This is a genomic window from Corallococcus sp. RDP092CA (genome assembly GCF_041903675.1).
Lineage (GTDB): Bacteria > Myxococcota > Myxococcia > Myxococcales > Myxococcaceae > Corallococcus.
This window is the reverse complement of the sequence record NZ_JAYESI010000014.1, coordinates 1-57,671: the sequence shown is the minus strand read 5'-3', so window position 1 is coordinate 57,671 and position 57,671 is coordinate 1. Positions and strand designations below refer to the sequence as shown.

Sequence of the window (57,671 nt, the reverse complement as noted above, 5' to 3'; positions counted from 1 at the left end):
CGTGATGGAACTCTTCTTTCGCAAGTACTTCTGGAGCGTGAACCTGTTGTTCATCCTGCTCGTCGCCCTGCTGGCGGCGCGCACGGTGAACCTGTTCGTCGAATCCTCCATCTCCCCCGCCCCCGCGTCCGAGGCGCCCGCCCGGGTCGCGCAGCGCACCCACGCCGCGGACAGCGGCCTGGCCACCCTCGACCCGGAGCGCCTGTCGCGGCTCACCGGCGTGAAGCTGCCGGAGGTGGAGGTCGCGGTGAAGGAGCCCACGGCGCCCCCCGACTTCGACGCCAACGCCCCGCCGGCCAAGAGCGGCCTGCGCGTGAAGCTCCTGGGCACGCTCGTCGCGGCCAACCCGGACTGGTCCTTCGCGTCCATCATGGACATGAACACGCAGCGGTCGCAGACGTACATGGTCGGCAACAACCTGATGGGCGCCACCATCATGGAGATCGAGCGCGAGCGGGTGATCATCAACAACGGCGGCCGCCGCGAGTTCATCGACGGGCAGCCCGGTGACGGCGCCGTCGCCGCCTACACCCCGCCCGTGGCCGCGCCCGCCGCCACCCCGACCAACAACCTGGGCAGCGGCATCAAGTCCACGGGTGAGAACGAGTACGAGGTCCCCAAGGCGGAGATCGACAAGACGTTGAGCAACCTCAACGACGTGGCGATGCAGGCGCGCATCGTGCCCGCCTTCAAGGACGGCCAGGCGGTGGGCTTCAAGCTCTTCTCCATCCGCCCGGACAGCATCTATTCGAAGATCGGCGTCCAGAACGGTGACGTCATCCGCCGCATCAACGGCTTCGACATGAACAGCCCCGAGAAGGCGCTGGAGATCTACTCGAAGCTGAAGGACTCCTCCCGCATCGAGATCGAGATCGAGCGCAACGGCGCGCCGATCCGCAAATCCTACAACGTCCGTTAAACACCCCCGTCAGCGCCCGCTCCTCCATGAAGACGACGCTCCCGTCCTGGCTGCTCTGTCTGTGCCTCGCGCTCGCTGGCCCCGCGTGGGCCCAGCGCCGTCCCACGCAGCCCGGTACCCCGGCCCCCGCTCCGGCGGCCCCGGGTGACCGGACCATCACCCCGCAGGGCGGCCCCGCGGCGCCCGCCGAGAACCAGGGCCCCCGCCAGACGCCCACCTGCGAGCAGGCCCGGCGCAACGCGCGCTACGGCATCTACTTCGACAAGGTGGACATCGAGAAGCTCGTCCAGACCGTGTCGGACGCCACCTGCCGCACCTTCATCCTCCCGGAGAACGTGCGCGGGAAGATCTCCATCATCGGCCCGGAGAACGGCCGCGTGGAGGTGGACGCGGAGTCGTTCTACTCCGCCTTCCTCGCCGCGCTCGACGCCAACGGGCTCGCCGTCTACCCGTACGGCCGCTTCCTGAAGATCGTCGACAAGCGCTCGGCGAAGCAGAACCCCATCCCGACCATCGTGGACGAGGACACCCCGTACACGACGAACGAGCAGATGGTCACCAAGCTGTTCAAGATCAAGTACGTGGAGGTGGAGCCGCTGCGCGGCGTCCTCCAGCAGCTCGTGTCCAAGGACGGCGACACCATCCCGTACCCGCCGGACACCATCATCGTCAACGACGTGGGCTCCAACATCCACCGCCTGGAGCGCCTCATCAACCAGCTGGACACCCGCGCCTCCAGCGACGAGATGCGCATCATCCAGGTGCAGTACGCCACCGCGCAGGACGTGGCCAACACCATCCAGAAGCTCTTCGAGGCCAAGGCCGGCGCGGGCGCCCGCCCGGGCCAGCGCCCCGGCAACTTCACGCCGCAAGCCGCCCCCCCCGGCGCGCCGCCTCCCAGCGCGGAGGGCGTGGCCAGCACGGAGGGCGGCGGCGTGGCCACCCTGTCGCAGATCATCCCGGACGAGCGCACCAACAAGCTCATCGTCGTGGCCAGCCCCGCCGCCTTCGGCCGCATCCAGGACCTGGTGCGGGAGATCGACATCCCGTCCGGCAGCGGCAACAAGATCAACGTCTACCCGCTGGAGAACGCCAACTCGGAGGAGCTGGCCAGCACCCTCCAGTCGCTCGCGCAGGGCACCGCCAACCGCCCCCAGCGCGCGCCCATCCCCAACCAGCAGCAGGGCATCCCGCGCGGGCCCACCCAGGCCGCGGAGCTGTTCAGCGGCGAGGTGAAGATCAGCGCGGACAAGGGCACCAACTCGCTGGTCATCGTCGCCAGCCAGGCGGACTACAAGAACATCGTCCAGATCATCCAGCAGCTGGACCAGCCGCGCCGCCAGGTGTTCGTGGAGGCGGTGATCATGGAGGTGAACCTGGACCGCAACAGCGAGTTCGGCATCAACTTCCACCAGGGCTTCAGCCTGAAGACGGATGACGGCGCCATCCCCGGCATCCTGGGCACCAACTACTCCGGCGGCTCCATCCCGCCGTCCTTCTCGCTGGCGAACCTGGCCAGCATGGGCGGCTTCCTCGCCGGCATCCAGGGCCCCGTCCTGCCGGAGCTCAAGGCCCTGGGCATCGACATCCCGGCCTTCGGCGTGGTGCTCAACGCCATGCAGCAGTCGTCCGACGTGAACGTGCTGTCCACGCCGCACCTGCTCACCAGCGACAACGAGGAGGCCGAGATCACCGTGGGCCAGAACGTGCCCTTCCAGTCCGGCTTCACCCCGTCCTCGCTGGGCAGCTCGCTCACCGGCGCCAACGCCGGCGTCAACGGCGTGCAGGCCTCGCTGCTGGGCTCGCTGGGCGGCCTGGGGTCGCTGTACGCGCCCATCACCCGCCAGAACGTGGAGCTGAAGCTCACCGTCAAGCCGCAGATCAACGAGAGCGACTACATCCGCCTGGTCATCACCGAGCAGACGGAGGAGATCGCGTCCACGGACCCCGTGCTGGGCCCCACCACCTCCAAGCGCAGCGCGAAGACGACGGTCATCGCCAAGGACATGGAGACGGTGGTGATTGGCGGCATCATGCAGGACCGCACGCTGGAGTCCGTCTCCAAGGTGCCGGTGTTGGGTGACATCCCGCTCCTGGGCCACCTGTTCCGCGACACCACGCGCCGCAAGACGAAGACGAACCTGCTGCTCTTCCTCACGCCGTACATCATCCGCGGCCAGGAGGACTTCCGCCGCATCTTCGAGCGCAAGATGAAGGAGCGGCAGCAGTTCGTGGAGCAGTTCTACGGCCAGGTCCCCGGCTACGACGTCGCGGTGGACTTCAGCCGCAAGCCCGGCCCCCTGTCGCGCATGAACCAGTCCGTCCTCAAGGAGGAGCAGCGCGTGGAGAACGGCGGCAACGGCACGCCCAACGAGCGCGTCATCCGCCCTAGCGGCGCGCAGGCGCCCGAGGGGACGCCCGCTCCCTCCCCGTCCCCCGCGCGGCCGGGCGGGGAGGCGCCGCCTCCGCCGGAGGAGGCCCCCCCCGCTCCCGAGGGCGAGCAGGCGCCGCGAAATTTCGAGGCGCCTCCGGAGGGTTCGGAGAGATCAGCCCCCGCGCCACAGCCCGAGGTGATCGCGCCCACGCCGGACGCGGACGCCGAGCGGCTGCGCATCCAGCCGGGCGACGGAGAGTAAGAGACCCATGGACCTGACCGCCGACACCCCCACCTCTCAAGGCTCCGCCGCGACGCCCGACGTGTCCGGCGGCCGCAACGACGCCACCCAGGTCGTCGGCCACGGGCTGGCGTACCTCTGCGGCCGGCCGCTGGGGGAGATCCTCCGCGCGCTCGTCCCCAGCCTCACCCCGGAGAAGATCCAGGAGGCGCTCGCCGCCCAGCAGGAGAAGGGCGGGCGGCTGGGGGAGCTCCTGGTGGGCATGAAGGCGGTGGGCGAGGAGGACGTGGCCCGGGCCCTGGGCCACCAGCTGGACCTGCCCTACCTCCAGCGCATCTTCGCGGAGGAGGTGGACGCGGAGCTGGTCAAGCGCATCCCCATCAACTTCGCCCGCCAGACGCAGCTGTTGCCGCTCTCCGTGGAGGGCGACGAGGTGGTGCTCGCGGTGGCGGATCCGCTGGACACCACCGCGCTGGACCACGCGCGCCTGCTGCTGGGCCAGGGCATCCAGCCCCGCATCGCGCTGGCCTCCACCATCGTGGACGCCATCAACAGCGTGTACGACCGCTCGGTCAACGAGGCCGAGGCGCTCGTGGACGAGATGGAGACCACGGAGGACCTGGACTCGCTGGCCCATGAGCTGGAGGAGCCCAAGGACCTCCTGGACGCGGACGACGAAGCGCCCGTCATCCGGCTGGTGAACTCCGTGCTCTTCCGCGCCGCCAAGGAGCGCGCGAGCGACATCCACATCGAGCCCATGGAGCGCGAGCTCCTGGTGCGCTTCCGCATCGACGGCGTGCTCCAGGAGGTCATCAAGCCGCCCAAGCGCTACCAGAACTCCATCATCGCGCGCGTGAAGGTGATGGGGCAGCTCAACATCGCGGAGAAGCGCCTGCCGCAGGACGGCCGCATCCGCATCAAGCTCGCGGGCCGCGACATCGACATCCGCCTGTCCACCACGCCCACGTCCTTCGGCGAGCGCATCGTCATGCGTCTGCTGGACAAGACGGCGACGCTCCTGGACCTGGGCGAGATCGGCATGAGCCCGCAGGTGCTGGGCAACATGGAGTCCGTCATCAAGCGCTCGCACGGCATCGTCCTGGTGACGGGCCCCACGGGCTCCGGCAAGACGACCACGCTCTACGGCGCGCTCTCGAAGATCAACACCCCGGACCTCAACATCCTCACCGTCGAGGACCCGGTCGAGTACCAGCTCAAGGGCATTGGCCAGATGGCCATCGCCCCGAAGATCGGCCTCACGTTCGCGCAGGGCCTGCGCTCCTTCCTCCGCCAGGACCCCGACGTCATCATGGTCGGTGAGATCCGCGACAAGGAGACGGCGGAGATCGCCATCCAGGCGTCCCTCACGGGCCACCTGGTGCTCTCCACGGTGCACACCAACGACGCGGCGGGCGCCGTGACGCGACTCGTGGACATGGGCGTGCAGCCCTTCCTCGTGGCGTCGTCGCTCACCGGCATCCTCGCCCAGCGCCTCGTGCGCCGGGTGTGCCCGGACTGCCGGCAGGCCTACACGCCCACGGACGCGGAGCTGAAGGAGCTGGGCTACACGCTCGACAGCTTCCGGGCGAAGTTCGGCACGGACCGCATCTACCGCGCGGTGGGCTGCCCGTCCTGCAACCGCAACGGGTACCGCGGCCGCTCCGGCATCTACGAGTTCCTCTTCGTGGACGACGACGTGCGCCAGCTGGTGCTCAAGAACGTGGACGCGTCCACCATCAAGAAGTCCGCCCTGTCCAAGGGCATGACGACGCTGCTCGACGACGGCGTGCGGAAGATCGCCCTGGGCGAGACGACCATCGCCGAAGTGCTGAGCATCACGCAGGAGGACATCTAGGTCCGCCATGCCCGTCTTCGAATACAGAGGCCTTGACTCCCAGGGCAGGCAGAAGAAGGGTCTGCTGGAGGCGGACTCGCCCAAGACGCTGCGCTCCAAGCTGCGCGCGGACGGCATCTTCCTCACGGACGTGCTGGGCCAGGCGGAGGGCAGCCGCGCGGGCGTCGCCAAGGGCGCCAACGCGAACCTGCTGGCGCGCGACGTGGACCTGCGCAAGCTGGGCCGCGGCCGCGTGTCCACCGAGGACGTCGCCATCCTCACCCGGCAGTTGGCCACGCTCCTGGGCGCGGGCGTCACCATCGTGGACTCGCTCAACGCGCTGGTGGACCAGGCGGAGAAGGAGCGCCTCAAGCGCGCCCTGTCCGACATCAAGCAGCGCGTGAACGAGGGCTCGTCCCTGGCGGACGCCTTCTCCCAGCACCCGAAGATCTTCCCCAGCATCTACGTGAACATGGTGCGCGCGGGCGAGGCCTCCGGCGCGCTGGACACGGTGCTCCTGCGCCTGGCGGACTTCACGGAGAACCAGGCCAAGCTGCAGCAGAAGATCATCGGCACGATGATCTACCCGGTCATCATGCTGGCGGTGGGCGGCGGCATCCTGGTGCTCCTGATGGTGTTCGTCGTCCCGAAGGTGACGAAGATCTTCGAGACGATGAAGGCCACCCTGCCCCTCAACACGCGCATCCTCATCGCCGCGTCCAACTTCATGCAGGCGTGGTGGTTCCTGGTGGTGCCGGCCTTCATCGCGGGCGTGGTGCTCTTCATGCGCTGGACCAGGAGCCCCAAGGGCAAGCCCAAGTGGGACCGCTTCACGCTCAAGGCCCCCATCTTCGGCAGCCTCGTGCGCCTGCTGGCCATCTCCCGCTTCGCGCGCACGCTGGCCACCCTGCTCAAGAGCGGCGTGCCCATGCTGGCCGCGCTGGACATCGTCAAGGCGGTGATGACGAATTCGGTGCTCGCGGACGCGGTGGAGAACGCCCGCGAGTCCATCCGCGAGGGCGAGAGCATCGCCAACCCGCTGAAGCGCTCCGGCCAGTTCCCGCCGCTCGTGTACCACATGGTCGCCATCGGTGAGAAATCAGGGCAGCTGGAGGACATGCTGCTGTCGGTGGCGGACTCCTATGAGACGCAGGTGAACGTGCGCATCGGCGCGCTCACCAGCCTCCTGGAGCCCATGCTCATCGTGGTGATGGGCGTGATGATTGCATTCGTCGCGCTCTCCATCCTGATGCCGATTCTGCAGGTGAACACGGCCATCCATTAGGTGGAGGGAGCCTCGCGATGAACGACACGCTCGACCGATGGATCCAGCGCGCGACGCTGATGGGCCTCCTGGCCCTGGCCGCCACGCTGGCGACGGTGGGGGCCACCCTCTACGCCCACCGGGACCCACCCGCCGCCTCCAGCGCGGGCACGCCCTGACCCAACGCCCCTGACATCCCGACACACCCATTGCGCGGTGGCTTGCCAGAAAGTCACCCGAAGGTGAGGAAGACATGACGACGACGAACGCGAAGAAGCAGCAGCGCCGCAAGCACCGCGGCATGACCCTCATCGAGATCATGGTGGTCATCACCATCCTCGGGCTCATCGCGGCGGCGGTGGGCGTGGCCGTCATCCCGAAGCTGGAAGAGGCCAAGCAGGACACGGCCCGCCTGGACATCCGCAACATCCAGAGCGCGATGAAGCTCTACTACACGAAGAAGGGCTCCTACCCGGACACCGCCACGGGCCTCAAGGCGCTGGTGGACACCAACAACCTGGAGCGCATGCCCGTGGACCCCTGGGGCCGCGAGTACGTCTACATGAACGAGGGCGGCAAGCCGGTCATCACCAGCTACGGCGCGGACGGCAACCCGGGCGGCGAGGGCTCCGACGCCGACATCTCCTCCAAGGACCAGAACGCCAAGCAGTAACGGCCGTTCTGCGGAAGCAAAGCCGCGCCTCCCGCGTGTTGTCGTAGGAATGCCCGTGATGACTCCCGAGCAAACTTCCTCACCGACGTCCGCGCGCGAGGCGCGAGGCGCTCCCGGCGCCCCGGCCCGCGCCCGCTCGCGGCGCCTGGGCCGGCTGCTGCTGCTGGGCGTCTTCGGCCTCGCCACCCTGCTCGCGTTCACGCTGGTGTGGGTGACCGAGGACCGCTCCCTGACGCCCCCCCAGCGCCAGGCGCGCGAGCAGATCCGCCGCCTGGAGGGCCTCTTCAAGGCCTACCACCGGCTGATGGGCTTCTTCCCCTCGCAGGAGCAGGGCTTCACGCCGCTCATCGACTCGAGGGTGCTTGACGCCACGCCGCTCGACCCGTGGGGCCACCCCTACATCTACCGCATGGTGGGCAAGACGGGCGCCGTGCTGTCGCTCGGCTCCGACGGCAAGCCCGGCGGCACCGGCGAGGCCGCGGACCTCTTCAGCGGCGGCGTCGTGGCACAGGAGGTGCAGCCATGAGGCCCGTCATGCTCATGACTCCCGCCCGCCGTCGCCGCGCCCAGCGCGGCCTCACGCTGATCGAGATCTCCATCGCGCTGGCCATCGCGGCCGTGATGTTCGCGGCGGTGACCATTGGCATCGGCGCCATCACCGGCGCGAAGGCGAAGGGCAGCGCCACGGAGCTGGCGGGGGTCATCCGCTCGCTCTACGACTCGGCGGCGCTCAGCGGCCGGACGTGCCGGCTGGTGTTCGAGATCCCCGACCCGAAGCGCGAGGAGGCCACGCGCTACCACGCGGAGTGCGCCGCGGGCGGCGTCACCACCTCGCGCGACCGGGACGCGGCGCTCCGCGACGAAGCGCGCGACCGCGAGCGCGCCCGGCGCGACGGCAACAACGGCGGCGACACGCGCAAGAACTACACGCGCGCGGAGGGCTCGCAGCCTTCCGCCCAGGAGCTGATGGACGAGGAGAAGAACCGCATCGAGTCCCAGTCCACCTTCTCCGCGTACACCGCGGAGGAGATCTCCCCCAAGGAGCTGCCGGCGGGCGTGGCGGTGTCGGTGTGGACGCGGCAGCAGCGCGAGCCGGTGGAGAGCGGCGTGGCCTATCTCTACTTCTTCCCGCAGGGCTACACGGAGAAGGCCATGGTCTTCCTGCGCCAGGGTGACAACGCCTGGACGCTGGACGTGTCACCCCTGACGGGCAAGGTGTTCATCGCATCCGAGGCCCTGGAGGTGCCCCGCTCATGAAGACCCCAACGCGCGGGCGCGGGGGGTTCACCCTGCTGGAGACGATGGTGGCGCTGGCCATTCTCAGCGTCGCGCTGATGGCCATCTTCGACCTCAACTCCGGCGCGGTGGCGAACCACGTCTATACGAAGCGGCTGACCGTGGCCGCGCTCCTGGCCCGCTCGAAGATGACGGACCTGGAGCAGAAGCTCTACGACGACGGCTTCGAGCAGGACGACGACGAGCAGTCCGGCGACTTCTCCGACGAGGGCTGGCCCCAGTTCAAGTGGCGCGCCCGCATCATCGCGCCCAAGACGGACGGCGTGACGCCGGACCAGCTCATCGGCGCCATCTTCAACCTGCCCATGGGCGGCGGCGACTCCGGCGACCCGCTGGGCGGCCTGGCCAGCCTCTTCGGCGGCAGCGGCGGCAGCGACGGCAAGGGCGGCACGCCCCCCGGCGGCACCACCACGGCCAGCCCCCTGGGCGCGTCCGCCATGAGCATGGCGCAGCCCATGTTCACGCAGATGGTGGACCAGCTCACCAAGTCCGTCCGCGAGGTGCACCTCACCGTGTACTGGAAGGAGGGCACCCAGGTGGAGAGCGTGGACGTGGTGACGCACGTCGTGTCGCTGGGGCCGGGCGGCGACCGCAACGGCGGCTTCACGCCCAACCCGGGCAGCACCGCGGGCGCGGAGAACCAGTGGGTGAACCCGCGCACGGGGCAGGTGGTGGACAACCCCATCCCCGGCCCCAACGGGCAGATGCTGGACCCGAACACGCGTGAGCCGCTGACCAACCGGGCGGCCATGCTCAACCAGCTCAACGGCGCGGGCGGCACGCAGGGCGGCACCGGCAACACCGGCATCAACCCGCGCGCGCCGGGCGGCATCTTCGGGGGACGGGGCCTGCCCGGGCTGCCCGGCCTGCCGGGACGTGGGGGCACCCGATGAAGCGACGCATGCGAGGCTTCACCCTGATGGAGGTCATGGTGGCGGTGGGCATCACCGCACTCATGGGCACCGTCGTCGCCCTGGCCTTCCAGACGGGCATCAACGCGAAGGAGGTCGTGGAGGGCGAGGCGGAGCGCTACCGCATGGTGCGCGTGTCGCTCAACCGCATGGCGCGGGAGATCGGCTCCGCGTTCGTGAGCGACCGCTACGACCTGCGCCGCTTCCGCGACCAGAACGACCGGCCCACCAACTTCATCGGCGAGCGCGACAAGCTGACCTTCACGACGTTCGCGCACCAGCGCCTCTACACGGACGTGAAGGAGTCCGACCAGGCGGTGGTGGAGTACTTCGTGGAGAACTCCAGCGAGCGCGGCGCCCGCCAGCGGCAGGACCTGAAGCGGCGGGTGGACCCCAACGTGGGGGACCGCATGGACCGGGGCGGCACCACGGACGTCCTCTTCGAGGGCGTCAAGGGCGTGGAGTTCGCCTACTGGGACTCCGACAAGAAGGAGTGGGACGACGAATGGGACACGCGGCGCACGGAGCGCAAGGACATCCTCCCCACGCGCGTGCGCATCACCGTCATCGCCCTGGATGAGTCGGGCAAGGAGGCGCGCTACACCACGCAGGCGCGCATCGTGCTCAACACGACCCTGCCGAGGTTCAACTGATGGCCTTCCCCTACTTCCAGCAGGCGTCCCGCCGGCGCGGCAAGGCGCGGACGGCCCGCTCGCAGGCGGCGCCGCGCTCGCCCGCGGAGCGCAGGCACCGGCGCTCTCGCGGCGTGGCGCTCATCATCGCGCTCGTGTCCATCACGCTGCTCACGGTGGTGGCCACGGAGTTCGCCTACAACAGCCGCGTGGACCTGCAGCTCGCCGCCAACCAGCGCGACGAGGTGCGCGCCTACTACATGGCCCGCTCCGGCCTGTCGCTGGGGCGGCTGCTCCTGCGCTTCCAGAAGCAGGTAGACCAGACGCCCATCCCCAACCCCGCGAGCATCCTGGGCGGGCTCATGGGCGGGCTCGGCGGCGGCACCGGCGCGGCCGGCGCGAACACGTTCCAGCCGCAGTCGCTCAACCTCCAGCTCTGGAAGCTGGCCCGGGTGGACTGCCACATGCTCAAGGGGCTGGTGAGGAGCGACGGCGCCGAGGACGCGAGCGGCCGCCCCGTGGAGACGGAGCCCGTGGCGGTGGACCCCAAGTTCCAGATGGACGGCGAGGACGGGGAGAACGCGGGCGCGGCCACGCAGATGGCGGCGCAGATGCAGCGCAGGTCCTTCGGCGGCTTCGAGGGCTGCTTCCTCGCGACCATCAGCGACGAGGAGGAGAAGCTCAACGTCATGCGCCTCAACACGGGCGGCGCGGAGGCGCAGGCCACCGCCGCGCGCATGGTGGACATGTTCTCCGACAAGCGCTTCGAGTTCCTCTGGCAGCAGGACGACGCCAACCACGTGCGCGCCACGCCGCTGGACACCGTCATCGCGCTGAAGGACTGGGCGGACGACGACACCACCCAGTCCACCCTCAACCCCCAGGACCCGACGAACCCCTTCGTCGCGGGCTTCGCGGACGAGGGTTCCCCGTACAGCCGCTACGAACCGCGCTATGACGTCAAGAACGCGCGCTTCGACAGCCTGGACGAGCTGTACCGCGTGCATGGCGTCAACGACCGCTTCATGGCGGCCTTCCGCGACCGGCTCACGGTGTACCCGGACATCAACTCCAAGCCGAACATCAACACCGACGACCCCATCATGCTGGGGCTGGCCATCATGTCCGCCGCGGACCCCAACCACCCGGACCCGCGCCTGACGGACCCGGTGTTCCTCAACGAGCTCATCACCCGCATCCGCTCCGCGCGCATGTTCAACTTCTTCGGCATGTCGGTGGCGGACTTCCTGAACGTGGTGGAGCAGGCGGGCATCGCGGTCAATCCGCTGATCAAGGGCAACGTCCAGCAGAACCGCTACCTGGGCGACAAGAGCAAGACGTTCACCATCAAGTCCGTGGGAGAGGCGGGCAGCGTCCAGAAGACGCTCACCGCCGTCATCCGCCTGGACGACGGGCTGGGCAAGCTCGTGTATTACAGAGAGGAATAGCATGGCCCGCATTCTTGGCCTGGACCTGGGAAGCCACTCCGTGAAGGGCGTGGTGCTCAACTCCGGAGCGAAAAGCCAGAACACCCAGGCCTACGAGGAGGTGCGCCGCGCGCAGGAGGGCGAGCGCGCGGACACGCTGCGCGCCGCGGTGGAGGAGCTGCTCGCGAAGCTGCCGCAGGGGCACGTGGACCAGGTCGTCATCGCCCTGCCCGGCCCGTCCCTCACCACGCACGCGGTGAGCCTGCCCTTCTCCGACAGCAAGCGCGTGGAGGCGACGCTGCCCTTCGAGGTGGGCAGCCAGCTGCCGTTCGACATCTCGGAGGTCGTCTACGACTACCAGGTGGTCGGCCAGAAGGACACCGGCGGCAAGGAGAAGGCCGCGGACCTGCTGGTGGGCGTGGTGAAGAAGGAGGAGCTCCAGTCGCTCCTGGCGGTGCTGGGCGGCCTCCAGGTGGACCCGCGCGTCATCACCCACCCGGCGCTCGCGTACCAGAACCTCTTCACCCAGTTGCCCGGCCTCTTCGATGGCCTGGGCGAGGGCGGCCCGGTGGCGGTGGTGGACATCGGGCATGAGCGCACGGCGGTGGCCATTGGCCAGCCCGGCAAGGGCGTGGAGTTCGCGCGCACCTTCGCCGGCGGCGGGCGCGACCTGACGCGCGCGCTGGCCACGGAGTTCCAGACGACGCTGCCGGAGGCCCACGCGTGGAAGGAGGCGCACGGCGCCATGGCCGGCGCCGCGCAGGGGCCGGACGCCGAGCGCGCCGCGAACGCCTTCGTGCGCGGGCTGCAGCCGGTGCTGCGCGAGCTGCGCCCGTCCTTCAAGTCCTTCGCCGCGCGCACCCGCCGGCAGGTCTCCGCGGTGGTGCTGTGCGGCGGCACGGCCCGCATGCCGGGCCTGGCCGAGCAGCTGTCCAAGGACCTGAACCTGCCGGTGCGCGTGCTGGCGCTGCCGGTGGACGCGGCGGAGCGGATTGGGGCGCGGGAGGTGCCGACCGCGGCGCAGGCGTACGCGCTGGCCATGCGCGGCAACGCGGCCGGGGTCCGGGCGCCGCGCTTCAACCTGCGCCGGGGCGAGTTCGCCTTCAAGGGCGGCTACGACTACGTGAAGGACCGGCTGGGCCTGCTGGCGTCCTTCGCGGTGACGCTGCTGCTGCTGCTCATCGCCTTCGGCGTCGTGCGCAACACGGTGCTGTCCCGGCGTGAGCAGGAGGTGGACGCGGTGCTCTGCAAGACGACCCAGCGCATCCTGGGCACCTGCGAGACGAACTACGACCGCGCGCTGAACATGCTCAAGGGCGTGGAGAGCCCCGCCGCGGCGCTGCCCGCGATGTCCGCGGTGAACCTGCTGGCGGAGGTCACCCAGCGCGTGCCGCCGGAGGTGCCGGTGAGGTTCGACCGCATCCAGGTGGACCTGGACCGCATCATGCTCCAGGGAGAGACGGACAGCTCCAAGCAGATCGACACGCTCTCCGCCGCCTTGAAGGGCCACCGCTGCTTCAAGGACGTGAAGGAGGGCAAGGTGGAGAAGACTCGCGACGGGCAGAAGGTGACCTTCCGCCTGGACGTGCAGGTGCAGTGCCCCGGCGAGACGCAGGGGGGGGAGACCTGACATGGGAAAGCTCAAGGAACTCTTCGCGCCCGTCCTGACGTGGTTCGAGCGGCTCTCCGACCGCGAGCGCAAGCTGGTGGCGCTGGCCGGCTCCGCGGTGCTGGTGTTCGTCCTCTTCGTCACCCTCTTCAGCTTCGCCAACAGCGCGCAGGGCTACCGCCGGCGCACGCAGGACAAGCTGGCGAAGCTCCAGGAGGTGCAGGCCCTGGCGACCAGCTACGGCCAGGCGCAGGCGGAGCGGCAGAACGTGGAGCAGCAGCTCACCCAGAGCAACGTGCGGCTCATCACGTACATTGAGGACAAGGCCACGGCGGCGGGCCTCACCGTCCCCAACATGACGCCCAAGGGCGACGTGGGCGTGGGGGACGGCAAGATCATCGAAAGCTCCGTGGAGCTGACCTTCACGGACGTGGACCTGCGCAAGCTGACGGACTTCCTGCGCACGGTGGAGACGGGCCCGGGCATCGTGAAGGTGAAGTACCTGCGCGTGGAGCCCCGGCCCGCCACGGACACCCTGACGGCGTGGACGACCGTCGCCACCTACCGGATGAAGCAATAGCCCATGGCCACTGACTCCAAGACCGCCCGCTGGAAGCTCGTCGTGGGCTATGCCGCGTTCGCAGTGGTCGCGTTCGTCCTCTGCCTGCTGTTCACGTTCCCGTACGACGCCGTCCGCGCGCGGCTGGTGACGGAGGCCGCGGCCCACGGGCTGGCGGTGCGCATTGGCGGCCTGCGCCCCGGCCTGTCCGGCGTCACCGCCACCAACGTGCGCGTGAGCAGGCCGCCCACGCCGCTGGGCGCGGAGTCCGTCGCGGCGCTGGCCCGCGGCGAGTCCGGCGGCCTGGGGCCGGATGAGCTGGGCGAGGCGCTCATCTTCGACAGCGTGGCGCTGCGCCCGTCCCTCTTCCCGCCCGGCGTGGTGGTGAAGCTGAAGGGCCTGGGCGGCACGGTGGACGTGCACGTGGGCGGCCTGAGCGGCACGTCGCTGAACGTGGACGTGGAGGGCGTACAGGCCAGCGGCGGCAACCTGCCGGCGTACACGGGCGTGGACATGGAGGGCACCCTCAACGCGAGGCTGGCGCTCACGGCGCCGGGGACGATGATCCGCGGCCAGCCGGTGGACTGGTCCCAGGCGTCCGGCACGGTGGCGCTGGACACCCAGGGGCTGACCATCAAGGGCGGCAAGGCGGCCATCCCCATGGGCGGCGGCCCCGCCATGCCCATGGAGCTGCCGCGCGTGGTGCTGGGCGAGCTGAAGGGCGACCTCCAGTTCGACAAGGGCCTGGGCACGGTGCGGGACCTGAACCTCAAGAGCGAGGACCTGGAGGGCTCCGGCACCGGCACGGTGAAGCTGGGCCGCCGGCTGGAGTACAGCGAGCTGGCGCTCGACGTGCGGCTGAAGTTCGAGCAGGCCTTCCAGCAGCGGCTGGGCCCCCTGGCGCTCGCGGTGAACATGCTGCCGCAGGACCGGGACAACCCGGGCTGGCGCGGCGGCCGGCTCACCGGCATGGTGAGCAGCCCGCGCTTCGGCCCCAAGCGGTAGCGGCGGGCGGGGGCGCTTCCGGCCCGCTCCTGACGGACCCCGGTTGATGCCCGCGCACGCGCCGTGTAAAGCGCTGCGCGCGGCCCCGGTGTCCGGGGGCTTGGGGAGAGAGTTCGTAATGCCGGAGCTGGTGTTCTTCCGTCGAGGCGAGGAAGTGCTGAGGGTGGCGGTGGACCGGGCGCGGGTGGTGCTCGGTCGGGGCGACTCGAGCGACGTGGCCATCCCGGATCCGGAGGTGAGCCGCCAGCAGGTGGCCCTCCTGTGGGATGGCCAGCAGTGCCGCGTGGAGGACCTCTCCGGCAAGGGCACGAAGGTCGCGGGCGCGGTGGTGGAGCGCGCGGACCTGCCGGACGGCGCGGACATCGAGCTGGGCCAGTGGCGCGCGGTGTTCCGCCAGCACGGCGTCAGCGACGACGCGGACGCCGCCACGGAGGCCGGCAGCGCCACCGCCGTGCAGGGCCGCGAAGCGCAGCGCTGGCAGCCCGCGCAGCTGCGCGTGAAGCAGGGCGGCAGCGAGGCCGTGCACCGGCTCACCGGCGACAGCTTCACGGTGGGCAAGGACGCCGGCAACGACCTGGTGCTCCAGGACCGGTTCATCTCCGGCCGGCACCTGAAGGTCACCCGCCGCGACGGCGTCTTCCACGTCCTGGACCTGCGCTCCACCAACGGCACCTGGCTGGGGCCGGTGCGCCTGTTCGAGGCGGAGGTGACGCTGCCCACCACGCTGCGCGTGGGCGAGGCGGAGCTGCTCCTGGAGGTCGTCCCCGCGGCGAAGAAGGAGGCGCCGGCCTTCCACGGCATCCTCGGGAGCGACCCGTCGGTGCGGCAGCTCACGGACCTGATCCAGCGCGTGGCGCCCTCCACCGCGGCCGTCACCATCCTGGGGGAGTCCGGCACGGGCAAGGAGCTGGTGGCGAACGCGCTGCACGCGTGCTCGCCGCGCGCGAACCGGCCGCTCATCCCGGTCAACTGCGCCGCCATCTCCAAGGAGCTGATCGAGAGCGAGCTGTTCGGCCACGAGAAGGGCGCGTTCACCGGCTCCGTGGGCGCGCGCAAGGGCGCCTTCGAGGAGGCGGACGGCGGCACGCTGTTCCTGGACGAGATTGGCGAGCTGCCCCTGGACCTCCAGGCGAAGCTCCTGCGCGCGCTGGAGAGCGGCGAGATCAAGCGCGTGGGCGCGAGCCGCCCCCAGCACGTGGACGTGCGCGTGGTGGCCGCCACCAACCGCGACCTGCTGGCGGCGGCGCGCGAGGGCCGCTTCCGCGAGGACCTCTACTACCGCCTGTGCGTCGTGCCGCTGCACCTGCCGCCCCTGCGCAACCGCCGGGGAGACGTGGTGACGCTGGCGGAGCACTTCGTGCGCGCGTTCGCCCCGCGCGGACAGACGGTGCGCTTCACGCCGGCCGCGCTGGACCGGCTCCAGCAGCACGCCTGGCCAGGCAACATCCGCGAGCTGCGCAACGTGGTGCACCGCGCGCTGCTCCTGCGCAAGGGCCCGTCCATCGACGCGAGCGACCTGTCCTTCGACCAGGAGGTCAACCGCGAGACGGGCATCACCGTGCCGGAGCTGCCCCCGGGCATGACGCTGGAGCAGATGCTGGAGAAGCTGGAGCGGCAGATCATCGAGACCGCGCTGCGCCGCTTCAACAACAACCGCGAGCGCGTGGCGCGCGAGCTGGGCCTCGCGCGCTCCACCCTCTTCAAGCGCCTGAAGGACTGGGGCCTGACGAAGCAGGACGAGCAGGAGTGACAGGAGGGCCCCTCCCGCCCTACCCGTTCTCCGGGGGGGCGGGGTCCCCCCAGGCCGAGTGCGGCTCCGGGCGCGCCTCCGTGCGCATGTACCAGGGCACGCTGACCACCACCAGGCGCCGCTCGCCGCTCAGCAGCAGCGCGCTGCGCAGCAGCTCCGAGCGGCGGCCGTAGAGCATGGAGCGGTACCAGCGCCGCTCCAGCAGCTCCGGCATCACGATGGCCACGGTGCCGCCCGGGACGTCCGCGAGCAGCGCGTCCAGGTAGTCCATCAGCGGCCACACCAGCGCGCGGTACGGCGACCCCACGTGCACGAGCGGCGGCGGGCTCCGCCCGGCCTCCAGCAGCGGCCCCTGGACGAAGTGCTGCCACTGCGAGTCCAGCGCCGCCTCGTCGACGTCGCCGCTGCAGATGTGCACCGCGCGCACGTCGTCGCTCAGCTCCAGCGCGAAGCGCAGCGCCGTCTCCGACGCGTGGGACCAGCGGTCCACCGGCACCACCGCGACGAGCGGCGACGCGGGCGTCAGGAGCACGGGCCGCTTCAGCTCCGTCACCTGCCGCATGCGCGCGTACGCGGCATGGACGCGCGACAGCAGCACCAGCCCCACGGGCACGATGACGAACGCGGCCCAGCCGCCGTGCGTGAACTTGGACACGCCCACGATGCACAGCGTGAGCGCCGTCATCACCGCGCCCGCGCCGTTGAGGGCCCGGCGCCACCGCCAGCCGGCCTCGTCGCGGTGCCGGCCCCAGTGCACCACCATGCCCGCCTGCGACAGGGTGAAGGCCATCAGCGCGCCGATGGCGAACAGGGGGATCAGCCGGTCCGTGATGCCCTTGCACACGATGAGCAGCACGGCCGCGAGCCCGGACAGGGTGAGGATGCCGCGCGACAGCGCCAGGCGGCGGCCCCGGTGCGCGAAGCCCGGCGGCAGGTAGCGCTCGCGCGCCAGCACCTGGCAGACGAGCGGGAAGCCCGCGTAGCTGGTGTTCGCGGACAGCGCGAGCACGCTGAGGATGGCGGCCATGGCCACGTAGTAGAAGACGCCGCGCCCCATCACCGCCGCGATGAGCTGCGACAGCACCGTCTGGTAGTTCGCGCCGTTCGGGTCCGTGGCGCCCACGCCGTACACCCGGCACAGCAGCGCGATGCCCAGCAGCATCATCACCAGGACGCCCACGATGATGCCCAGCGTGACGCGCGCGCGGCGGATGGCGGGGTCGCGGAAGATGGGCACGGCGTTGCTGATGGCCTCCACGCCCGTCATCGCCGTGCACCCGCTGGCGAAGGCGCGGATGACCAGCCACGCCCCCAGGGACGCGGTGGGGACCTCCAGCGGCGGAGGCTGCTGCGCGGGCGTCGCGTCCCCCGTCACCAGCTTGAAGAAGCCCACAAGCAGCACCACCCCCAGCGACGCGATGAAGAACCACGTGGGCACGACGAACACGGCGCCCGCCTCGCTGACGCCGCGCAGGTTCACGAGCGTGAGCAGCGCCAGCAGGCCCAGGGTGATGTGGAGCGTGTGGGGCCGCAGGGCGGGGAGCGCGGACACCAGCGCGCCCGTGCCGGCGGAGATGCCCACGGCCACGTTGAGCAGGTAGTCCAGCATCAGCGCCGTCGCCGCGAGCAGCCCCGCGCCCCGCCCCAGGTTCTGCTTCGCCACCGTGTACGCGCCGCCGCCGCTGGGGTACGCGGCGATGGTCTGCGCGTACGAGCCCGCGACGACCATCAAGAGCCCGACGATGGCGGCGGTGATGGGGAAGAGCAGCCACACCCCGGCGGCTCCCAGCGGGCGCAGCACGGTGAGCGCGGCCTCCGGGCCGTACGCCGCGGAGGACAGCGCGTCCAGCCCCAACAGGGCCACGCCGGTGAGGACGCCCGTCTTCTCCTGCATCGCCTGGGCGCTGGTGAGCGGGCGCCCCAGGAGCAGGTCCATGAGGCCGCTGCCCCTGCCCGCGCGGCTCCGGGGCATGAACGGCCTCCTGCGTCCGTACTCGGCCAGCTGAGCCATCGCGGCGTCCCCCTGGCCCGCAAGGTGCGCACCCGCGGTCCGCGCGGGAGCGCGGCCCTGGCTTCCGTGGATGGGCTCCAGCAAGCCCCTCGGGGGGCGGGCCGGTCCGGTCCCCCACCCTGAAGTCGCATACCCCCCAGGGTGATAGACCCTTTCCGGCGCCCGTTCGTTCCAGGAGGAGACACAGGAGACCGTCCACCATGGGCCCGCACGCCGCCGTCCTCCCCTTCCCCACCCTGGATGATTTGTACGCCCGGCACCGCCCGCGGGCGCTGGCCATCGCCCGGCGCATCGTGGGGGACCTCGACGACGCGGAGGACGTGGTGCAGGACGTCTTCCTGCGCCTGTCGCGGCAGCCCCCGGGGCTGGACGGGCGGGCGACCTGGAGCACCTGGCTGCACCGGGTGATGGTCAACAGCAGCATCAACTGGCTGCGCGCGCGACGTCGCCGGGAGCGGCTGACGCACGCGCCCGAGGAGACCGTCTCGCCGGAGGCCCACGCCATGGGCACGCAGATGCAGCGCCACTTCCACGAGGCGCTGGAGGAGGTGACCCCCCAGCAGCGGCAGGTCCTCTATCTGCGCGAGGTGCGCGGCCTGGGCTCCGCGGAGATCGCCCGGCTCCTGCGCATCCCCGAGGGCACCGTGAAGAGCGCCCTGCACCGCGGCCGCCAGCGCGCCCTCACCGTGATGGAGGAGCGCGGCCAGCGGCCGTGAGGCGCGCAGCCGCTACTCGTCGCCCTTGCTGCCCACGAACTGATCCCCCTTCTCCTTGAAGAGGAGGTTGAAGCTGGTGAGCGAGCCGTAGACGCGGGTGATGTAGCCCTGCATCTCCGCCTTCTCGGCCTCCGTGAGCTTGGGGTGCGCGTTGAGCTTCTGCTCCAGCACGCGCAGGCGGTCGCGCACCATCGTGACCTTGTGGAACAGGCTGTCGATGGGCAGGTCCTTCGCCTGGAGCTCGGGGTTGCCCGGCACCAGCCGCACCGTGCCGCCCTCCCACTTGCCCGCGAGCGGCGGCTCGCTGAGCCCCGCCGCCTCCCGGAAGATGTCCATCAGCTCTTCGCGCGTCATGTCCAGCCCTTCCAGGTCCACCACCTCGCGCGGATCCGCGCGGTGGCGCACCACCACGGGCGCCACGCTCCGCGGGGCGCGGGTTCGCGTGCTCGCAACGACGGGCGCCGGGGCCGCCGAACCCCGAGGCGCGTACTTGTCACAGATGGGCGCGGAGGGCGGGAACATGCCGCGCGAGCCCTGCATCCGGCACGGCCCCACCCAGCCCCGGTGATCCACGGAGTGCGGGCTCCAGAGCTTGCAGTTGCCACACACCCGCTCCTCGGGCCGGAAGGTGGGCAGCGCTGGAGTCCCGTCCCCCGCGTCCGACATGTCAGCGCGACTCCCTCGTCACGGCCGGGCCCTTGCGGATGTTCAGCTCGCGCAGGAGCGCGTCCGCGTCCTCGACCTGATCCAGCTGCCACAGCAGGTAGCGCACGTCCACGTTGACGTTCCGGGCCACGTCCGGATTGTAGCCGAAGTCGTTCGCGACGTTCTCCCACACGCGGTCGAAGTTCACGCCCACCAGCTGGCCCTTGCCGTTCACCGTGGGGCTGCCGGAGTTGCCGCCCGTGGTGTCCGCGTCCGCCAGGAAGTCCACCGGCACGTCCTTCAGCCGGGGGTCCGCCCACCGCCCGAACTTCCTGGCCTCGGCGGCCGCGCGCACCTTCTCCGGCGCGTTGAAGGGCTCCTCGCCGGTGTGCTTCTGGAGCATGCCCGTCAGCGTCGTCTGCGGCAGGTACAGCGCGCCGTCGCGCGGCGTGTAGCCCTGCACCTTGGCGAACGACACGCGCAGCGTGCTGTTGGCGTCCGGCGCAACCGGCTTGCCCGCCTGCGCCATCACCGCCTTGCGCCACGCCGGCCGCAGCCGAGAGGCCGCGCCCTGGCGCCGGTCGCGCGTGTCATCCAGCGCGGCCTGCTCCTTCGCCAGCTCCAGGCCGAACGCCAGCAGCGGGTCCTTGCGCGCGGTGAGCTGCGCCACGGACTCGTCCGCCATCTTCAGGCGCTCCGCCAGGGTGAGCACCTGGGTGCCCGCGTAGAGCGAGTCGATCTTCGCGGCGACGTCCTTCTCCGAGTACGTCCTGCCGAAGACGGCGTCCACGGCGGCGATGCGCTCGTCCGGCTTCAGCGCCTGCGCGCGCTTCACGAACGCGTGCAGGAGCGCCTTGTCCGCGGCGACGAAGAGGTTCTTCTGCTCGCGCTCCAGGCGGTCCTTGATGCGCGGCACCTCGCGGTCCATGTACTCCGGGCGGCGCTCCAGGTCCGGCTTCGCGCGCTCCATGGACAGCCGGGCCACGGCCGTGGCCAGCGCGGGCCCGCGCGCCAGGCGGCCGGACATGTTCAGCAGGAACTCGCGCTCGAAGGTCTTCCCGGACGCCTGCTGCTCCGCGAGCAGGGCCTCCCGGGCCTGGAGGGCGTCGCCCCACTTCGCGGCGTCCTTCCGGGCCCAGGCGACGGTGGCGGCCTCCGTCGCGTGCTGCTTCTCCACGATGTGGCCGCGCTTGAGGCCCGCCAGCTGCCCGCCCGCGTTCTTGTAGGCGTTGTGCAGCCCCTTGAGCTGCGAGGCCACGGCGATCTTCCCGGCGGGGTCCTTCTCCCCTTCCGCCTCCAGGATGCGGATGGCCTCGCCCAGCACGTCGCGCATGCGCGGGTAGAAGCGCGCCTGGCGCTCGGCCATCTCGTCCGCCAGCAGCGTGCGGTAGGTGGTGCCCGGGTAGCCCAGCACCATCACGAAGTCGCCCGGCTTCACGCCGTCGGTGGACAGCGGGAAGAAGAACTCCGCCTTGTAGGGCACGTTCTTGTCGCTGTACGCGGCGGAGGCGCCGTCCGGCGCGGTGTACGCGCGGATGATGGCGAAGTCGCCGGTGTGGCGCGGCCACATCCAGTTGTCCTCCTCCCCGCCGTACTCGCCCACGGCGCGCGGCGGCGCGTAGACCAGGCGCACGTCCTGGAGCTCCACCGCGTCCACCAGCGTGTAGTTCACGCCGCCGTCGAAGGTGGCCACCTGGCAGCGGGTGGCGGGGCGCTTCTCGCACTCGGCGACCAGCTCCTTCTGCTTGCGGTCGATGGCCTTGTAGCGCGCGAGGTCGTCCGCGCCCTGCGGCACGGCGGCGTTGATCTCCGCCGTCACGTCCTTGAAGCCGCGCGGCACCTGCACGCGCGAGCCCTTGCCCGGCAGCTCCTCGGCCTGGCGCTTCGCGAGGAAGCCGTCGGTGATGAGGTCCCTCCGCGGGGAGCTGTGCTCCTGGATGATGGAGAAGGCGCAGTGGTGGTTGGTGATGATGAGGCCGGAGGCGGAGATGAACGACCCGGAGCAGCCGCCGGTGTTCACCGTGCCCGCCAGCAGGCCCGTGCCGCGCTTGGGGTCCCACAGCTTGCTCGGCGGCAGCTGGAGGCCCTGCGCCCTGAGCCAGGCGGGGCTCAGTTCCAGCACCTGCTGCGGGGTCCACTTCCCTTCCCCGGCGAAGGCCGGGGCAGCCACGAGCGAGAGGAGAAGGAGCGTCTTCTTCATGGTCCCTCCTCCCTACCCCGTCCGTCGCCCCGGCGCGACCGTTCCGGTGTCCGGGCCGCGCGTTTTCACGGAAGATGGAACGCGCTTGGATGTTCTGGTGTCCAGGCAGGAGGGGACCCGGCGATGCGGACCGCGAGCGGAGCGACTCTGGATTTCGGCAGGCTGGCGCTGCTCCTCCTCCTGATGGGGGCGTCCTGGTACTTCTGGGACTCGCCGGTGCTCTGGCCGGTGAAGGTGCTGGTGGTGATGATGCACGAGAGCGGGCACGCCATCGCCTCGCTGCTCGTGGGGGGCTCGGTGGACCGGGTGCACCTCCAGGTGAACGAGGGGGGCTCCTGCTTCTCCCGCCTGCCGCCCGGCGTCATGAACCGCGTCATCGTGTCCTCCGCGGGCTACCTGGGCAGCGCGGTGGCGGGCGCGGCGCTGATGCTGGCCACCTTCCGCTTCCGGCTGGGCCGCGCGGTGATGGGCGCGGCGTCCGTGTGGCTGGCGGTGATGGGCTTCTTCTACGCGGGGGACCCCTTCACCCTGGCCTTCTGCCTGGGCATGGCGCTGGCCATGGGGCTGGGCGCGCGCTTCCTGCCCACGGGGCTCGTGGACGCGCTCAACCTGTTCCTCGCGGCCTTCACCGCGCTCTACGTCGTCTTCGACCTCAGGGACGACCTGTGGAACAGCGCGGTGCGCGCGCAGAGCGACGCGGCCATCCTCGCCAGCGAGACGTGGGTGCCCTCCATCGTCTGGGCGGCGCTGTGGACGCTCCTGTCGCTGGCCCTCCTGGGCGTGTCCGCGTACTGGGCCCTGCACGCGAAGCCCCCGGGCGGCGTGAAGATGCCGCCCATGGCACGCGCACGGCGGGTGTGAGCCGGGCCGGCCCTACTTGCGCGGCCGCATCCGGAAGGCCACGAAGGACGCCATGTCCGGGAAGCCGAAGTACGGGTTCTTCTGGCGGATGGCCTCCATCTGGGCCACCGGCACGTCCGCGTAGTCGTGCCCGGGGTACAGGCGCGTGGAGTCCGGCACCTTCGCCAGCACCTGCGACAGCGAGCGGTACATGTCCTCCGGGTCGCTGCCCGGCAGGTCGCACCGGCCGCACCCGTTGATGAACACCGTGTCCCCGGACACGAGCGCGTCCTCCGCCAGGAGGCAGTGCGACCCCGGCGTGTGCCCGGGCGTGTGCAGCGCGTGGAACGTGCGCGCGCCCACCGACACCGCGTCCCCCGCCTTCAGCGGCCGGAGCGCGTCACCGCCCCACGCGCGCAGCTCCCGGGAGAAGGCGACCTCCTCCGCCTGCGCGTACACCGGCACGTCGTGGCGCGACAGCAGCTCCTGGAGGCCGTTGATGTGGTCGCCGTGGCAGTGCGACACGAACGCGCCCACCACGCGCTTGCCGTCCCGGGCCACCGCCGCCTCGATGGCCGGCACGTCCCAGGCGGGATCCACCACCACCACCTCCGGCCCGTCCTCGGGCCCCACGAGGTAGACGAAGTTGTCCATGGGGCCGAGCTTGAGCTGTCGCACGTACGGTGTGGGCATGGCTGTCCTCCTGGCGGGCACTCTACGCCCCGGGCTTGCCGCCCCGGGGCCAGTTCCCTTTGAATGCCACTTTTTGATGCCCCACGCCGTCAGGAGGTCTCGTCCGTGAAGCGCCTGCCCACCCTGCTCGCCTGCTCGCTCCTGGCTGGCGCGACCGCCTCCGCCGCGGGGCGGACCGCCTCCACCCTCCGCTACAAGCCGTCGCAGGACGAGGAGCGCCCCGTCATCGTGGACGCCACCATCGGGCCCCAGGGCAGCGACTTCGCCATGCGGCTGAAGTTCAGCAAGGAGCCCTTCGGCGAGGAGTGCAAGCAGCGCTGCGCCAACCTCACCCTCTTCCTGGACACCGACTCCAGCGCCCAGTCCGGCCTGCACCTGCCCTCCAACCCGAAGGCCCCGGAGAACGGCGCGGACCTGGCGATCGTCATCCAGGGGGTCCGGGAGTACAAGCGCCAGGACGCGCCCCCGGAGGTGGCCCTGCGCGTGAAGGTCCGGCAGCTGGGCTCGGACGCCACCAGCGCGGACGCGGGCGAGCTGCTCGCGGACCTCAACAACCGGCAGGATCCGGAGCGCATCCAGACGGATGGCAACACCGTCTACCTCCTGGTGGACGCCACCAGCGCGCTCCTCCCCTCCGCCCGCAAGGTGCGCGTCATCTACCACCCGCCGGGGAGCAAGGCCCTCACCGCCACCGTCAACGGGATGGCCGGCGCCACCTCCGGCCGCGGCGTGCAGATCTTCAAGCGCGGCAACTGGGGCCGCGCCCCCGACGCGGAGGGCAAGAAGCCCCGCGCCAACTCCGGCGACAACGGCTAGCCGGAAGCAGCCCGCCAGCCAGGCCCCGCACCCACTCCCCTCGGAATTCCGGGGGGTTGGCGGCGGGTTTCAAGCAGGCACAGGACTGCACGGACGTACAGAAGTTCCGCGCGGGAGCCGACGCAACCTCCCGAATTCGTTCTCAATGTCAGGGGCCCATGGTAGTCCCGCCCATCTGACGTCGAGAGGCCGACCCGACTGGTAGTCGCAGCGCGCACGACGCGGCCCGCGCGCCGCGTCACGCTCGGTCGGTGGCCTGAGTGAAACCCATCTGGATTCCATGACCATGCTCGCAGAAGCCGAAACGAAGTCGCGCAAGAAGCAGGGAGGCCCGGCAGGGGGCGGAGGAAAGGGAGGCGGCGGCGGAGCCGGCGCCGGTGGCGGGGACGGCCTGCCCGCGGGCCTGGCCGAGGAAGCGCGCCGCCGGTACCTCAACTACGCCCTGTCGGTCATCACCTCGCGCGCCCTGCCCGACGTGCGCGACGGCCTCAAGCCGGTGCAGCGCCGCATCCTCTACGGCATGTGGAACGACCTGAACCTGTCGTTCGACACGAAGTACCAGAAGTGCGCCCAGGTCGTCGGCGCCATCATGGGCCGCTACCACCCGCACGGCGACACGGCCATCTACGACGCGCTGGTGCGCATGGCGCAGGACTTCTCCCTGCGCTACCCGCTGGTGGACGGCCACGGCAACTTCGGCTCGCTGGACGGCGACTCCGCCGCCGCCTACCGCTACACCGAGTGCCGCCTGGAGAAGCTGGCCACGGAGCTCCTGGGGGAGCTGGACAGCAAGACGGTCCGCTTCCGCCCCAACTACGACGGCACCCGCGACGAGCCCGTCGTCATCCCCGCGCGCGTGCCGCAGCTCTTGATGAACGGCACCACCGGCATCGCGGTGGGCATGGCAACCAACATCCCGCCCCACCACCTGGGCGAGCTGGTGGACGCGCTGCTGGCGCTCATCGCGGACCCGGAGCTGCAGACCAAGGACCTGCTCAAGTCCATCAAGGGGCCGGACTTCCCCACCGGCGGGCAGATCCTCAACGACAAGAAGGAGCTGCGCGAGATCTACGAGACGGGCCAGGGCTCCGTCCGGATCCGCGGCGAGTACAAGCTGGAGGAGCTCAAGCGCGGCGGTCAGATGATCGTCGTCACCTCCATCCCGTACACGGTGAACAAGTCCACGCTCGTCGCGAAGATTGGCGAGCTGGTGCGCGAGCGCAAGCTGCCCCTCATCACCGACGTGCGCGACGAGTCCACCACGGACGTGCGCATCGTGCTGGAGCTCAAGAAGGACGCCAACCCCGAGCTGGTGATGGCGTACCTCTACAAGCACACGCCCTTGCAGACGAACTTCGGCGTGAACCTGACGTGCCTCGTCCCGTCGGAGAACCCGGACGTCGGCACGCCCAAGCGCCTGGACCTGAAGTCCATCCTCCGCTACTTCCTCGACTTCCGCCTGGAGATCGTGACGAAGCGGTTCGAGCACGAGCTGGCGGAGCTCAAGCGGCGCGTCCACATCCTCGAGGGCTTCGAGAAGGCCTACGACGCGCTGGATGAGATCATCCGGATCATCCGCCAGTCGGAGGGCAAGCAGGACGCCGCCCAGAAGCTGATGGCGCGCTTCAAGCTGGACGAGCTCCAGGTGGACGCCATCCTGGAGATGCGCCTCTACAAGCTGGCCCGCCTGGAGATCCTCATCGTCCAGAAGGAGCTCAAGGAGAAGCGCGCGGAGATCAAGCGCATCGAGGCCATCCTCAAGGACCCGAAGAAGCGCTGGGCCGTCATCCACGACGAGCTGACCGGCCTCAAGGCGGCGTACACCGACAAGCGCCGCACGCGCATCGGCGGCGCGGGCGCGGAGGAGATGGAGTTCTCCGCGGACGCGTTCATCGCGGACGAGGACGCCCACGTGGTCATCACCCGCGACGGGTGGATCAAGCGCGTGCGCGAGGTGAAGGACCCGTCCACCACCCGCCTGCGCGAGGGCGACGCGGTGATGGCGGTGCTCGCCGGCAGCCTGAAGGCGAACCTGGTGCTGTTCAGCAACTTCGGCACCGCCTACGTCACCCGCTTCAACGACGTGCCGGCCTCCACCGGCTACGGCGACCCGGTGCAGAAGCTGTTCAAGTTCGACGACGGCGAGCGCGTGGTGGGCGCCCTGTCCCTGGACGCGCGCCTGCCCCAGCCGGAGAAGCTGGTGGCGGTGACGCGCCAGGGCCTGGGCCTGCGCTTCCTGCTGGCGCCGCACACGGAGGTCTCCACGCGCGCCGGCCGCCGCTACGCGAAGACGGTCGAGGGCGATGAGCTCATCGGCACGCAGCCGGTAGGTGAGAAGGACCTGCTCGCCGTCCTCACGGAGAAGACGAACGCCCTCGTCTGCAAGGTGGCGGAGGTGAACGAGCTGGCCGGCCCCGGCAAGGGCGTCCAGGTCATCAAGGTGGACGCGGGCGACAAGGTGGTGGACTTCCTCGCGGCGCCGGCCAGTCAGAAGGACGCCGTGCTGGAGTTCGAGACCCAGAAGGGCCGCAAGCTGCACCTGTCACCGGCGAAGTTCTCCGTGACGGGCCGCGGCGGCAAGGGCCATGAGATGTCCAAGCGCGACACGGTGAAGGAGGTGGCCAGGCCCGTCACCTTCGTGCCGCTGCCGGAGAAGAAGGAGTAGCGGGAAGGCCATGGCGACCAAGAAGGAAACCTACACAGGCGCGGACATCCAGGTCCTGGAGGGCCTGGAGCCGGTGCGCAAGCGCCCGGCCATGTACATCGGTGGCACCGACAGCACGGGCTACCACCACCTCCTCTGGGAGATCCTCGACAACTCGGTGGACGAGGTCATCAACAGCTACGCGACCACCGTCGAGGTGACCCTGCACAAGGGCGCGAAGTCCATCACCGTCGTGGACAACGGGCGCGGCATCCCCGTGGACATGATGCCCAAGTACAAGAAGCCCGCCGTGGAGGTCATCCTCACGACGCTGCACTCGGGCGGCAAGTTCGAGCAGGGCAACTACATCCACTCGGGCGGTCTGCACGGCGTGGGCAGCTCCGTGGTGAACGCGCTCTCCAGCAAGCTGCTCATCGAGATCAAGAAGGACGGCAAGCGCCACGTGCAGTCGTACGCGCGCGGCAAGGCGACGAGCCCCCTCAAGGTGGAGGGCCCCGGGCGCGGCACCGGCACGTCCATCACCTTCGAGCCGGACCCGGAGATCTTCGGCGAGAAGCAGAAGTTCGACGCGGCCCTGGTGCGCGAGCGCCTGGAGGCGAAGAGCTACCTGCACAAGGGGATGACCGTCATCTGGAGGGACGAGACGGCCACGCCCGCCGTGTCGGAGACGTTCAAGCACGACGGCGGCATCGCCGAGTACCTCACCAAGGTCGTGTCGGAGCGCCAGAAGCCCGTCGTCCCCGCGGGCAGCACGCCGTTCTACTACTCGCGCGACAACGAGGTCCGCCTGGAGGTGGCGCTGGCGTGGACGGAGGCCACGGACGAGCACATCCGCTCGTACGTCAACGGCATCCCCACGAACCTGGGCGGCACGCACGAGGCGGGCTTGAGGGCCGCCATCGTCAAGGCGATGCGCAACTACATCGAGACGCACGGCCTGACGCCCAAGGGCGTGACGCTCACCGCGGAGGACATCCGCGAGGGCATCACCGCCATCCTCTCCGTGTACGTGGTGGAGCCCCAGTTCCAGGGGCAGACGAAGGGCCGCCTCAACAACCCGGAGACGACGGCGCAGGTGGACGGCGCCGTCCGCCCGGCGCTGGAGAAGTGGTTCAACGACAACAAGTCCATCGCGGAAGCGCTGCTGGCGCGCATCATCCTGGCCGCCCGCGCGCGCGAGGCGTCCCGCGCGGCCTCCGCCGCCATCAGCCGCAAGTCCGCGGTGAGCCACCGGCTGAACCTCCCCGGGAAGCTGGCGGACTGCTCGTCCACGGACCCCGCGTCCAGCGAGCTGTTCATCGTGGAGGGTGACTCCGCAGGCGGCTCCGCGAAGCAGGGCCGCGACCGGCGCACCCAGGCCATCCTCCCCCTGCGCGGCAAGGTGCTCAACGCGGAGCAGGCGTCCACCGACAAGGTGGCCACCAACAAGGAGCTCCAGGACATCGTCAGCGCGCTGGGCTGCGGCATCGGGTCCGACTTCGACATCACGAAGCTGCGGTACGGCCGCGTCTTCCTGCTGATGGACGCGGACAGCGACGGCCACCACATCGCCACGCTGCTGCTCACGTTCTTCTACCGCCACCTGCGGCCGCTCATCGAAGCGGGCGCGGTGCACATCGCCCAGCCGCCGCTGTACCGGGTGGACATCGGCAAGGAGACGTACTGGGCCCTGGACGAGCTGGACCGCGACCGCATCATCCGCGAGAAGGCCCGGGGCAACGCCAAGCCCAACATCATGCGCTTCAAGGGGCTGGGCGAGATGACGGCCGACGAGCTGAAGCAGACGACGCTCGATGCGAAGAACCGCATCAGCCTGCGGGTGACCATCGACAACGCGCTGGAGACCGACCGCATCATCAATGACCTGATGGGCAAGGACGTCTCGGCGCGTTACAGGTTCATCACCGAGCAGGCCGGCGAGGTCCAGGAGCTGGACGTCTGAGAAATAGGAAGTCCCCGCACACCCGGGACGGGCCCGCCCGTCCCGGGGAGGCATTGGTCTTCCGCCCCTCGGGTCGGCTAGCATTCGCCGAATCGTGAACACCACCCGGATTGCCCTGACTGTCGCGCTCGCCTGCGTGCTGAGCGCCCCCGCCGCCGACGCCGCCAAACGGAAGTCCGCCGCGAAGAAGAAGCGCCCCGCCGCCACCCAGAAGGCGCCCGCCTCCTCCGAGCCCGAGGACACCTTCACGCCGCCGGATGAAGGGCCCTCCCCGTCGGACGTGCCCGTGGCGCCCAAGGCGGCCACGCAGGCCCCCCTCGCCCCGGCCGCCCCCGCTGCCCCGAAGATGGCCGACGCGCCGGCCCCGGGGGTGCGCGCGGCCCCGTCCAACGCCGTGGCCATCTTCGGCGTGGCGCGCCAGTCGGCCGCGGCGGACTCCGCGGCGAAGCTGGAGGACACGCTCACCCGGAAGCTGGGCAGCGCCGGCGACGTCCAGTTCGTGGACCTGGCCACCGCCTTCCCGCCGCCGGAGCCCCAGGGCAACCCCCGCGGCGACGCCCTCTTCGACGAGGGGCGCGCGGCGTACGACAACCTGGACCCGGACTCCGCGGCGGTGAAGTTCAAGGCGGCCGCGGACGCCTACGTGCAGCGCCCCGGCGACCTGCGCCCGGAGAAGCTGGGCGAGACGTACCTCTTCCAGGGCGCGTCCCTGCTGCTCAACGGCGACGTGGCGGGCGCGAAGGCGGCCTTCACGAACGCGCTGGTGGCGGAGCCGTCGCTGCGCCCGGACGCGGGCCTCTTCGGCCAGGACGTGCAGCGGGTGTTCGCGGAGGCGCAGGGCGAGCTGGCCGCGCAGCCGCAGGGCACGCTGGTGGTGAACTCGCAGCCGCAGGGCGCGCGCGTGCTGGTGCGCGGCCGCGACGTGGGCGTGACGCCCCTGGCGGGCGCGAAGCTGGCCCCGGGCTCCTACCCCGTGCAGCTCCTGCTGCCCGGCTACGCCCCGTTCGCGACGTACGCGGAGGTGAAGCCGTCCGCCCCCACCGAGCTGAAGACGAAGCTGGCCTCCGCGCCGGGCCTGGCCGCGCTGCGTGACGCGGCGGCGAAGGCGGGCACGGAGGCGGCCTTCGAGGCGGACGGCGCGCCGCCGGAGGTGGGCGCCATCGGCGAGCGGCTCAACGCGCGCTACGTGGTGCTGGCGGCCGCGTTCCAGGACAAGAAGGGCCGGCTGCACGGCGAGGTGCAGGCGTGGGACCTGCGCACGAAGAACCGCCTGCGCGGCGTGGAGGTGGACTTCGGCAGGCGGGACGGGAAGAACAGCCCGGACGGCGCCGCGGATCAGCTCCACACCTTCCTCGCGGGCTCCGCCCTGCCCCACGGCCGCCAGGAGGAGTCGAAGGAGCCGCTCGTGGCCAGCGACTCCGTGCTGCGCAAGCCCTGGTTCTGGGCCGCGGCGGCGGGCGTGGCGGCCGTGACGGCGGGCGTGGTGTACGTGGCCACCTCGGACCGCGGCCCCGGCTTCAACCCGGTGAACGGTCTGCCCGGTGGAATTTCCTTCTAGCTCCGGCGTCAAGCGCACAGGACTCCTCATGAAAGCCCTTCCGCTCGCGCTCGTGCTGCTCCCCGCCCTCGCGCTGTCGGCCCCGCCCGCGGCGAGCCGCGTCTCCGCGCTGCTCATCCCCATGGACCCGTCGTCCGAGTCCTCCGGGGTGCAGATGGAGGGCTACATGAACGACGCGCTCGGCAACTTCGCCAGCTACTCCGTGCGCAAGCCGCGCGACCTCTTCGGCCTGCCGGACGACCCGGGCGCGCAGGCCTCCTTCGCCCGCGCGAAGAAGGGCTACGAGGAGAGCCTCAAGGCCTTCGAGGCGCGCGACTACGAGGACGCGGAGCGCAAGGTGCGCGCCACCCTCAAGGAGCTGGAGGGCTCCGTCGCGTCGATGACCTCCTGCTTCCCGCTGTGCGACGCGGTGGCGTTGCACGCCGCCATCCTCCAGCTGCGGGGCGACGTGGAGGAGGCGAAGCTGCTGCTCATCGACCTGATGGCGCTCAACCCCACCTTCGAGTTGAACCCCAAGCGCTTCAGCCGGGAGTTCATCACCCTGCGCGTGCAGGTGGCCACCAGCCGGGCCTCGCAGCTGCGCGGCAGCGCCACCTTCAAGTCCCGGCCCGGGGGCGCCCGCGTCTACGTGGACGGCGAGGCGGTGGGCTTCACGCCGCTGACGCTGCCCACGCTGCCGGTGGGCAAGCACCTGGTGCGCATGGAGCGGCCGGGCTTCCGCCAGTTCGGGCAGATCATGGAGGTGACGCCGGACGACACCGAGGTCGTCGCCACGCTGTCGCCGACGGCCACCTACAAGGCCTACGACGCGCAGCTGGACAAGGTGATTCCGGACGTCTCGCGCCCCAGCGACAAGCCGGCCAACGCCGTCGCGGCGCTGCTCAAGTCCCTGAGCCTGGACCGGGCGCTGGTGGGCACCGTGCGCGTCATCCCGGAGCGGGGCACGGAGCTGTCCGTGGGCTACTTCGACGTGCGCAACGGCAAGCGGCTGGGCTCGCGCAAGCTGGTGCTCCAGGGCGACGAGTACGGCCAGCTCAAGTTGGAGATGGAGCGGGTGGTTAACCAGGTCATCAACAGCGAGGGCGAGCAGGTCACCAAGAAGCGCGACCCGCTGGAGAACCGGAGCGGCGCGGAGGACTGGGGCTCCGATGACCGCGGCGGCAGCTCCCGACAGTCCGTCAAGAAGCACTCCGGGGATGATCCGCTGGACGACGTGTCGGGTACCGAGGACTGGTGACACACGGCGCTTGTCCCGGGACGGCTCGCACCTAGAGTCCCGGGCCGTATGCGCCACCTGCCGCTGCTCGCCCTCCTCCCCAGCCTCGCGCTTGCCCAGACGGGCGCCGTCGACCGCGCCCCCGCCCCGCCCCGGGGCGTCACCCTGCCGCCCACCAGCGCGGCGCTCATCGACGAGGCGCCCGCCCTGTCCCTCAACCCCGCCGGCCTGGGCTTCCAGGACGCGGGGCAGCTCTTCTACCTCCACGAGCGCAACCTCCAGTCCGACGCCGTGGGCGACGCCGTGTTCCTGGGCGCGCGCCTGTTGGGCCTGGGCGCGGGCTTCTCCCTGGAGTGGATCCGCGGGGAGAACGCGCCGGACTACCGCAAGACGTCCTTCGGCCTGTCGCTGGGGCCGCGCACGCTGCAGCTGGGCGCCGCGCTGCACGACTTCAGCAGCTCGGATGATCGCCGCATCAGCGGGTTGACCAGCTGGGACGTGGGCCTCACCGCGCGCCCCTTCCGCTTCCTGTCCCTGGCCGCGGTGGCGAAGGATCTGAACGCGCCGGAGCAGGGCGGCCTCAAGCTGCCGCGGCGCTACAACTTCGGCCTGGGCCTGCGCCCGCTGGATGAGCGCTACACGCTGGGCGTGGACTGGCTCTTCGCGGAAGGCGGCTTCCGGGAGGGGCAGGCCACGTACACGCTCCAGGCGGAGGTGGTGCGCGGCCTGCGGCTGGGCGGCGGCCTGTCCCACGGCTTCGTCAGCGGCATCCCGCTGGCGCTCCAGTTCGCGGCCACGGTGGACCTGGGCCACGCGGGCCTGACGTACGCGGCGGGCGGGGCGGGCGACGGCCTGGACCACGTGCTCCAGGTGCGCCTGTCGTCGGAGCGCTACCGCGCCCTGCACGGCGGTGGGGGCGTGGTGGCGCTGCTGGACCTGGACGACATGCTCGCGGGCGGCGTGAGCCCCGCGCTGTCCCTCCTGGGCCTCAGCGAGACGGACCCGTACCTGCGCCTGCTGAGGTTCCTGGACCTGGCCACGCGCGACGAGCGGCTGAAGGGCGTGGTGGTGAAGATGGAGGGCCTGCCCGGCGTGGGCTGGGGCACGGCGGAGGAGCTGCGCCAGTCGCTGCTCCGGCTGCGCGAGGCCGGCAAGAAGGTCGTGGTGGTGATGCTGTCCGGGGATGACCGCGGCTACCTCGTGGCGTCCGCGGCGGACAGCGTGTACGCGCTGACGGAGGCGTCGCTGCCCATCAACGGCCTGTCCGCCACGGTAACGTCGCTGGGCGGCACCATGGAGAAGCTGGGCGTCCAGTGGGACGTGGCGCGCGTGGGCGAGTACAAGACGGCGATGGAGCAGTTCACCCGCTCCGACATGAGCCCCGCGGAGCGCGAGACGCTGGACGCGTACCTGGACTCGCAGGTGACGCACTACGAGAAGGCCGTGGAGGCGGGGCGCAAGCTCTCCCGGGAGCAGCTGCACGCGGCGTGGGCCCACGGCATCCTGTCCTCGAAGCGGGCGAAGGAGGCGGGCCTGCTGGACGGCGTGGTGTCCACCACGGAGCTGGACGCGCGCGTGGCGGAGTGGTTCCCGGGCCAGCGCTTCCACCCCACGTACTCGCCGCGCGACGAGCGCGAGGACCGCTGGGGGCTGCGCCGCCGCATCGCGGTGGTGCCGGTGCTGGGCGACATCACCGGGGGGCGCAGCCGGGAGGATCCGCTCGGCTTCGCGCGGCTGGCCGGCGCGGAGACGGTGGTGCGCGCGCTGGAGGAGGCGCAGGAGGACCCGGCCGTGGTGGCCATCGTCCTGCGCGTGGACTCCGGCGGCGGCGACGTGCTGGCGTCGGACCTGATGTACCGCGCGGTGCTGGAGGCGAAGAAGCACAAGCCCGTCATCGCCTCCATGGGCGACGCGGCGGCCTCCGGCGGCTACTACGCGGCGGTGGCCGCGGACGAGGTGCTGGCGGAGCCCACGACGCTGACGGGCAGCATCGGCGTCTTCTACCCGAAGCCCGCGCTGGAGGGCCTGGGCGCGAAGCTGGGGGTGAACCAGGAGACGCTCAAGCGCGGCGACATGGCGGACCTGCTGGAGTGGTGGAAGCCGTGGACGCCCGAGCAGCTCGCCGCGGTGCAGACCTGGGTGGACGACTCCTACGACACGTTCATCACCGAGGTCGCCCGCAACCGGAAGATGGACAAGGCGAAGGTGGACGCCGTGGCGCGGGGCCGGGTGTGGAGTGGCACGGACGCGCTGGCCCGGGGGCTGGTGGACGGGCTGGGCGGCCTGCCGGAGGCCGTGGCGGTGGCGCGCAAGCGCGCGAGGGTGTCCCCCGCGGAGGACCTGGAGCTGGACGTCATGGGGGACGCGCGCGGCTTCCTCTCCGGCCTGGGCGGAGAGCCCGGCGTGCGCGCGCTGGCGGGGGCGCTCCTGCCCGCGCTGCCGGAGCGCCCGCCGGAGGCGCTGTCCGTGCTCGCCCGGGAGGTGGGCCTGGGCTCGCCCGAGCTCCTGCGCCCCGGCCTGAAGGCCATGATGCCCTTCCGCGTGCGCATCCGCTGAAGGCCCTCGGGGCGCATGGCGAGGTCGTCCGGTGGACAGGCCGCGCACACGGGCGGCGAAATTGCGGGCGCCCCATCCGGGCGCTCTGTTAGGGTGGTGAGCGCCTCCCGGCCGGCGTTAGGGCCGCCGGGGGGTTTCAGGAACCGGCGGTTTCGGCCTTCTCGCAGGCCCCGCGTCCGGCTTCCTGTCCCAAAACCTGCTTCCTGACGTCCCCGGCGGCCCCTCGAGGCCGCCGCCCTCCAGGGTCGTCACGCGTGGAGCCCCATGAGCGAGAATTCCGACAACCCCGAGACCCGCAACCCGCCGCCCCCGCCCGCGGTCGCCCGCCCCCCCGCGCCTCCCGAGGCGGACGACGAGGGCGGCGACGACGAGGGCGACGAGGGCCCTGACGAGGGTGAGGCCTCCGCCGGAGGCGCCCCGCAGAACGGCGCGCCCGGCGCCCCCGCCGGCCAGGGCCGCCGCCGCCGCCGTCGCCGTCGCCGCCGTGGCGCGCAGGTGCACTTCACCCCGGACGGCCAGGCCTACCGCATGCAGCCGGGCGCGGACGGCCAGCAGGTGCAGGTCTTCCTGACGCCGCAGGAGCTGGAGCAGTACCGCCAGCGCCAGGCCCAGCAGCAACAGCAGCAGCCCCAGGGCGGCCAGCCGCAGGGCCAGGAGCACCGCCCGCAGGACGGCGGTCAGCCGCGGCACGAGCACAACCGCAACCCGCAGCGCGGCGGCGGGCAGCAGGGCCAGGCGCAGCAGAACCTGGCGCCCGTGGAGGGCGTGCTGGACACGGAGGCCAAGGGCCCCAACGCGTTCCTGCGTCAGGTGAAGCGCAACCTGCTGGCGTCGCCGGATGACCCGGAGCTGCCGAAGAACCTGGTGCAGAAGCTGCGCCTGCGGCAGGGCCAGTACCTCACCGCGTTCGCGCAGCTGCGCGGCCACAAGGGCATCATCCAGAAGGTGGACACGGTGGACGGCCGCCCGCTGGACGGCGCGCCCCGGCTGCCGCACTTCAGCGACCTGACCTCCGTGGACCCCACGGAGCGGCTGAAGCTGGAGAACGGCCACAAGGAGATGGTCACGCGGGTGCTGGACCTCATCGCCCCCATCGGCAAGGGCCAGCGCGCGCTCATCGTCGCCCCGCCCAAGACGGGCAAGACGATCATGCTCCAGCGCATCGCGCAGGCCATCATCCAGAACCACCCGGAGTGCCACGTCATGGTGGTGCTCATCGACGAGCGCCCGGAGGAAGTGACGGACATGCGCCGGAGCATCAAGGCGGAGGTCATCGCCTCCAGCTCCGACCGGCCCACGGGCGACCACCTGAAGGTGGCGGAGCTCGCGCTGGAGCGCGCCCGCCGGCTGGTGGAGTCCGGCAGGGACGTGGTCATCCTCCTGGACTCCATCACCCGCCTGGCGCGCGCCTACAACAAGGAAGTGGACAGCTCCGGCCGCACCATGACGGGCGGCGTGGACAGCCGCGCCCTGGAGCGCCCCAAGCGCATCTTCGGCGCCGCGCGCGCCACGGAGGAGGCCGGCTCGCTGACCATCATCGGCACGGCGCTCATCGACACCGGCAGCCGCATGGACGAGGTCATCTTCGAGGAGTTCAAGGGCACGGGGAACTCCGAGGTCACCCTGGACCGCCTGCTCGCGGAGAAGCGCGTCTTCCCGGCCATCAACATCGCCCAGTCCGGCACGCGCAAGGAGGAGAAGCTCTTCACCCTTCGCGAGTACGAGAAGGTGAAGAAGCTGCGGCAGATGCTCTTCTCCGTGAAGCCGGTGGAGGCCATGGAGGCGCTCGTCAAACGCCTGAGCCGCTACACCTACAACGACGAGTTCTTCGACGAGTTGTAGGCCCGGGGCAGCCCGCGCGGGGGTGGTGTGGCGAGCCCTGGATTGCGTAAGGTGAGCGCATGATTCAGGGCTCGGGCCGCTGCCACTACCACCCGGACCGCGCGGGCCTGGGCGTCTGCGTGGAGTGCCGGCGCGTCATCTGCCGCGAGTGCACCACGCAGTTCGAGGGCATCAACCGCTGCGCCAGCTGCCTCGACGCGCGCCGCCAGGCGCTGGAGGGGCCGCCGCCCCGGCGCGAGTGGACCGTGGCGCACGTGGTGCTGGCGCTGCTGGGCGTGGTGCTCGTGTGGGGCGGCGTGCTGCTGGCGGCGCACGCGGTGAGCTAGCGCGATGGCCGTCTCCGCCTTGGAACTGCGCCCCCGGGGTCCGGTGGCCTTGATGGACGCGGCGCTGCGGCTGTGCGCGCGCGACGCGGGCGTGTGGGCCCTCACGCTGCCCGGCGGCGCGGCGGTGGTGGCCGCGCTGCTGCACCTGCTGGACGCCGTGGAGCACGGGCGATCCCCCACCCTGCCCGCCCTGTACGTCACGCTCGCGTGGTTCCTGCGGGGCGTGGGCCAGGGCGCGGCGTGCCACTACGTGCAGGAGGTCCTGCTGGGCGCGAAGGCGGAGCCGTCCGTGCGCCAGTCGCTGCGCGCGGCGCTGTCGCGGCTGCCGGCCCTGTTCATCGCGGTGGCGTACCTGGCGTGCTTCAACGTGCTGACGCTGACGTTCACGCTGGGCATCTCGCTGTTCCTGCTCTCCGCGCAGGGCGTGGGCTACGCCGTGACGATGCAGGGCCGGGGCAGCCCCCTGAAGCTGTACGGCCTGGGCGCGCGCCTGCTGGGCCCCTCCCGCGGGACGGCCACCGCGGTGCGCTGGCTGATGAGCGTGCAGGTGCTGGTGTTCCTCAACCTGCACGTGGGGCTCAACTTCCTCCTGTACCTCGGGCGGCAGCTCGTGGGCATCGACCTGACGTTCGCGGAGCGGTTCGCGTCGCTGGACAACCCGCCGTGGCTCGTGTTCCTCGCCGCGACGACGTTCGCCCTCTTCGAGCCCCTGCGCGCGGCGACGGCCACGCTGCTGCTGGTGGACGGGCGCGTGCGACAGGAGGGCCTGGACCTGCTGGCCGCCGTGCAGCAGCTCCCGGAGCGGAGCAGGCAGCGCGGCCCGCTCGCGGCGAAGGGCGTGGCCGCCGCGGGGCTCCTGCTCGCGGGCCTGCTCCTCGCGGCGCCCGCGCCGGTCCAGGCAGCGCCGGAAGGGGCCACCGCGCCCGTGGACCGCCAGGCCGTGCGCGCCCGGCTGGTGAAGGTCGCGACGGCGTGCGAGCTGCCCGAGCAGGTCGAAGGCCCGGCGCTCCGCGACCTCGACGCGCTGGACGCGCGGGAGACGGTCAAGCTGGAGCGCTTCGTGCGCCACCTGGAGCGGCTGGCCTACGACGACGAGGACTGCGAGACGGCGGCGGTGACGCTGGAGGACGGGCTCGCGCAGGTGACGGCGACGGCCGAGGCCCAGGCGCGCGCGGACGCCAGGGCGGCGACGGACCGGGCGCGGTCCATCCTCGCGCGGCCGGAGTTCCAGGAGCGCCCGGAGAAGGCGCCGGACGCCCCCCAGGAGGAGGTCCCGCCCCCGGAGCCGGGCTGGTGGCGCCGCTTCATCGACAGGCTGGGCGAGTGGCTCCGGGACTTCTTCAAGCGCCACGAGCCGCGGCCCCGGTCGCGGGAGACGGCCCTGCCCGTGAGCGGCGGCGCGGCGGCCAACGCCGTCGTCGTGGTGCTGGTCGCGCTGACGCTGGCGGTGCTGGGGGTGGTGCTCGTGAGCATCCTGCGGCGCAAGCGCGAGGCCTCGGGCCCGGCGCTGGAGGTGCGCACCGTGGACGCGGCGGCGCTCGCCGGCAGCCCGGACCACGCGCTGTCCCGTCCGCCCGAGGGCTGGGCGCACCTGGCGGACGCGCTGGCCGCGAAGGGCGAGTACCGCGAGGCCGTGCGCAACCTGTACCTCGCGCTGCTGTCGCGCCTGCACCGCGACGGCGCCATCCACTACGACGAGACGCTCTCCAACTGGGACTACCTGCGCGCGTTCCGGGGCCGCCCGGAGGTGAGGGCCCCCTTCCGGGAGCTGACGCGCCGCTTCGACTTCGCGTGGTACGGCAACGTGCCCGTGGGCGCCGACGGCTACAGCGAGTTCCGCGCCCTCACCGCCCCGCTGCTCGCCGCGCCGCCCGCGCTGGAGGCCGCCGGTGCGTGACCGGTTCCCGCTGCTCGTGCTGGGAGCGCTCCTGCTCGTGGGCGTGCTCGGAGCCTTCCTGGTGCGCGGCGCCCAGCGCGGCGGCTTCGCGGATCCGCTGTCCACCTTCCGCTCGGAGCCGGACGGCGCGCGCGCGCTGTTCCTGCTCGCGCAGGAGAGCGGCCTGCCGGTGACGCGCAACATGGCGGACCTGCGCATGCGCTCCGGCCATGAGGCGCTGGTGCTGCTCGCCGTGGAGGTCCAGGACTCGCGCGAGGAGGACCCGGATCAGACGCGGCTCGCCTCGGATCCGGACGCGGGCGTGAACGACGAGGAGGCGCCGCACCAGGGCTTCAACGCCCTGCGGGCGCAGCAGCTGGACGACGACGAGGTGGAGCGGGTGCTGGCCCACGTCCGCGCCGGCGCCTCGCTCGTGTACGTGCCCTGGGGTTCGCGGGAGAACGCGCTCCTGGATGACCTGGGCGTGACGCTGGACAAGGCGGACGTGACGCTGCCCATGCGCACGCTGGTGCCGCCGCTGCCCACGCCGTACACGCTGGGCGTGGAGCGCGTGGAGGCGAAGGTCCAGGCCTACCTCCGGCTGCCGGAGGGCGCCATCCCGGTGCTGGAGGATGAGCGCCTGGGCCTCCCCGTGGCGGCGGTGGTTCACGTGGGCCTGGGCCGGGTGCTGGTGGTGGGCGCGCCCGAGCTCGCGATGAACCTGGCGCTCGCGCGCGCGGACAACGCGCAGTTCTGGCTGAGCGCGCTGGCGGCCCTGGGCCCCGGCCCCTTCGCCTTCGACGAGTTCCACCACGGCTTCACCAACGAGCGCTCGCTCGTGGACTTCGCGCGCCGCTACGGCCTGCACTTCGCGGTGGCGCAGCTGCTGCTGGGCGTCGCGCTGTGGGCGGGCGCGCTGAGGCGCTTCGGCCGGCCGCTGCCGCCCGTCGAGTCCGTGCGCGTGGGCGCCACGGACGCCCTCTTCGCCATGAGCCGCCTGTACCGGGAGGGCCACCACCACGGCTTCGCCGCGGGGCTCATCTCGCGAGGCCTCACGCAGCAGCTGGCGCCGCTCGCGGGCCTGCCGCCGCACGCCACCGCCGCCGCCGTCGCGGAGGGCCTGCGGCTGCGCGGGCGCCAGGACCTGGCGGACGGCCTGCTCGACGTGGCCCGCCAGTCCGAGGCCGTCCAGAGGGACGCCGACCTCCAGGCCCTCGCCACCTCCGCCGCGCACGTGCGCGAGCGCATCCACCCCGCCGGCACCGGCCGGCCTCGCCCCGGAACGACATGAACGCCCCGCCCTTCTCCCCTCCTCCCCTCACGGACAACGGCGACGCCGTGCGGTCCGCGAACGCCATCCGCGAGGGCGTCCTCGCCGAGGTGCGCAAGGCCGTGGTCGGGCAGGACGAACCGCTGGAGCTGATGCTCTGCGGGCTCGTGGCGGGCGGGCACATCCTGCTGGAGGGCGTGCCCGGCGTGGCCAAGACGCTGATGGCCAAGGCGCTGTCGCGCAGCGTGGGCGCGGACTTCAAGCGCATCCAGTTCACGCCGGACCTGATGCCCGCGGACATCCTGGGCACCAGCGTCTTCGACCTGAAGTCGCAGGCCTTCGTGCTCGCGCGCGGCCCCATCTTCACGGACCTGCTGCTGGCGGACGAGATCAACCGCGCCCCGGCCAAGACGCAGTCCGCGCTGCTGGAGGCCATGCAGGAGCGCGCCGTGTCGCTGGAGGGCAGGAACCTCCAGCTGTCGCCCATGTTCACGGTGTTCGCCACGCAGAACCCGGTGGAGTCGGAGGGCACGTACCCGCTCCCCGAGGCGCAGCTCGACCGCTTCCTCCTCAAGATTGACGTGGGCTACCCCGCGCCGGAGGAGGAGGACGCCATCCTCGAGTCCGTGCACCGGGGCTTCGACGCGGGCGACCTGGCGCGCGCGGGCGTGAACGCGGCGGTGACGAAGGACGGCCTGCTCCAGGCGCGCGCGGCGCTCAACCTGGTGAACGTGGAGCCCCCGGTGCTGGGCTACATCCGCAAGCTGGTGGCGGCGACGCGCGGCTCGCCCAACATCCGCCTGGGCGCGGGGCCTCGCGCGGGCGTGCACCTGCTGCTCGCGTCGAAGGCGCTGGCGGCGCTGCGGGGCCGCGACTTCGTCACCCCGGACGACGTGCGCTTCCTCGTGGGCCCGGTGCTGCGCCACCGCCTGCTCCTGTCGCCGGACGCGGAGCTCGACGGCGCCACGCCGGCGGACGTGCTGCGCGAGGTGGTCCAGGGCGTCGAGGTCCCCCGGTGATTCCCTCCGAGCGCCTGTGGGGGCTGCTCGCCCTGCTCGCGCTGCCCATGGCGCTGGCGGGCTTCTTCCCGGGCCTGGGCGGCGCGGTGCTCGCGCTGGACGCGCTGGCCGTGGCGCTGGCCGCGTTCGACTTCCTCCGGGCCCGCCGCGTGCGGCTGGAGGTGGAGCGCGCGCTGCCGGAGCGCCTCAACGTGGGCGTGGCGAACCGCGTCGAGCTGAAGCTGGTGCACCGGGGGCGCGGCACGGTGGAGGTGCGCGTGAAGGACGACGTGCCCCCGTCCTTCACCCCGGAGCCCCCGGAGGCCACGCTGCGCCTCACGCCGGACAGCCAGACGCAGTGGGTGTACCGGGCCACGCCCTCGAAGCGCGGCAGGTTCAGCTTCGGCGACGTGCACGTGCGCGTGCGCGGCCCGCTGGGGCTCGTCTCGCACGAGCGCGCCTTCCCCGCGGAGCGCTCGGTGTCGGTGTACCCGGACCTGCGCGGGGCCCGACGGCTGCTGCTCTCCGGCGCGGCGCTGGACCTGGTGAACCTGGGCCTGCGGCAGCTGCGCCGCGACGGCCAGGGCAGCGAGTTCGCGCGCCTGCGCGACTACGCCCAGGGCGACAGCGTGCGCGACGTGGACTGGAAGGCCACCGCGCGCCGGGGCAAGCCGGTGACGCGGGTGCTGGAGTCGGAGCGCTCGCAGGCGCTGCTCATCTGCGTGGACGCGGGGCGCTCCATGGCGGCGCAGGTGGACGGCCTCACCAAGCTGGACCACGCGGTGAACGCGGCGCTGTTCCTCGCGTTCGTGGCCATCCGCAACGGGGACCGCGTGGGCCTGGCCCTCTTCGCGGACGGCGTGAAGGCCTACCTGCCGCCCGCGGCGGGCCGGGGCCAGTACCGCAAGCTGGTGGACACGCTCTACTCCGCGACGCCCAGCCTCACCTACGTGGACTACCTGGCGCTCTTCAAGGAGCTGAACGTGCGCCTGAACCGGCGCAGCCTGCTGTGCGTCTTCACGGACTTCCTCGACGAGGAGCAGGCAGGAACGCTGGTGGCCCCGCTGCACCGCCTGGCGCGCCGCCACGTCCCGCTGTGCCTGTCCGTGAAGGACACCGCGCTGCAGAAGCTGCTGCGCACGCCCCCGTCCGGGCCGGAGGAGGCCTTCCAGCACGCGGTGGCGTCCGAGCTGCTCACGGACCGCGAGGTGCTCAAGGCGCGCGTGAGCAAGGGCGGCGTGCAGATGCTGGACGTTGCACCGGACGAGCTGAGCCTCGCGGCGGTGAACCGGTATCTCGACATCAAGGCGCGTGGCGTCCTCTAGGGCGGGCCACAGGACCGTCCTGCGGATGACCGGGCCCCTCGGCTAGAGGTCGGCGCCCTCGCGCAGCCAGCCCACGAACCGCGTGTCCGGCGCGTCGCCGCGCACGCGGTGCAGGCCGCGCTTGAACAGCGCGTAGACGCGGAAGAAGCGCTCCAGGCCCGCGCGCTCGGAGGCCGTCATCGGGTGCGTCCCGCACACCACCTTCGGGTCGCCCCTCCCCGCGTCGATGAAGCCCAGCACGGCCACCACCGGCACGCGCACGCGCTGCCCCTGCGACAGGCGAGGCCCCAGCACCACCGCGTCCAACGGGTCTCCATCATCCGCCAACAGGCCCGGAATGGAGCCGTAGTTGTACGGACACGGCAGCGGCGACACGAAGTCCACCGAGCCATCCGCGCGCCGCTTCACCATCGAGAAGCGCGGGCACTCAATCAGCACCTCCGGCTCGCGCGGCAGCGGAGGCACGGACAGGTCCGGCCTGTTCATCCCGCCAGCTCCGGCGTCGCCCGCGCGCCGCTCCGCCGGCCGCGCATCCAGTCCGACAGCAGGTACGCATAGACGCCCGCCCCCACCGTGAGCGCGAAGGTGACCTTGAAGGTGACCGACAGCTTCGGCGGGTGGATCTGCGACACGGTGCCCTCGATGAAGCCCGCGAGCACGAACAGCGCCAGCGTGCCGAACAGCAGCTTCACCGCCGTCACGGCCTCCTTGCGCAGCGCCTGCCCGCGCGACAACCCACCCGGCGCCACCATCCCCCGAGCAATCACGAGCCCCGCCGCGCCCGCGATGCAGATGGCTGAAATCTCCGGGATGCCGTGCGGGAGGATCCACGCCCAGAACCACCCGGCCATCCCCTTCGCCGCGTACACCTGCGCGAGCGCCCCCAGGAACAGGCCGTTGGTGAACAGCATCACCGCCGTGCCCAGCCCCAGCGTGATGCCCAGCGCGAACGCCAGGAAGGCCACCTGGATGTTGTGCGTGAAGAGGAACGTCGTGAACTGGGCCTGCTCCTCCACGGACAGGCCCTTGCCCGCGGCCTCGTCCGCGGCGCGCTTCACGGGGTCCATCTTCACGTGCTGCTCGGGGACCAGGTAGTGCGCGGCGTCGGGGTCCACGACCATGCCCACGTAGCCGAAGCCCGCGCCCGCCAGGAACAGCAGCACCGACGCCACGTACATGCGCCACTCGCGGTGCAGGAGCGCCGGGAAGCCGCGCGCGACGAAGGCCCACACGTCCGCGAGGCGGGGACGACGGCCCGGGTACGTCAGCGCGTACGCGCGGCCCACCAGGTCGTTGAGGTACGCGCTCACGTCCGCGGAGCCGCTGCGCGCGCGCACCCACAACAGGTCGCTGGAGACGGCGCGGTACAGCCTCCCCAGCGAGCGAGCCTCCTCCAGGCTCAGCCTGCGCAGCCCCTCGCCCTCGGACTTGTCCAGCAGCGTCTCCAGTTGCTGCCAGCGCGGCCGCCGCGTCTCGATGAACTCCGCCATCTCCATGGGCCCACTCTAGCCGAGCGGCGCAAACGACGAGGCGCCGGCCGCCCTCCCCGCGTCGAGGGAGGACTCCGGCGCCCCGGTGCTTCAGGAAGGCGGCGCGCTACTTGATGAGCTTCTCGAGCGGCTTCGCCTCGGTGGAGCCCTGGGCCTCGGTCCACTCGACGACGGGCGTCTGCCACGCCATGCCCGTCTCGGCCGGGTCGGTGTCCAGCTTCTCGAAGTCGAAGCCGTCACCGCCGAAGTACAGGTACTCCACCGTGGCCACGGTGTACTCCTTCTTCGGATCCAGCGGCTTGCCCTGGGCGTCCTTGAACTTGCCCTTGCCCGCCGGGGTGAAGCCGGCCACGAGCGCGTCCGGGTTCGCCAGTTGCTTGGCCAGGTCCTCGCCCTTGAGCTTCACGGTGAGCAGCGAGTTCTCGAAGGGCATCGCCGAGTACACGCTGCCCAGCGTCACCTCGCCCTTGGCCAGGCCGTTGCGGATGCCGCCCTTGTTGAGGATGGCCGCGTCGGTGTTGAGCTGCGCGCGCACGGCGCCCGCCACCCACTTCGCCATCAGCGGCGAGCCCTGCGGGATGCCCGCCTTGGTGAAGCCGATCTTCCGGCCGAGCGCCTGGTCCACCTTCGCCTGCCACTCCGCGATGCGCTTCGCCGTCTCCGCGTCCGGCGTGCCGCCCGCCACCTCGACGACCTTCGTGTCCACGCCGGTCAGCTTCTGGCCCGCCGCCTTCGACGGGTCGAACTTCAGCTGCGCGCGCAGGTACGAATCGAAGCCGCGGCCCAGCGACGCGTAGGTCGTCTCACCCTCGGTCTTCACGCCCGGGGCGTCCGTGCCGCAGCGGCCACCGGCCACCAGCGACACCTTCCAGTCCGCGTGCTTCGCCAGCACCGGCTGCAGGTCCGTGGGGCACTGGTCCGCCACCACCACCACCACGTCCGCGCCCGCCTTGCGCGCCTCCGGCACGGCCGCGCTCAGCGCGTCCTCGTTGGGCGTGACCTCCAGGCCCTCCGCGCGGCCGGACATCGCCGTGCGCACCGTCTTCTGCGAGGTGAGGCCCACCACCGCAATCTTCAGGCCCCGCCGCTCGTAGACCTGGAACGCGGGCATGGACAGGTCCTTGGCCAGCGTCTCATCCGACACCTTCAGGTTCGCCGCCAGGAAGGGAAAGCCCCCGGCCGCGCGGTTCTTCAGGAAGGAATCCTTGGCGTACGACAGCTCGTGGTTGCCCAGCGCGGAGGCCGCATACCCCATGTGCCCCATCACCTCGGCCGTCGAGGCGCCCAGGAAGAAGGACGAGATGGCCGGGCCCGTCCACAGGTCGCCCGTCGTCAGGGCGAGCGTGCCGGCATCCGGACAGGTCGCCTGGCCGTCCTTCAGCGGACCGGCACAGTGCTTCTCGTCATTCACCCAGCGGCCCATCAGCTCCGCGGCGCCGCCCTTGCCGTCGACGGGCAGGAGCTGGCCCCGGGCGTTGCCGGTGACGAGCACCGTCACCTCCGAGGGCGGGGGCGGCTTCGCGGCCTCCGCGGGGGGCGGCGTGGCCGGCGCCGGCGGGGGAGTCTTCTCACAACCCGCGAGGGCTCCCAGGGCGAGGACCAGCGCGCCGGACGACAGCCACAGCTGGCGGGAAGGACGACGGAAGGGACGCAGCGAGAGAAGGTTCGGGTTCACGGCTGGGCCTTTAGCACATCCCCGACGTGGTAGCGTGACCCAATGACGGGCATGAAAGGCAAGGATTTCAAGCCTTTACAGGAGGAGAAGGACGGCGGGACTCCGAGCGGAAAAGGGGGCGTCCGGGGCCGGAATTTCGCCTCCGAGCTGTGGGGCGAGGTCCGGGGCGGCGCCGAGCACTTCCAGTCCACGCAGGGCCAGCTGCCCCAGGGCCGCATCCGCCAGTTCTTCTACGGCGTGGCCCTGCCGTTCCACATCGCCCGCGTCACGCTCGCGAGCCCGGCGGTCCGCGCCGCCTACGTGAAGATGACCGCGCTCCAGACGGCGTTCGTGTTGATCATCGCCGCAGGCTGGGCGCTCCACGAGTTCGACGGAGACGAGCATCGGAAGCCCCCCGAGACGGCCGTGACCCGGGCCGCGCGCGAGCAGGCGCAGGCCCGCATCGAGGCGCGGGCGAAGGAGCTGGAGGCCGCGATGAAGGCCCGGGAGGGCCAGGGGGACCCGGCCGCCATGAAGGAGGCGCTCAGCACGCTCATCCAGGAGGCCATCCACGCCGGCCAGGAAGGCGACCTCCCCCCGGAGGAAGCCGCCGAGGCCGTCGAGGAGGCCGCGGAGGCCGCAGAGGAAGCGGCGGAGGAGCGCCGCCAGGCCGCCGAGGAGGCCAGGGCCGCCCCGAGCGAGGGTGAGCAGCCCGCTCGCGAAGCCGAGCCCACCGCGCCGGAGGCCCGGAGCGAGGACGCGGCGTCGCACGAGGAGGAGTCCCTGGGCGCCCAGCTCTCCGCCACCATCCGGTCGGAGGTGGAGAAGGCCCTTCGCGACGTCCCGGAGGCGACGCAGAAGGGCCCGCGCGTCCGCAAGGAGCCCCAGCAGCAGGGCTTCAACATCGACGCGCCCACGGTGCGCGACGGCGTCTTCTTCCTGGGGAGCTGGGAGTTCTGGGCGCTCTTCTTCGGCTCGCTGAGCGCGGTGCAGTGGCTCGTCGTCGCCCTGTCGCGCGACTACCACACGGTCATCTCCCGCGAGGCCAGCCTCGCCACCGGCGTTCCTCCCGAGGACCCCGAGTTCACGCCGCGCGTGCGCCTCAACGTCCCGTGGCTCCGCGCCAAGCTCCAGCGCCGCTGGAGGGCCTTCCTGCTGTTCGTGATGGGCATCCCCGCCCTGGTGCTCCTCTGCATCCCGCTGTGGTGGGTGCCGAAGTCGTTCACCGTGCTCAGCAGCCTCTGGGGCTTCTGGTGGCTGCTCGTCTTCACCGCCGCCAAGAGCGACCGCGCCTGGGTGGCCCCCGTCACGCGTCCGCCCTGGTTCGTGCGCGCCTGGAGCGCGCTGCCCGCCCTGCGGGTCTTCCGCGGGCTCACGTCGAGCCTCGCGCGGCGCTCGGAGAGCGTCGCCGCGCCCATCGCCACCGTGGAGCGTCAGCCGTGGGTCTTCGCGGGCCTCGCGCTCACCCGCTTCGTGGGCAGCATCCCGCCGTTCCGCTGCTTCACGCGGCCGTTCATCCCGGTGGCCTCGGCGCACCTCATCGGCATGGACCCCATGCAGCCCCCCGCGCTCAAGCGAGACGAGTCGCCGCCCGCGCACGACGCGGGGGACTGACTCACACATCCGAGGGCGCGTTGCCCTCGGGGGGCAGGCCGCCAATGCCCTCCAGCGACGCGAGCGACGCCTGGGGCGCGCCCAGCTCCAGCCGCTGGCCCTCCTCGCGGCGGGCGGGCAGGTCGATGACGCTCTGGAGCTGCTGGCTCACGGAGCGGAAGAAGCCGGTGAGCAGCTCCGGCCGGTCCGCGAGCAGGTCCAGGAAGTCGCGCCGGTCGATGACGAGCACACGCGTGTCCACCGCGGCGATCATGTCCGTGGGTCGGGGCGCGCCGTCGAGCAGGCTCACCTCGCCGATGGCCTCCTTCGCCTGGAAGCGCAGCACGTGCTCGCCGTTGCGGAACGCGTCCACCGCGCCCTCGACGATGACGTAGAGCGCGTCGCCCGGGTCGCCCTGGCTGTAGAGCCGCTGCCCCGCCTTGTAGGACGCCTCGCGCGCCACCTCCGCGATGGCCGCGATGTCGTCCACGTCGCTCTGGGAGAAGACGCTCACGCCCTCCAGGGCGAACATCCGTTGGACGATGGTATCGCTCATGTCACCCTCCTGCGGGAGCACGTCCAGGCCGTTGAGCCGCGCCACGTGGCGGGCGCACGCGCGCAGCACCAGGTCCTCACTCTGCACGAGCCCCGCCAGCCGCCGCCACAGCCGGCCCGGCGCGCCGGGCGGCAGCTCGCGGTGGTGGGCCTCCACCTGCTCCATCACCAGCTCGCGCTCCTCCTGCGCCACCAGGTTCTCCAGCAGCTCCAGCGCATAGGCGCGCCGGCGCGAGTCGCTGCCCACCAGGTGCTGGTGGATGCGGCGCATGGCCTGCGGCGGGTGCAGCAGGCCCAGGAGGAAGAACGACAGCTCCAGCGCCTGATCCAACCGGTCGCCCACCGCGCGCGTGAGCAGCGACTGGGGGCCCAGCGCCGCCTGCACGTCGCGGAAGGCCCCCACCAGCTGGCGGTATGTGTCGCGGCGGCGGCCCAGCGCCTCGTGGATGCGGTCCACGTCCACGGGGTGGTCCGGCTGCTCCTCGCGCAGGCGGGACAGCTGCGCGCCGATGCGGAAGTGCAGCGCCGCGTCGTCGCGCACGTTGGAGAACAGCAGCGCGTTGAGCGCCGCGGGCGAGCCGATGCCGCGCAGCACGCGAGGCAGCTGCATCCGCATGGCCAGCGGCGCGGCCTTGTTGTTGAGCTGCAGCTCCAGGAGCGGCGTCACCGCGTCCCCCAGCAGCACCAGCGACTCGCGCGCGGCCGGACGCTCCTCGCGCCAGGAGAGGAACGGCAGCAGGCGCGGCGCCAGCTCCACGTAGCCGCCCTCCCCCACCGCCACCAGCGCCACGCGCCGCACGGAGATGTCCATGTCCTCCAGGTAGAGCGACAGCGGCGACGCGAACCGGGGGTCCTTGAGCCGGCCCAGCAGCCGCGCCACCTCCCGCCGCTCGGCCACGGGCGCGTGGTCGCCCTTCGCCAGCAGCTCGCGCAGCGACTCCAGCGCCGCGGAGCTGCCCTGCGTGCGCATCAGCGCGCCAATGGCCGCGCAGCGCAGGCCCACGTCCGGACTGGTGAGCAGCGGCGGCAAGAGCCGCTCCGCGCGCTCCGGGGACAGGCGCGCCAGGGCCCAGACGGCCTGGTCGCGAGGGCGCCGGGGGCCCTCCTCCACCAGCCGCTCCAGCATGGGCGCCAGCTCCCGCGCCTCCAGGGACAGGGCCAGCGTCACGCCGCGCTCCTGCACGCGCTCGTGGGGATGGGCGAGGAGCGCGGCCAGGTGCTGCCGCAGGGGCGAGTCCTCCGCGTGCTCCAGCATGTCCACCGCGCGCAGCACCCGCTCCGGCGTGGGCGCGCCCAGCGCCTCCACCAGCAGCTTCTGCGCCTCGCCGCCCAGCTCCACCTCCTCCTCTTCGTGGGCGCCCACCTGCTCGCCCAGCGCCGTGAGGTACGCGGGCTTGAGGCGCACGAGCAGGAGCCCCAGCGCGGCGCACAGCGCTACCACCGCCACCGCCATGGTGAGGCCGTTCGCGCCCCGGCCCGCGCCGATGAGCAGCAGGCCCGCCAGCACCACGCCGCCCTTGCGCAGCAGGCCGTCCACCGCGCTGCGCAGCCCCTCGCGCTGCTCGTCCGGCACCGCCGCGTAGAGCAGCTGGATGCCCACCGGGAGGATGGAGTAGCTCACCGCCGTCTCCACCAGCCGCAGCAGGTGCACCGGCCACAGCTGCCCGGTGACGAGCGTGGCGCCCGCCAGCGGCGCGAGCACCATGGGCACCAGCGCCAGGTACATGAGCAGGCCCATGCGCTTGAGCAGCCGCTCCGCCACGAGCAGCTGGAAGGCCACGCAGAACAGGCCAATCCACAGCTGCAGCGAGCCGAACAGCGCCGCCAGCCCGTCCTCGCTCAGCGTGCCCTCCACGCGCAGGCGGAAGAGGTAGTCCACGAAGGATGACAGGACGGCGAACGCGATGCCCAGCGCCGCCAGCACCTGCGCGTACGGGCTCTCCCCCAGGTAGCTCCACGCCGGGAACCACGCCTGCAGCGAGCGCGGGCGCGTGGGCTGCGCCGGCTCCGCCTTGTGGAGGTGGTGGAAGATGGCGCCCGCGGCCAGCAGGCTCACCGCGCCGCTCACCACCACCGCGGGCGTGCCCAGCCGCTCCGCCAGCGCCTGCACCAGCAGGCCGCCCGCGATGCCGCCGCCCATGCCGAAGCCGTTGAGCACCGTGAACGCCCGGCGCGCCTCGCGCGCGTCGAACGCCGCCGCCATGCGCCCCCAGAAGCGGAACGACACGAAGGTGCTGAAGCAGTCCGCGAACAGGTACAGCGCCAGGGCCGGCATGCGCTGCCCCGCGGACAGCGCCGCCGCCAGCCCCAGCGCCAGCACCCCACCGAGCCCGGTGAGGATGCCCGGGGACTCGGTGGGCGCGCCCGGCCGGCCGCGCGGCAGCAGCGTCAGCGACGCCGTCATCAACGCACCCAGGAGGTAGAGGTACGGCAGCGCCTGGGACTCGAAGCGCGACAGCACCAGCGCGTTCGCGGACGTCTTGAGCTGCGTCACCCCGGCGATGAGCGCGAACTGGAAGGCACCCGCCGGCAGGACGCGGCGGTTCCAGGATGAGGTTTCAGAAGGGGCCACGGGCGCGGGAATGCGGACAGGATAACGTGGAGCCCGCTAATCACGAATAACACTCTCGCGGCCCCGCTCGCACCTGCCCGCCAGCCGGAGCCGGCCGCCCGCCTGCCCGGCGTCGGGGCCGGACGGGAGGTCCTTGCGGCCCCCACGAAACGCATCCGCCAGGAGCGCCGGAACGCGGGCCGCGTGGCGTACACTCCGGCGCCGTGACGCCCACCCCCGACACCCTGCTCGACGGCACCCACACGGTGCTGACCCCGGAGTACGTGGAGTTCCGCTTCACGCTGGCGGGCGTCTACTCGCGCTTCCTCGCGTGGCTGGTGGACGCGCTCATCGTCGGCTTCGCCACGGCGGTGGTGCTGCTGGTGTTCCAGGTGGCCATGGCCGCGTTCCCGGGGTTCGCGAGCGCGCTGGGCATCGTCGTGTACTTCCTGGTGGACTGGGGCTACGCCATCACGTTGGAGACCGCTTGGGCGGGCCAGACGGTAGGCAAGCGCGTGATGTCCCTCCGGGTCATCCAGGAGAGCGGCGTGCGCATCGGCTTCTACCACGCGGCCCTGCGCAACCTGGCGCGCGTGGTGGATCGGCTGCCGGCGCTCTACCTCGTGGGCGGCTCGGTGGCGCTCGCGTCGCGCTCGCACCAGCGGCTGGGGGACCTGCTGGCCGGAACCATCGTGGTGCGCGAGCGGCGCCTGAAGGTGCCCTCCGCCCTGGAGACCCGCGGCGAGGAGGGCCTGCTGGCGGATCCGCTGTTCGTCTCGCGCGTGAAGCGGCTGTCCACCGAGGAGCGGGAGCTGGTGCTGTCCGCGGCCCTGCGCCGCGAGGAGCTGCGGCTGGAGGCGCGGCTCACGCTGTTCTCCGCGCTGGGCGCCCGGCTGCAGGACTCGCTCGCCATGCAGAAGCCCGCCCACCTCTCGGATGAGAAGTGGACGCTGCTCGTCGCCGCCGCCCTGCTGCCCACCCCGGGGCAGCGCCCGGGGCGCTCCAGCCCGGGGCCTAGAAGTACGTCGCCAGGCCCACGGAGCCCGTCAGCGACGTCTGCGTATCCGCGTTGAGCGCGATGTAGAAGTTGTACTGCACGCGCACGCCCAGGCTCACCGAGTCGCTGAGGAAGAAGTCCACGCCCGCGTTGGGCCCGATGCCCACGAAGTTGCTGGTCGTGTCCTTGAAGACGATGAGGAAGCTCACGTCCGTGCCGATGTACGGGCGGATGGTCTCCTCCAGCAGCAGGTAGCGGATGCCCAGCGACGGCGCCAGGCCCACCACGCGCTTCTCCGGCGAGGCGTAGGTGTCCTTCGGGAACATCACCTTCGACAGCGAGACGACCTCGAAGCCGTTCTCGATGTAGAGGCTGCCCTCCAGGCCGATGAACGGCGTGCCCGCGAGTCCCGCGGTGCTCTTGAAGTCCATGTAGCCCAGCGACAGGCCCAGACTCCGGTTGGAGAACTGCGCGTGAGCAGGAGCCGCGCCCAGCAGGGCAGCGAGCAAGCCGAAAGCACAAAGGTAGGTACGCATGGCGGCGCACTCTACAGCCGGCCTAACCCATGGAAAACAGCGCTGATTCAGCGGCAGGCCGGCGTTGCCTCTCGGGGTGGCGCTCTCCTACACTCGGTCGGCCATGCGTCTTCGCCGCCTCGTCCTCACGCTGACCGCCGCTGCCTCCCTCACCACCACCGCCTGTCTCAGCACGCCGCCCCCGCACGAACGGGCGCTCATCAACAACGAGTTGTGCGCGCAGGAGATGGCCAACGGAGACCTGCAGAAGGCGGAGACCTTCTGCAACCTGGGCCTGGAGTTCTCCCCCCAGTACGCGGACCTCTGGGCCAACAAGGGCCTCATCGCCATGTACTCGGGCAACAAGGGCAAGGCGAAGGAGTTCTTCATCAAGGCCCTGCGCTTCAACCAGGAGCACCTGCAGGCCTACCAGAACCTGGGCGTCCTCTACCTGGAGGAAGGCGCCTACGGGAAGGCCCACGACAACTTCAAGCGCGCCCTGCAGGTGAACCCGGACAACCTGGAGTCGCGCTACGACCTGGGCCTCACCTACATGAAGATGGGCAAGACGAAGCAGGCCAAGAAGGAGTTCGACACGCTGCTCGCGGTCAACCCCAACGTGGCCAACGCCCACCACAACCTCGGCATCATGGCCTACGAGGAGAAGGACCTGGAGACCGCCTACGAGCACATCTCCCAGGCCGCCCAGCTCACCCCGGACTCCGCGGAGGTGTGGCACGACCTGGGCACGGTGCTGATGGAGCAGAGCCGCTTCGCGGAGGCCCGCGAGGCCTTCGGCAACTGCGCCCGCCTGGACGAGAAGAACTCCAGCTGTCTCAACAACCTGGCCGTCGCCCAGCGCAAGGTGGCCCTCACCGACTCCGCCCTCAAGGAGCTGAAGGACACCCAGACGGCGGAGAACAGCGCCCCGGCCATGTACCTGCTGGCGCGCCAGTACCGGGAGAAGGGCCTCATCGCGGAGGAGGAGGGCGCCTACCGCAAGTGCGTGAAGCTGGACGCCAAGTTCGCGCCCTGCCACTTCGGCCTCTTCCAGATCTTCTCCGCAGCCCAGAAGAAGAACCACGCGGAGACGGCCTGCAAGAACTTCATGAAGTTTGGAACCTCCGAGGAATTCCCCACCGAGTACACGACGTGTGAGAGATTCCTGGCCAACGACTCGTTCTAGCCGTCCCTTCGGGTAGCGACACACGCGATGAGCGTCCGTCTGACCGTCACGCAGCGCAGCGAGGCCGGAGGCGCCTCGGGCAAAGAGGTCGTCCTCGACGACTCCGTCATCACCCTGGGGCGGGACAAGACCTGCCAGGTGGTGCTCCCGCAGCAGGCGGTGTCGCGCAACCACGCGCGCATCAGCCAGGAGGGCACCCTCTACTTCCTGGAGGACCTGGGCAGCGCGTACGGCACGAAGATCAACGGCAAGGCGCTCCCCAAGGGAGAGAAGGAGCTGCTGCGCAACGGCGACATCATCGCCATCGCGCAGTACGACGTCCGCTTCGACAAGGTCGTGGAGATCGCGCCGGACGTCAGCGACAAGACGTCCTTCCTCGCGCGCGGCATCTTGAAGGACGCGATGCGCGGCCTCGCCGGCGGCGAGGAGCGCTTCCTGCGCTACATGAACGGCCCGCGCGAGGGCCAGCGCATCGAGATCTCCGAGGCCCAGGAGCACATCTTCGGCCGCGACGAGAAGGAAGCCGACGTCATCCTCAAGGACGACCTCGTCTCCCGCAAGCACGCGAAGGTCCGCCGCGACTGGTCCGGCACGCACGTGGAGGACCTGGGCAGCCGCAACGGCATCAAGGTCAACAAGAAGCGGGTGAACCGCAAGGCGCTCAAGGACGGCGACGAGTTGGAGATCGGCGCCACCCGCTTCGTCTACGTGGACCCCGCCGAGCCCCCCGACGAGCCGGCGGTGAGCCTCTCCGCGGAGAGCGCCAGCGCCCCGGCCCCCTCCCCGCCCCGCCCCTCCCCGCCCCGCCGCGAGGAGCCGCCCCCGCCAGAGCCCGAACCGGAGCCGCAGCCCGAGCCCGCCGTCGCGCCGCCGGAGGAGCAGGCCGCCTCCGAGGAGCCACCGCCCGACTCCGGCGACGCCGGCATGGAGATGCCCATGCCGGAGCCCGAGCCCGAGCTCGCCGCCGCGTCCCCGCTCGCGGACAAGAACAAGCTCGTCACGCTCATCGTGATGGGCGTGGTGGGGCTGAGCTTCCTGGTGCTGATGATCGCCGTGCTCGCGGGCGCCTGAAGTCCCACGCCCGCGCGTCCACACACGGCCCCACTCCCTCCCCGGAAACGACAAGGCCCCCGCCGAAGCGGAGGCCCTGGGACGTCACCGCCCGTCCAGCCGCTACCGGCCGGAGGAGATGCGCGCCACCGGCTGGATGTTCAGGTCCGGGGACAGCTCCTGGTAGCTGAGGATGGAGAACGAGGGGTTGAACTCGTACTCCAGCAGCTTGCGCACGTAGCGGCGGATGTCCATCGCCGTGAGGATGACGGGGCGCTGGGCGCTGGGCGGCAGGTGGCCGCACTCCGAGCGCACCGCGCCGACGATCTCCTGGGCGATCTCCGGCTCCAGCGCCAGGTGGGCGCCCGCGGAGGTGCGCTTGATGGAGCTGCGGATGGCCTCCTCGATGTTGGGGTCGAGCAGGTACACCACCAGCGTGCCGGTGCCGCGCGCGTACTTGTGGGAGATGTAGCGGCGCAGCGAGGCGCGGACGTGCTCGGTGAGCATGACGTTGTCCGCCTCCACCTGCCCGTACTCCGACAGGGCCTGGAGGATGCCGCGCAGGTCTCGGATGGAGATCTCCTCCTCCACGAGGCGCCCGAGGATGTCCGTCAGCTTCAGCACGTTGACGATCTTCGGAACGACCTCCTTGACGATGGCCGGGAACGCCTTCTCCAACTGCTCCAGCATCGTCTGCGTCTCCTGCACGCCCACGAACTCGCGGGCGTTCTTCCGCAGCACGGCGGCGGTGTGCAGGATGATGTAGCCGGGCACGTCCCAGGTGGTGAGGCCCGCGGACTCGAGCGTCTCGCGGAACTGCTCGGGCACCCACGCGGCCGGCTGGCGCGTCGCGGGGTTGATGGCCTCGAAGCCGGGGATGTTCATCAGCTTGAGGCGGTCCACCGTGTCGTTCACCAGGATGTGGCCCAGGGTGGCCTGGCCGGTGACGACGGGAACCTCGTTGATCTGGATCTGGTAGGCCCCGGGCGGCAGGCCGCCGTTGCCGCGCGCGCGCACGCCGGGGAAGCGCACGCCCAGCTCCACGAAGAGGCCGTCGCGCATGAACGGGATGAGCTCGAAGAGGAACTTGCCGCCGTCCTGCCGCGAGTCCACGAAGGGCACCAGCGCGTCGGACACCTCCAGCACGATGGGCGTGACGACGGGGATGAACAGCTCCGAGTCCGGGTTGAGCTGCTCCTTCGGCGGAGGCTCCGCGGACACGGGCGTGCCGAAGCTGGACTCCATCGCGGGGCCGGCCTCCTCGGCGGCCAGCGCCTCGTCGCGCTTGCGCATCATCGTGTAGGCGCCGAAGCCCGCGCCCGCGCCCAGGATGAAGAAGGGCACCTTGGGGAGACCGGGGATGAGGCCCAGGGCGATGAGCATGCCCGCCGCGATGGCGATGGCCTTCGGGAAGGCGGTGAGCTGGCTGCCCACGTCCTTGCCCAGGTGCGCGCCCTCCTCCTCACCGCCCACGCGCGTCACCAGGATACCGGCGCAGGTGGAGATGAGGATGGCGGGGATCATGCCGACGAGGCCGTCACCGATGGTGAGCAGCGTGTACTTCTGCGCGGCGTCGCCGGCGGACATGCCCTTCTGGGTCACGCCGATGATGAGACCGCCCACGATGTTGATGACCGTGATGATGATGGACGCGATGGCGTCGCCCTTCACGAACTTCATCGCGCCGTCCATGGCACCGAAGAGCTGGCTCTCTCGCTCCAGGTCGCGGCGCTTCTTCTTCATCTGATCCTGATCGATCACGCCGGCGCGCAGGTCCGCGTCGATGGACATCTGCTTGCCGGGCATGGCGTCCAGGGTGAAGCGCGCGGCCACTTCCGCGACGCGCTCCGAGCCCTTGGAGATGACGATGAAGTTCACCACCACCAGGATGAGGAAGAGGATGGCGCCGACGACGAAGTTGCCCTGCACCACGAACTGACCGAACGCCACCACGACCTCACCGGGGTCACCGGTGAGCAGGATGAGTCGCGTGGTGGAGATGGTCAGCGACAGGCGGAACATCGTCGTGATCAGCAGGATCGTCGGGAACGACGACAGGTACAGCGCGCTGGGCACGTAGAGGGAGATGAGGAGCAGTACCACCGAGATGCTGATGTTCAGCGTCAGCAACACGTCCAGGATGAGCGTCGGCAGCGGGACGATCATCATCCCGATGATCGCGACCACGACCACCGCCAGGACGATGTCGGAGTACTTGTTCAGGAAGCTGTTCGGATCGGCGTTGGCCATCGGCGGGGCCATCCTAATCCGTGCACGGCCCCGAGCCCAAGGGGGGGGCCATCCCTCACCTGTCCGGCGAGGGAGCCTGCGGTCAGGCTACGAGGGGTCCTCGGGGGCTTCGGATTCCGAAGCCTCATCCGAGCTCTCCAGGGCCGCGGCGGCGAGCATGCGCGCACGACGGCTCAGGGGGTCCTTGTCCTCGGGGTCCAGCGACACGGCATGCTGGAAGTCACGCGCCGCTTCCATCGTCCGGCCCTGGCGCAGGAAGGCCTCGCCGCGGTTGACGAAGGGGGTGATGTCGGTGGGGTCCAGCTCGATGGCGCGGTTGAAGCACGCGACAGCCGTGTCCAGGGCCTCCAGCGCCAGGTGGCAGGCACCCAGGGCGGTCTGGAAGTAGGCCTCGCTCGAGTCCATGGCCGCGAGCTTCTCGAAGATGGCCAGCGACTCGCTGAAGTGCCCGTCCTGGAAGAGATTGAAGCCCTCCGTCGCCCGTTCCAGCATCTCCGGGCCCGACAGGGGCTTCTCGTTGTCGCTCGACACCGTGGCCTTGGATTCAGTCGTCATCGGCGCGTTCACCGGGGCGGGGGCAGCAGCGGCGGGGAGTCTAGCCCGGGGCCCCCGCCAGTTCCAGACAGGGGCCCGTCCAAGGCACGGGCTGACGGAAGACTACTTCTGCTCGTCAATCCGCTCCTGCACCTTCGCCATGATGTCGTTCATCGACTTGTCGATGATGGACTTGAAGATGTACTCGGCGGAGGAGGACTTGTTCAGCTCCTTCTTGGCCTCGGCCTCGATCTGCTCCGGAGTGGCGTCCGGGTTGGCCGCGACGAACGCGTCGACCTTGGCCTGCGCCGTCTCCACCGCGCGCTTGCCCGAGGTCTCGTTCAGGATGCCCGTGTACTGCTGGGCCAGGTTGTTCACGGCCTCACGGCCGGCGGCCTGAGCATCCGCGGACGAGGTCTTCTTCGCGGCGGCCTGCTGCGCAGGAGCGGCGGCCTGCTGCTTGAGCTGCGCGCTGAAGGCGTTCAGCTCGCGCATCGCCTGGTTCGACGCGGCCGGGTTCGACTGCGTCGGGCCGGTGGTGCGAGCCGTGGGGGAGAAGGAGGGGGTACGGTTGATCGTGTTGGAGCCCATGGAGCCAACCTCGTTCGAAATGCGGTTTTCTAGGTTATCGGCACAAAGGGTAGGAGAGTTTCTGGATCCCGAACAGGGGGGCAAGCGCTTCTCTGGACCCGAAAACGCCGCCGGCCCCGGACCGGCACCCCCGAAGGAGCACCAGCGCGGGGCCGGAGCGAACCACCAACCTGTCAGCGACTACTTCAGGTTGTTGATGGCCGCCATCGCCATCTCGTCCATCTTCTTCATCAGGTTCGTGATCGTGCTCATGATCTGCGAGTCCTGCTGAACCTTCTTCTGCGCCTCCAGGAAGCCGCGCTGCTCCGGCGGCGCCTGGGCGATCATGTCGTCCATCGAAGAGCGCTGGGAGTTGGAGGTGCTGATGGCGGTGGAGAGGACGTTCGCGAGGCCGCTGGCCATGGTGTGCTCCTTCAGGAGGACGACGAGAGGTTTGTACGGCGACAGCTACAAAAGGATTATCGGCGGAGGACCTCCGGAGTTTCCTGGCCATTTCCAGGATCATTTCCCCCCGGCACCCGCGCCGAGCATCCTGACCGGAGCCTAACGCACCACCCCACCGGCCTGAAACGCCGCCGGCCCCGGACCGGCACCCCCGAAGGAGCACCAGCGCGGGGCCGGAGCGAACCACCAACCTGTCAGCGACTACTTCAGGTTGTTGATGGCCGCCATCGCCATCTCGTCCATCTTCTTCATCAGGTTCGTGATCGTGCTCA

46 protein-coding genes are annotated in these 57,671 nt (G+C 71.1%); 33 read left to right on the top strand and 13 right to left on the bottom strand.

The window, feature by feature from the left end; translation table 11 throughout:
• Positions 1-4: 4 nt before the first annotated feature.
• The 15 genes from gspC (at position 5) to U8525_RS17080 (ending at position 16,494) form a co-directional block, all read left to right on the top strand.
• Positions 5-919 carry a type II secretion system protein GspC gene (gene gspC, locus U8525_RS17150; RefSeq protein WP_374266946.1) on the top strand — a complete coding sequence of 305 codons (915 nt, stop codon included), beginning with the start codon at positions 5-7 and terminating at the stop codon, positions 917-919.
• Positions 920-945: 26 nt separating this feature from the next.
• Positions 946-3,555, top strand: coding sequence for a type II secretion system secretin GspD (gspD, locus tag U8525_RS17145; RefSeq protein ID WP_374266944.1), 2,610 nt, complete (start codon positions 946-948; stop codon positions 3,553-3,555).
• 7 nt (positions 3,556-3,562) lie between these two features.
• Complete coding sequence (gspE, locus tag U8525_RS17140) at positions 3,563-5,389, top strand: type II secretion system ATPase GspE (protein WP_374266942.1); 1,827 nt, start codon at positions 3,563-3,565, stop codon at positions 5,387-5,389.
• A gap of 7 nt (positions 5,390-5,396) precedes the next feature.
• Positions 5,397-6,653, top strand: a complete 1,257-nt coding sequence (gene gspF / locus U8525_RS17135; protein ID WP_374266940.1) for a type II secretion system inner membrane protein GspF — start codon at positions 5,397-5,399, stop codon at positions 6,651-6,653.
• A gap of 17 nt (positions 6,654-6,670) precedes the next feature.
• Positions 6,671-6,811 (top strand): hypothetical protein, encoded by a 141-nt coding sequence (locus U8525_RS17130; RefSeq protein ID WP_374266938.1) that lies wholly within the window; start codon positions 6,671-6,673, stop codon positions 6,809-6,811.
• A gap of 74 nt (positions 6,812-6,885) precedes the next feature.
• A complete protein-coding gene (gspG, locus tag U8525_RS17125) occupies positions 6,886-7,305 on the top strand; it encodes a type II secretion system major pseudopilin GspG (RefSeq protein WP_374266936.1) in 420 nt (139 codons plus the stop codon).
• Between the two features lie 58 nt (positions 7,306-7,363).
• Positions 7,364-7,831, top strand: a complete 468-nt coding sequence (locus U8525_RS17120) for a type II secretion system protein GspG (protein ID WP_374267114.1) — start codon at positions 7,364-7,366, stop codon at positions 7,829-7,831.
• Between the two features lie 8 nt (positions 7,832-7,839).
• Complete coding sequence (locus U8525_RS17115) at positions 7,840-8,562, top strand: Tfp pilus assembly protein FimT/FimU (RefSeq protein WP_374266934.1); 723 nt, start codon at positions 7,840-7,842, stop codon at positions 8,560-8,562.
• The gene (locus U8525_RS17110; RefSeq protein ID WP_374266932.1) at positions 8,559-9,494 is read left to right on the top strand and encodes a prepilin-type N-terminal cleavage/methylation domain-containing protein; all 936 of its coding nucleotides are present in this window, start codon (positions 8,559-8,561) and stop codon (positions 9,492-9,494) included. The genes U8525_RS17115 and U8525_RS17110 overlap by 4 nt, the downstream gene beginning before the upstream one ends.
• On the top strand, positions 9,491-10,165 hold the full coding sequence (locus tag U8525_RS17105) for a type II secretion system protein GspJ (RefSeq protein WP_374266930.1): 675 nt from the start codon (positions 9,491-9,493) through the stop codon (positions 10,163-10,165). Before U8525_RS17110 ends, U8525_RS17105 begins: the two co-directional genes overlap by 4 nt.
• Entirely contained in the window at positions 10,165-11,592 is a 1,428-nt protein-coding gene (locus tag U8525_RS17100; protein WP_374266928.1) for a type II secretion system minor pseudopilin GspK, read from the top strand. The genes U8525_RS17105 and U8525_RS17100 overlap by 1 nt, the downstream gene beginning before the upstream one ends.
• A gap of 1 nt (position 11,593) precedes the next feature.
• Positions 11,594-13,201, top strand: coding sequence for a pilus assembly protein PilM (gene pilM, locus U8525_RS17095; RefSeq protein ID WP_374266926.1), 1,608 nt, complete (start codon positions 11,594-11,596; stop codon positions 13,199-13,201).
• A gap of 1 nt (position 13,202) precedes the next feature.
• Positions 13,203-13,760: a type II secretion system protein GspM gene (gene gspM, locus U8525_RS17090; RefSeq protein WP_374266924.1), complete on the top strand. Its 558-nt coding sequence runs from the start codon at positions 13,203-13,205 to the stop codon at positions 13,758-13,760.
• A gap of 3 nt (positions 13,761-13,763) precedes the next feature.
• A complete protein-coding gene (gene gspN, locus U8525_RS17085; RefSeq protein WP_374266922.1) occupies positions 13,764-14,744 on the top strand; it encodes a type II secretion system protein GspN in 981 nt (326 codons plus the stop codon).
• Between the two features lie 118 nt (positions 14,745-14,862).
• On the top strand, positions 14,863-16,494 hold the full coding sequence (locus tag U8525_RS17080) for a sigma 54-interacting transcriptional regulator (protein ID WP_374266920.1): 1,632 nt from the start codon (positions 14,863-14,865) through the stop codon (positions 16,492-16,494).
• A gap of 19 nt (positions 16,495-16,513) precedes the next feature.
• Here the strand turns inward: U8525_RS17080 and U8525_RS17075 are convergent, their stop codons facing one another.
• Positions 16,514-18,466 (bottom strand): APC family permease, encoded by a 1,953-nt coding sequence (locus U8525_RS17075; protein ID WP_374266918.1) that lies wholly within the window; start codon positions 18,464-18,466, stop codon positions 16,514-16,516.
• 239 nt (positions 18,467-18,705) lie between these two features.
• Here U8525_RS17075 and U8525_RS17070 point away from each other — a divergent pair, with 239 nt between their 5' ends.
• Positions 18,706-19,221, top strand: a complete 516-nt coding sequence (locus tag U8525_RS17070) for an RNA polymerase sigma factor (protein ID WP_374266916.1) — start codon at positions 18,706-18,708, stop codon at positions 19,219-19,221.
• A 12-nt stretch (positions 19,222-19,233) separates the two neighbouring features.
• On the opposite strand, the gene U8525_RS17065 is transcribed toward U8525_RS17070, so the two are convergent.
• Together U8525_RS17065 and U8525_RS17060 are read right to left on the bottom strand one after the other, a co-directional pair.
• Positions 19,234-19,887, bottom strand: coding sequence for a hypothetical protein (locus U8525_RS17065; protein ID WP_374266914.1), 654 nt, complete (start codon positions 19,885-19,887; stop codon positions 19,234-19,236).
• A 1-nt stretch (position 19,888) separates the two neighbouring features.
• On the bottom strand, positions 19,889-22,066 hold the full coding sequence (locus tag U8525_RS17060; RefSeq protein ID WP_374266912.1) for a S46 family peptidase: 2,178 nt from the start codon (positions 22,064-22,066) through the stop codon (positions 19,889-19,891).
• 123 nt (positions 22,067-22,189) lie between these two features.
• On the opposite strand from U8525_RS17060, the gene U8525_RS17055 reads away from it, so the two are divergent.
• Positions 22,190-22,927: a M50 family metallopeptidase gene (locus U8525_RS17055; protein WP_374266910.1), complete on the top strand. Its 738-nt coding sequence runs from the start codon at positions 22,190-22,192 to the stop codon at positions 22,925-22,927.
• 12 nt (positions 22,928-22,939) lie between these two features.
• On the opposite strand, the gene U8525_RS17050 is transcribed toward U8525_RS17055, so the two are convergent.
• Positions 22,940-23,599, bottom strand: a complete 660-nt coding sequence (locus U8525_RS17050) for an MBL fold metallo-hydrolase (protein ID WP_374266908.1) — start codon at positions 23,597-23,599, stop codon at positions 22,940-22,942.
• 105 nt (positions 23,600-23,704) lie between these two features.
• Here U8525_RS17050 and U8525_RS17045 point away from each other — a divergent pair, with 105 nt between their 5' ends.
• From U8525_RS17045 to U8525_RS16990, 12 genes are all read left to right on the top strand, one after another.
• Entirely contained in the window at positions 23,705-24,415 is a 711-nt protein-coding gene (locus U8525_RS17045; RefSeq protein ID WP_374266906.1) for a hypothetical protein, read from the top strand.
• 286 nt (positions 24,416-24,701) lie between these two features.
• Positions 24,702-27,080 carry a DNA topoisomerase (ATP-hydrolyzing) subunit A gene (locus tag U8525_RS17040; protein ID WP_374266904.1) on the top strand — a complete coding sequence of 793 codons (2,379 nt, stop codon included), beginning with the start codon at positions 24,702-24,704 and terminating at the stop codon, positions 27,078-27,080.
• Between the two features lie 10 nt (positions 27,081-27,090).
• Positions 27,091-29,022 (top strand): type IIA DNA topoisomerase subunit B, encoded by a 1,932-nt coding sequence (locus U8525_RS17035; RefSeq protein ID WP_374266902.1) that lies wholly within the window; start codon positions 27,091-27,093, stop codon positions 29,020-29,022.
• Between the two features lie 94 nt (positions 29,023-29,116).
• Complete coding sequence (locus U8525_RS17030; protein WP_374266900.1) at positions 29,117-30,580, top strand: PEGA domain-containing protein; 1,464 nt, start codon at positions 29,117-29,119, stop codon at positions 30,578-30,580.
• 28 nt (positions 30,581-30,608) lie between these two features.
• Positions 30,609-31,817: a PEGA domain-containing protein gene (locus U8525_RS17025; protein ID WP_374266898.1), complete on the top strand. Its 1,209-nt coding sequence runs from the start codon at positions 30,609-30,611 to the stop codon at positions 31,815-31,817.
• A 48-nt stretch (positions 31,818-31,865) separates the two neighbouring features.
• The gene (sppA, locus tag U8525_RS17020; RefSeq protein ID WP_374266896.1) at positions 31,866-34,352 is read left to right on the top strand and encodes a signal peptide peptidase SppA; all 2,487 of its coding nucleotides are present in this window, start codon (positions 31,866-31,868) and stop codon (positions 34,350-34,352) included.
• Between the two features lie 264 nt (positions 34,353-34,616).
• Entirely contained in the window at positions 34,617-36,194 is a 1,578-nt protein-coding gene (gene rho / locus U8525_RS17015; protein ID WP_374266894.1) for a transcription termination factor Rho, read from the top strand.
• 59 nt (positions 36,195-36,253) lie between these two features.
• Complete coding sequence (locus U8525_RS17010; RefSeq protein ID WP_374266892.1) at positions 36,254-36,520, top strand: hypothetical protein; 267 nt, start codon at positions 36,254-36,256, stop codon at positions 36,518-36,520.
• 4 nt (positions 36,521-36,524) lie between these two features.
• Positions 36,525-38,417: a DUF4129 domain-containing protein gene (locus U8525_RS17005; RefSeq protein ID WP_374266890.1), complete on the top strand. Its 1,893-nt coding sequence runs from the start codon at positions 36,525-36,527 to the stop codon at positions 38,415-38,417.
• A complete protein-coding gene (locus U8525_RS17000) occupies positions 38,410-39,687 on the top strand; it encodes a DUF4350 domain-containing protein (protein WP_374266888.1) in 1,278 nt (425 codons plus the stop codon). Before U8525_RS17005 ends, U8525_RS17000 begins: the two co-directional genes overlap by 8 nt.
• A complete protein-coding gene (locus U8525_RS16995) occupies positions 39,684-40,685 on the top strand; it encodes an AAA family ATPase (RefSeq protein WP_374266886.1) in 1,002 nt (333 codons plus the stop codon). Before U8525_RS17000 ends, U8525_RS16995 begins: the two co-directional genes overlap by 4 nt.
• Positions 40,682-41,989, top strand: a complete 1,308-nt coding sequence (locus tag U8525_RS16990; RefSeq protein WP_374266884.1) for a DUF58 domain-containing protein — start codon at positions 40,682-40,684, stop codon at positions 41,987-41,989. Before U8525_RS16995 ends, U8525_RS16990 begins: the two co-directional genes overlap by 4 nt.
• Positions 41,990-42,031: 42 nt before the next feature.
• On the opposite strand, the gene U8525_RS16985 is transcribed toward U8525_RS16990, so the two are convergent.
• The 3 genes from U8525_RS16985 to U8525_RS16975 all read right to left on the bottom strand — a co-directional run bounded on the left by U8525_RS16985 (position 42,032) and on the right by U8525_RS16975 (position 45,154).
• Complete coding sequence (locus U8525_RS16985) at positions 42,032-42,475, bottom strand: inorganic diphosphatase (RefSeq protein WP_374266882.1); 444 nt, start codon at positions 42,473-42,475, stop codon at positions 42,032-42,034.
• On the bottom strand, positions 42,472-43,485 hold the full coding sequence (locus U8525_RS16980) for a stage II sporulation protein M (RefSeq protein WP_374266880.1): 1,014 nt from the start codon (positions 43,483-43,485) through the stop codon (positions 42,472-42,474). The genes U8525_RS16985 and U8525_RS16980 overlap by 4 nt, the downstream gene beginning before the upstream one ends.
• A gap of 100 nt (positions 43,486-43,585) precedes the next feature.
• Positions 43,586-45,154 (bottom strand): bifunctional UDP-sugar hydrolase/5'-nucleotidase, encoded by a 1,569-nt coding sequence (locus U8525_RS16975; RefSeq protein WP_374266878.1) that lies wholly within the window; start codon positions 45,152-45,154, stop codon positions 43,586-43,588.
• Between the two features lie 51 nt (positions 45,155-45,205).
• On the opposite strand from U8525_RS16975, the gene U8525_RS16970 reads away from it, so the two are divergent.
• Positions 45,206-46,747 carry a hypothetical protein gene (locus tag U8525_RS16970; protein WP_374266876.1) on the top strand — a complete coding sequence of 514 codons (1,542 nt, stop codon included), beginning with the start codon at positions 45,206-45,208 and terminating at the stop codon, positions 46,745-46,747.
• Between the two features lies 1 nt (position 46,748).
• Here U8525_RS16970 and U8525_RS16965 read toward each other — a convergent pair whose 3' ends face one another.
• A complete protein-coding gene (locus U8525_RS16965) occupies positions 46,749-49,853 on the bottom strand; it encodes a cyclic nucleotide-binding domain-containing protein (RefSeq protein ID WP_374266874.1) in 3,105 nt (1,034 codons plus the stop codon).
• Between the two features lie 203 nt (positions 49,854-50,056).
• Between U8525_RS16965 and U8525_RS16960 the strand changes: the two genes are divergently transcribed.
• Positions 50,057-50,905 carry an RDD family protein gene (locus U8525_RS16960; protein ID WP_374266872.1) on the top strand — a complete coding sequence of 283 codons (849 nt, stop codon included), beginning with the start codon at positions 50,057-50,059 and terminating at the stop codon, positions 50,903-50,905.
• Here U8525_RS16960 and U8525_RS16955 read toward each other — a convergent pair.
• Positions 50,847-51,365: an outer membrane beta-barrel protein gene (locus U8525_RS16955; protein WP_374266870.1), complete on the bottom strand. Its 519-nt coding sequence runs from the start codon at positions 51,363-51,365 to the stop codon at positions 50,847-50,849. The two genes, U8525_RS16960 and U8525_RS16955, sit on opposite strands and share 59 nt — an antisense overlap.
• A gap of 103 nt (positions 51,366-51,468) precedes the next feature.
• Here U8525_RS16955 and U8525_RS16950 point away from each other — a divergent pair, with 103 nt between their 5' ends.
• Together U8525_RS16950 and U8525_RS16945 are read left to right on the top strand one after the other, a co-directional pair.
• Positions 51,469-52,530, top strand: coding sequence for a tetratricopeptide repeat protein (locus U8525_RS16950; protein WP_374266868.1), 1,062 nt, complete (start codon positions 51,469-51,471; stop codon positions 52,528-52,530).
• A 27-nt stretch (positions 52,531-52,557) separates the two neighbouring features.
• Positions 52,558-53,601, top strand: a complete 1,044-nt coding sequence (locus tag U8525_RS16945; protein ID WP_374266866.1) for an FHA domain-containing protein — start codon at positions 52,558-52,560, stop codon at positions 53,599-53,601.
• A gap of 102 nt (positions 53,602-53,703) precedes the next feature.
• Here U8525_RS16945 and sctV read toward each other — a convergent pair whose 3' ends face one another.
• The 4 genes from sctV to U8525_RS16925 form a co-directional block, all read right to left on the bottom strand.
• Positions 53,704-55,830 carry a type III secretion system export apparatus subunit SctV gene (sctV, locus tag U8525_RS16940; RefSeq protein WP_374266864.1) on the bottom strand — a complete coding sequence of 709 codons (2,127 nt, stop codon included), beginning with the start codon at positions 55,828-55,830 and terminating at the stop codon, positions 53,704-53,706.
• Positions 55,831-55,917: 87 nt separating this feature from the next.
• Positions 55,918-56,385 carry a tetratricopeptide repeat protein gene (locus U8525_RS16935; RefSeq protein WP_374266862.1) on the bottom strand — a complete coding sequence of 156 codons (468 nt, stop codon included), beginning with the start codon at positions 56,383-56,385 and terminating at the stop codon, positions 55,918-55,920.
• A 102-nt stretch (positions 56,386-56,487) separates the two neighbouring features.
• Positions 56,488-56,955: a hypothetical protein gene (locus U8525_RS16930; RefSeq protein WP_374266860.1), complete on the bottom strand. Its 468-nt coding sequence runs from the start codon at positions 56,953-56,955 to the stop codon at positions 56,488-56,490.
• A gap of 180 nt (positions 56,956-57,135) precedes the next feature.
• A complete protein-coding gene (locus U8525_RS16925) occupies positions 57,136-57,357 on the bottom strand; it encodes a hypothetical protein (RefSeq protein WP_121725455.1) in 222 nt (73 codons plus the stop codon).
• Positions 57,358-57,671: the final 314 nt, after the last annotated feature.

Excerpts from the sequence above, each read along its gene's own strand:
- U8525_RS17115 (WP_374266934.1), top strand. The coding sequence starts at position 7,840 with ATGCTCATGACTCCCGCCCGCCGTCGCCGCGCCCAGCGCGGCCTCACG.
- U8525_RS17110 (WP_374266932.1), top strand. The coding sequence starts at position 8,559 with ATGAAGACCCCAACGCGCGGGCGCGGGGGGTTCACCCTGCTGGAGACG.
- gspG (WP_374266936.1), top strand. The coding sequence starts at position 6,886 with ATGACGACGACGAACGCGAAGAAGCAGCAGCGCCGCAAGCACCGCGGC.
- U8525_RS17060 (WP_374266912.1), bottom strand. The coding sequence starts at position 22,066 with ATGAAGAAGACGCTCCTTCTCCTCTCGCTCGTGGCTGCCCCGGCCTTC.
- U8525_RS17040 (WP_374266904.1), top strand. The coding sequence starts at position 24,702 with ATGCTCGCAGAAGCCGAAACGAAGTCGCGCAAGAAGCAGGGAGGCCCG.
- U8525_RS17055 (WP_374266910.1), top strand. The coding sequence starts at position 22,190 with ATGCGGACCGCGAGCGGAGCGACTCTGGATTTCGGCAGGCTGGCGCTG.
- gspE (WP_374266942.1), top strand. The coding sequence starts at position 3,563 with ATGGACCTGACCGCCGACACCCCCACCTCTCAAGGCTCCGCCGCGACG.
- gspF (WP_374266940.1), top strand. The coding sequence starts at position 5,397 with ATGCCCGTCTTCGAATACAGAGGCCTTGACTCCCAGGGCAGGCAGAAG.
- U8525_RS17080 (WP_374266920.1), top strand. The coding sequence starts at position 14,863 with ATGCCGGAGCTGGTGTTCTTCCGTCGAGGCGAGGAAGTGCTGAGGGTG.
- U8525_RS17025 (WP_374266898.1), top strand. The coding sequence starts at position 30,609 with ATGAAAGCCCTTCCGCTCGCGCTCGTGCTGCTCCCCGCCCTCGCGCTG.
- U8525_RS16945 (WP_374266866.1), top strand. The coding sequence starts at position 52,558 with ATGAGCGTCCGTCTGACCGTCACGCAGCGCAGCGAGGCCGGAGGCGCC.
- gspC (WP_374266946.1), top strand. The coding sequence starts at position 5 with ATGGAACTCTTCTTTCGCAAGTACTTCTGGAGCGTGAACCTGTTGTTC.
- sctV (WP_374266864.1), bottom strand. The coding sequence starts at position 55,830 with ATGGCCAACGCCGATCCGAACAGCTTCCTGAACAAGTACTCCGACATC.
- gspN (WP_374266922.1), top strand. The coding sequence starts at position 13,764 with ATGGCCACTGACTCCAAGACCGCCCGCTGGAAGCTCGTCGTGGGCTAT.
- U8525_RS16970 (WP_374266876.1), top strand. The coding sequence starts at position 45,206 with ATGAAAGGCAAGGATTTCAAGCCTTTACAGGAGGAGAAGGACGGCGGG.
- rho (WP_374266894.1), top strand. The coding sequence starts at position 34,617 with ATGAGCGAGAATTCCGACAACCCCGAGACCCGCAACCCGCCGCCCCCG.
- sppA (WP_374266896.1), top strand. The coding sequence starts at position 31,866 with ATGCGCCACCTGCCGCTGCTCGCCCTCCTCCCCAGCCTCGCGCTTGCC.
- U8525_RS17105 (WP_374266930.1), top strand. The coding sequence starts at position 9,491 with ATGAAGCGACGCATGCGAGGCTTCACCCTGATGGAGGTCATGGTGGCG.
- gspD (WP_374266944.1), top strand. The coding sequence starts at position 946 with ATGAAGACGACGCTCCCGTCCTGGCTGCTCTGTCTGTGCCTCGCGCTC.
- U8525_RS16925 (WP_121725455.1), bottom strand. The coding sequence starts at position 57,357 with ATGGCCAGCGGCCTCGCGAACGTCCTCTCCACCGCCATCAGCACCTCC.
- U8525_RS17075 (WP_374266918.1), bottom strand. The coding sequence starts at position 18,466 with ATGCCCCGGAGCCGCGCGGGCAGGGGCAGCGGCCTCATGGACCTGCTC.
- U8525_RS16950 (WP_374266868.1), top strand. The coding sequence starts at position 51,469 with ATGCGTCTTCGCCGCCTCGTCCTCACGCTGACCGCCGCTGCCTCCCTC.
- pilM (WP_374266926.1), top strand. The coding sequence starts at position 11,594 with ATGGCCCGCATTCTTGGCCTGGACCTGGGAAGCCACTCCGTGAAGGGC.
- U8525_RS17120 (WP_374267114.1), top strand. The coding sequence starts at position 7,364 with ATGACTCCCGAGCAAACTTCCTCACCGACGTCCGCGCGCGAGGCGCGA.
- U8525_RS16935 (WP_374266862.1), bottom strand. The coding sequence starts at position 56,385 with ATGACGACTGAATCCAAGGCCACGGTGTCGAGCGACAACGAGAAGCCC.
- U8525_RS16980 (WP_374266880.1), bottom strand. The coding sequence starts at position 43,485 with ATGGAGATGGCGGAGTTCATCGAGACGCGGCGGCCGCGCTGGCAGCAA.
- U8525_RS17065 (WP_374266914.1), bottom strand. The coding sequence starts at position 19,887 with ATGTCGGACGCGGGGGACGGGACTCCAGCGCTGCCCACCTTCCGGCCC.
- gspM (WP_374266924.1), top strand. The coding sequence starts at position 13,203 with ATGGGAAAGCTCAAGGAACTCTTCGCGCCCGTCCTGACGTGGTTCGAG.
- U8525_RS16930 (WP_374266860.1), bottom strand. The coding sequence starts at position 56,955 with ATGGGCTCCAACACGATCAACCGTACCCCCTCCTTCTCCCCCACGGCT.
- U8525_RS17005 (WP_374266890.1), top strand. The coding sequence starts at position 36,525 with ATGGCCGTCTCCGCCTTGGAACTGCGCCCCCGGGGTCCGGTGGCCTTG.
- U8525_RS16955 (WP_374266870.1), bottom strand. The coding sequence starts at position 51,365 with ATGCGTACCTACCTTTGTGCTTTCGGCTTGCTCGCTGCCCTGCTGGGC.
- U8525_RS16985 (WP_374266882.1), bottom strand. The coding sequence starts at position 42,475 with ATGAACAGGCCGGACCTGTCCGTGCCTCCGCTGCCGCGCGAGCCGGAG.
- U8525_RS17010 (WP_374266892.1), top strand. The coding sequence starts at position 36,254 with ATGATTCAGGGCTCGGGCCGCTGCCACTACCACCCGGACCGCGCGGGC.
- U8525_RS17035 (WP_374266902.1), top strand. The coding sequence starts at position 27,091 with ATGGCGACCAAGAAGGAAACCTACACAGGCGCGGACATCCAGGTCCTG.
- U8525_RS17050 (WP_374266908.1), bottom strand. The coding sequence starts at position 23,599 with ATGCCCACACCGTACGTGCGACAGCTCAAGCTCGGCCCCATGGACAAC.
- U8525_RS17070 (WP_374266916.1), top strand. The coding sequence starts at position 18,706 with ATGGGCCCGCACGCCGCCGTCCTCCCCTTCCCCACCCTGGATGATTTG.
- U8525_RS17130 (WP_374266938.1), top strand. The coding sequence starts at position 6,671 with ATGAACGACACGCTCGACCGATGGATCCAGCGCGCGACGCTGATGGGC.
- U8525_RS16995 (WP_374266886.1), top strand. The coding sequence starts at position 39,684 with ATGAACGCCCCGCCCTTCTCCCCTCCTCCCCTCACGGACAACGGCGAC.
- U8525_RS17100 (WP_374266928.1), top strand. The coding sequence starts at position 10,165 with ATGGCCTTCCCCTACTTCCAGCAGGCGTCCCGCCGGCGCGGCAAGGCG.